General features: G+C 55.4%; 50 protein-coding genes (1 of these 50 only partly in view). 29 read left to right on the forward strand and 21 right to left on the reverse strand.

Translation table 11 applies throughout. The features are described from left to right. Positions 1–195 precede the first annotated feature (195 nt). From DK391_RS08435 to cynS, 3 genes are all read left to right on the forward strand, one after another. A complete protein-coding gene (locus DK391_RS08435) occupies positions 196–786 on the forward strand; it encodes a TetR/AcrR family transcriptional regulator (RefSeq protein ID WP_109477550.1) in 591 nt (196 codons plus the stop codon). Positions 787–887: 101 nt separating this feature from the next. Continuing rightward, positions 888–1,616: a cysteine hydrolase gene (locus DK391_RS08440; RefSeq protein ID WP_109477551.1), complete on the forward strand. Its 729-nt coding sequence runs from the start codon at positions 888–890 to the stop codon at positions 1,614–1,616. Positions 1,617–1,785: 169 nt separating this feature from the next. Continuing rightward, positions 1,786–2,256 carry a cyanase gene (cynS, locus tag DK391_RS08445; protein WP_109477552.1) on the forward strand — a complete coding sequence of 157 codons (471 nt, stop codon included), beginning with the start codon at positions 1,786–1,788 and terminating at the stop codon, positions 2,254–2,256. A 482-nt stretch (positions 2,257–2,738) separates the two neighbouring features. Here cynS and DK391_RS08450 read toward each other — a convergent pair whose 3' ends face one another. The 8 genes from DK391_RS08450 to DK391_RS08480 all read right to left on the reverse strand — a co-directional run bounded on the left by DK391_RS08450 (position 2,739) and on the right by DK391_RS08480 (position 12,416). Further along, entirely contained in the window at positions 2,739–3,767 is a 1,029-nt protein-coding gene (locus DK391_RS08450) for a transposase (protein WP_109477553.1), read from the reverse strand. 89 nt (positions 3,768–3,856) lie between these two features. Further along, positions 3,857–4,756 carry a GIY-YIG nuclease family protein gene (locus DK391_RS08455; protein ID WP_109477554.1) on the reverse strand — a complete coding sequence of 300 codons (900 nt, stop codon included), beginning with the start codon at positions 4,754–4,756 and terminating at the stop codon, positions 3,857–3,859. A 1,160-nt stretch (positions 4,757–5,916) separates the two neighbouring features. Continuing rightward, a complete protein-coding gene (locus DK391_RS45685) occupies positions 5,917–6,075 on the reverse strand; it encodes a transposase (RefSeq protein WP_239482763.1) in 159 nt (52 codons plus the stop codon). 142 nt (positions 6,076–6,217) lie between these two features. Further along, positions 6,218–6,619 (reverse strand): hypothetical protein, encoded by a 402-nt coding sequence (locus DK391_RS44815; protein ID WP_204117314.1) that lies wholly within the window; start codon positions 6,617–6,619, stop codon positions 6,218–6,220. A 191-nt stretch (positions 6,620–6,810) separates the two neighbouring features. Further along, complete coding sequence (locus tag DK391_RS08465) at positions 6,811–7,734, reverse strand: TniQ family protein (protein ID WP_109477555.1); 924 nt, start codon at positions 7,732–7,734, stop codon at positions 6,811–6,813. A 2-nt stretch (positions 7,735–7,736) separates the two neighbouring features. Beyond that, positions 7,737–9,419 carry an AAA family ATPase gene (locus tag DK391_RS08470; RefSeq protein WP_109477556.1) on the reverse strand — a complete coding sequence of 561 codons (1,683 nt, stop codon included), beginning with the start codon at positions 9,417–9,419 and terminating at the stop codon, positions 7,737–7,739. Then, positions 9,403–11,700 carry a Mu transposase C-terminal domain-containing protein gene (locus DK391_RS08475; RefSeq protein ID WP_109477557.1) on the reverse strand — a complete coding sequence of 766 codons (2,298 nt, stop codon included), beginning with the start codon at positions 11,698–11,700 and terminating at the stop codon, positions 9,403–9,405. The genes DK391_RS08470 and DK391_RS08475 overlap by 17 nt, the downstream gene beginning before the upstream one ends. Next, positions 11,700–12,416, reverse strand: a complete 717-nt coding sequence (locus DK391_RS08480; RefSeq protein ID WP_239482764.1) for a TnsA endonuclease N-terminal domain-containing protein — start codon at positions 12,414–12,416, stop codon at positions 11,700–11,702. The genes DK391_RS08475 and DK391_RS08480 overlap by 1 nt, the downstream gene beginning before the upstream one ends. Before the next feature lie 334 nt (positions 12,417–12,750). On the opposite strand from DK391_RS08480, the gene DK391_RS08485 reads away from it, so the two are divergent. Continuing rightward, a complete protein-coding gene (locus tag DK391_RS08485) occupies positions 12,751–12,984 on the forward strand; it encodes a DUF6471 domain-containing protein (RefSeq protein WP_109477558.1) in 234 nt (77 codons plus the stop codon). A 333-nt stretch (positions 12,985–13,317) separates the two neighbouring features. Here the strand turns inward: DK391_RS08485 and DK391_RS08490 are convergent, their stop codons facing one another. Continuing rightward, positions 13,318–13,704: a MarR family transcriptional regulator gene (locus DK391_RS08490; RefSeq protein WP_239482765.1), complete on the reverse strand. Its 387-nt coding sequence runs from the start codon at positions 13,702–13,704 to the stop codon at positions 13,318–13,320. A 347-nt stretch (positions 13,705–14,051) separates the two neighbouring features. Between DK391_RS08490 and DK391_RS08495 the strand changes: the two genes are divergently transcribed. Continuing rightward, complete coding sequence (locus DK391_RS08495; protein WP_239482766.1) at positions 14,052–18,140, forward strand: P-loop NTPase fold protein; 4,089 nt, start codon at positions 14,052–14,054, stop codon at positions 18,138–18,140. Positions 18,141–18,413: 273 nt separating this feature from the next. On the opposite strand, the gene DK391_RS08500 is transcribed toward DK391_RS08495, so the two are convergent. Beyond that, positions 18,414–19,019, reverse strand: a complete 606-nt coding sequence (locus DK391_RS08500) for a TetR/AcrR family transcriptional regulator (RefSeq protein WP_109477560.1) — start codon at positions 19,017–19,019, stop codon at positions 18,414–18,416. 180 nt (positions 19,020–19,199) lie between these two features. Between DK391_RS08500 and DK391_RS08505 the strand changes: the two genes are divergently transcribed. From DK391_RS08505 to DK391_RS08575, 15 genes are all read left to right on the forward strand, one after another. Further along, positions 19,200–20,021, forward strand: a complete 822-nt coding sequence (locus tag DK391_RS08505) for an alpha/beta hydrolase (RefSeq protein ID WP_204117315.1) — start codon at positions 19,200–19,202, stop codon at positions 20,019–20,021. A gap of 5 nt (positions 20,022–20,026) precedes the next feature. Further along, positions 20,027–20,323 (forward strand): extradiol ring-cleavage dioxygenase, encoded by a 297-nt coding sequence (locus DK391_RS08510; RefSeq protein ID WP_109477561.1) that lies wholly within the window; start codon positions 20,027–20,029, stop codon positions 20,321–20,323. A 12-nt stretch (positions 20,324–20,335) separates the two neighbouring features. Next, positions 20,336–21,175 (forward strand): protocatechuate 3,4-dioxygenase, encoded by an 840-nt coding sequence (locus tag DK391_RS08515; protein ID WP_109477562.1) that lies wholly within the window; start codon positions 20,336–20,338, stop codon positions 21,173–21,175. A 13-nt stretch (positions 21,176–21,188) separates the two neighbouring features. Then, a complete protein-coding gene (locus DK391_RS08520) occupies positions 21,189–21,530 on the forward strand; it encodes a non-heme iron oxygenase ferredoxin subunit (RefSeq protein WP_109477563.1) in 342 nt (113 codons plus the stop codon). A gap of 12 nt (positions 21,531–21,542) precedes the next feature. After that, a complete protein-coding gene (locus DK391_RS08525) occupies positions 21,543–22,943 on the forward strand; it encodes an aromatic ring-hydroxylating dioxygenase subunit alpha (protein WP_109477564.1) in 1,401 nt (466 codons plus the stop codon). Beyond that, positions 22,940–23,494: a 3-phenylpropionate/cinnamic acid dioxygenase subunit beta gene (locus DK391_RS08530; RefSeq protein WP_204117316.1), complete on the forward strand. Its 555-nt coding sequence runs from the start codon at positions 22,940–22,942 to the stop codon at positions 23,492–23,494. The genes DK391_RS08525 and DK391_RS08530 overlap by 4 nt, the downstream gene beginning before the upstream one ends. 2 nt (positions 23,495–23,496) lie before the next feature. Beyond that, positions 23,497–24,309 carry a 3-(cis-5,6-dihydroxycyclohexa-1,3-dien-1-yl)propanoate dehydrogenase gene (gene hcaB / locus DK391_RS08535; protein ID WP_109477565.1) on the forward strand — a complete coding sequence of 271 codons (813 nt, stop codon included), beginning with the start codon at positions 23,497–23,499 and terminating at the stop codon, positions 24,307–24,309. Between the two features lie 23 nt (positions 24,310–24,332). Beyond that, positions 24,333–25,337, forward strand: coding sequence for a nitronate monooxygenase (locus tag DK391_RS08540; protein ID WP_109477566.1), 1,005 nt, complete (start codon positions 24,333–24,335; stop codon positions 25,335–25,337). 19 nt (positions 25,338–25,356) lie between these two features. Next, positions 25,357–26,136: a fumarylacetoacetate hydrolase family protein gene (locus DK391_RS08545; protein ID WP_343225380.1), complete on the forward strand. Its 780-nt coding sequence runs from the start codon at positions 25,357–25,359 to the stop codon at positions 26,134–26,136. Between the two features lie 109 nt (positions 26,137–26,245). After that, positions 26,246–28,099 (forward strand): feruloyl-CoA synthase, encoded by a 1,854-nt coding sequence (locus tag DK391_RS08550; protein ID WP_109477567.1) that lies wholly within the window; start codon positions 26,246–26,248, stop codon positions 28,097–28,099. 31 nt (positions 28,100–28,130) lie between these two features. After that, positions 28,131–29,072 (forward strand): acetaldehyde dehydrogenase (acetylating), encoded by a 942-nt coding sequence (locus DK391_RS08555; RefSeq protein WP_109477568.1) that lies wholly within the window; start codon positions 28,131–28,133, stop codon positions 29,070–29,072. An 11-nt stretch (positions 29,073–29,083) separates the two neighbouring features. Next, on the forward strand, positions 29,084–30,124 hold the full coding sequence (dmpG, locus tag DK391_RS08560; RefSeq protein ID WP_109477626.1) for a 4-hydroxy-2-oxovalerate aldolase: 1,041 nt from the start codon (positions 29,084–29,086) through the stop codon (positions 30,122–30,124). Positions 30,125–30,136: 12 nt separating this feature from the next. Then, complete coding sequence (locus DK391_RS08565) at positions 30,137–31,138, forward strand: FAD-binding oxidoreductase (protein WP_109477569.1); 1,002 nt, start codon at positions 30,137–30,139, stop codon at positions 31,136–31,138. Between the two features lie 110 nt (positions 31,139–31,248). Then, complete coding sequence (locus DK391_RS08570) at positions 31,249–32,382, forward strand: porin (RefSeq protein ID WP_109477570.1); 1,134 nt, start codon at positions 31,249–31,251, stop codon at positions 32,380–32,382. A gap of 187 nt (positions 32,383–32,569) precedes the next feature. Beyond that, complete coding sequence (locus tag DK391_RS08575; RefSeq protein ID WP_109477571.1) at positions 32,570–33,703, forward strand: methyl-accepting chemotaxis protein; 1,134 nt, start codon at positions 32,570–32,572, stop codon at positions 33,701–33,703. A gap of 41 nt (positions 33,704–33,744) precedes the next feature. Here the strand turns inward: DK391_RS08575 and DK391_RS08580 are convergent, their stop codons facing one another. The 4 genes from DK391_RS08580 to DK391_RS08595 form a co-directional block, all read right to left on the reverse strand. Further along, positions 33,745–34,917 carry a VWA domain-containing protein gene (locus DK391_RS08580; RefSeq protein ID WP_109477572.1) on the reverse strand — a complete coding sequence of 391 codons (1,173 nt, stop codon included), beginning with the start codon at positions 34,915–34,917 and terminating at the stop codon, positions 33,745–33,747. A gap of 74 nt (positions 34,918–34,991) precedes the next feature. Next, entirely contained in the window at positions 34,992–35,834 is an 843-nt protein-coding gene (locus DK391_RS08585) for a MoxR family ATPase (RefSeq protein ID WP_109477573.1), read from the reverse strand. A gap of 461 nt (positions 35,835–36,295) precedes the next feature. After that, on the reverse strand, positions 36,296–36,700 hold the full coding sequence (locus DK391_RS08590) for a hypothetical protein (protein ID WP_109477574.1): 405 nt from the start codon (positions 36,698–36,700) through the stop codon (positions 36,296–36,298). Positions 36,701–36,849: 149 nt separating this feature from the next. Next, positions 36,850–37,326 carry a MarR family winged helix-turn-helix transcriptional regulator gene (locus DK391_RS08595; protein WP_109477575.1) on the reverse strand — a complete coding sequence of 159 codons (477 nt, stop codon included), beginning with the start codon at positions 37,324–37,326 and terminating at the stop codon, positions 36,850–36,852. A 148-nt stretch (positions 37,327–37,474) separates the two neighbouring features. Between DK391_RS08595 and DK391_RS08600 the strand changes: the two genes are divergently transcribed. Further along, positions 37,475–38,398, forward strand: a complete 924-nt coding sequence (locus DK391_RS08600; RefSeq protein WP_109477576.1) for an alpha/beta hydrolase — start codon at positions 37,475–37,477, stop codon at positions 38,396–38,398. Positions 38,399–38,439: 41 nt separating this feature from the next. Further along, positions 38,440–38,841 carry a tautomerase family protein gene (locus DK391_RS08605; RefSeq protein WP_109477577.1) on the forward strand — a complete coding sequence of 134 codons (402 nt, stop codon included), beginning with the start codon at positions 38,440–38,442 and terminating at the stop codon, positions 38,839–38,841. Between the two features lie 177 nt (positions 38,842–39,018). On the opposite strand, the gene DK391_RS08610 is transcribed toward DK391_RS08605, so the two are convergent. Continuing rightward, a complete protein-coding gene (locus tag DK391_RS08610; RefSeq protein WP_109477578.1) occupies positions 39,019–39,912 on the reverse strand; it encodes a LysR family transcriptional regulator in 894 nt (297 codons plus the stop codon). Positions 39,913–40,391: 479 nt separating this feature from the next. On the opposite strand from DK391_RS08610, the gene DK391_RS08620 reads away from it, so the two are divergent. The 4 genes from DK391_RS08620 (at position 40,392) to DK391_RS08640 (ending at position 48,367) form a co-directional block, all read left to right on the forward strand. Further along, positions 40,392–41,267 carry an HlyD family secretion protein gene (locus DK391_RS08620; RefSeq protein ID WP_109477580.1) on the forward strand — a complete coding sequence of 292 codons (876 nt, stop codon included), beginning with the start codon at positions 40,392–40,394 and terminating at the stop codon, positions 41,265–41,267. Beyond that, positions 41,267–42,655 (forward strand): efflux transporter outer membrane subunit, encoded by a 1,389-nt coding sequence (locus DK391_RS08625; protein ID WP_109477581.1) that lies wholly within the window; start codon positions 41,267–41,269, stop codon positions 42,653–42,655. Before DK391_RS08620 ends, DK391_RS08625 begins: the two co-directional genes overlap by 1 nt. After that, positions 42,652–44,706: an FUSC family protein gene (locus tag DK391_RS08630; RefSeq protein ID WP_109477582.1), complete on the forward strand. Its 2,055-nt coding sequence runs from the start codon at positions 42,652–42,654 to the stop codon at positions 44,704–44,706. The genes DK391_RS08625 and DK391_RS08630 overlap by 4 nt, the downstream gene beginning before the upstream one ends. Before the next feature lie 1,924 nt (positions 44,707–46,630). Beyond that, positions 46,631–48,367, forward strand: a complete 1,737-nt coding sequence (locus DK391_RS08640) for a hypothetical protein (protein WP_162600742.1) — start codon at positions 46,631–46,633, stop codon at positions 48,365–48,367. Positions 48,368–48,405: 38 nt separating this feature from the next. Here DK391_RS08640 and DK391_RS08645 read toward each other — a convergent pair whose 3' ends face one another. After that, positions 48,406–49,308: a LysR family transcriptional regulator gene (locus DK391_RS08645; RefSeq protein ID WP_239482767.1), complete on the reverse strand. Its 903-nt coding sequence runs from the start codon at positions 49,306–49,308 to the stop codon at positions 48,406–48,408. A 273-nt stretch (positions 49,309–49,581) separates the two neighbouring features. Between DK391_RS08645 and DK391_RS08650 the strand changes: the two genes are divergently transcribed. After that, positions 49,582–49,869 carry a DUF4148 domain-containing protein gene (locus DK391_RS08650; RefSeq protein ID WP_275426812.1) on the forward strand — a complete coding sequence of 96 codons (288 nt, stop codon included), beginning with the start codon at positions 49,582–49,584 and terminating at the stop codon, positions 49,867–49,869. Positions 49,870–50,091: 222 nt separating this feature from the next. Here DK391_RS08650 and DK391_RS08655 read toward each other — a convergent pair whose 3' ends face one another. From DK391_RS08655 to DK391_RS08675, 5 genes are all read right to left on the reverse strand, one after another. Continuing rightward, on the reverse strand, positions 50,092–51,435 hold the full coding sequence (locus DK391_RS08655; RefSeq protein ID WP_109477586.1) for an MFS transporter: 1,344 nt from the start codon (positions 51,433–51,435) through the stop codon (positions 50,092–50,094). A 43-nt stretch (positions 51,436–51,478) separates the two neighbouring features. Next, positions 51,479–52,681, reverse strand: coding sequence for a formaldehyde dehydrogenase, glutathione-independent (gene fdhA / locus DK391_RS08660; RefSeq protein WP_109477587.1), 1,203 nt, complete (start codon positions 52,679–52,681; stop codon positions 51,479–51,481). A gap of 80 nt (positions 52,682–52,761) precedes the next feature. Continuing rightward, the gene (locus tag DK391_RS08665) at positions 52,762–53,712 is read right to left on the reverse strand and encodes a PDR/VanB family oxidoreductase (protein ID WP_239482768.1); all 951 of its coding nucleotides are present in this window, start codon (positions 53,710–53,712) and stop codon (positions 52,762–52,764) included. Positions 53,713–53,755: 43 nt separating this feature from the next. After that, on the reverse strand, positions 53,756–54,868 hold the full coding sequence (locus DK391_RS08670; protein ID WP_109477589.1) for a porin: 1,113 nt from the start codon (positions 54,866–54,868) through the stop codon (positions 53,756–53,758). Between the two features lie 137 nt (positions 54,869–55,005). Further along, positions 55,006–56,058: an aromatic ring-hydroxylating dioxygenase subunit alpha gene (locus DK391_RS08675; RefSeq protein ID WP_109477590.1), complete on the reverse strand. Its 1,053-nt coding sequence runs from the start codon at positions 56,056–56,058 to the stop codon at positions 55,006–55,008. A 287-nt stretch (positions 56,059–56,345) separates the two neighbouring features. Between DK391_RS08675 and DK391_RS08680 the strand changes: the two genes are divergently transcribed. Next, complete coding sequence (locus tag DK391_RS08680; protein ID WP_109477628.1) at positions 56,346–57,065, forward strand: TetR/AcrR family transcriptional regulator; 720 nt, start codon at positions 56,346–56,348, stop codon at positions 57,063–57,065. Positions 57,066–57,177: 112 nt separating this feature from the next. Further along, positions 57,178–57,671: the beginning of an alpha/beta hydrolase gene (locus tag DK391_RS08685; protein WP_109477591.1), read on the forward strand. Its footprint extends 775 nt past the window's final position; the window shows 494 of its 1,269 coding nt (coding positions 1–494); the start codon lies at positions 57,178–57,180; the stop codon falls past the right edge of the window.

A 57,671-nucleotide genomic window follows, 5' to 3' on the forward strand; every position in this document is an offset into this window, starting at 1 on the left:
CGTCAGCCTCAACCGATGTAGGCGACATGCCGGACACTTTAGCTGCGTCGCCGAAGAGCCCCGACGCCGCGGGTTCGCGTGAATCGGGGATTGTTCTGCGGCGCATTGGTTGCCGATATACCGCCGTAGCCGTTGACACAAGAAAGATGACCAGTTATCTTGTTATCATTCTTTCAACGATGCTTGTCCTATCCGATGCCGAGACCCCCGAATCCAGAAGTTCGTTCGCGCCTGCTTTCCTTAGGCCGAGACGTGGTCCTTGACCTTGGCTTCAATGGATCTGGTGTGCAGGACATCACTGATGCTGCCGGGGTTCCGAAGGGGTCGTTTTATAACTACTTTGACAGCAAGGAAGCGTTCGCCGGGGAAATCCTGGAGGAATACTGGCAGTCGATCGAAGACAGGCATGGCCCCATTCTGTATGACGCGCGCGTGAAGCCGTTGAAGCGCATCGTTACCTTCTTCCATGCTATTTCCACCGATCATGCGCAGCATAATTTTGCGCTCGGATGCCTAATCGGCAACCTGTCGCTTGAACTTTCCAATAACAGCGCAGAGACCCGTCGGAAATTGTCGGGATTGTTGGCACGGTGGGAGAGCGCACTGGCTGAAACACTCCGTGAGGCGCAGGAGCGTCGAGAGTTGTCGGAAAAATCTGACCCAGGTGTACTTGCAACCATTATCGTTGAAGCGTACGAAGGGGCGGTCATGCGCGCGAAGGTTGAGCAAAATGGCGCAGCGCTTGAACGTTTCGAAAGAGCTGTCTTGCCGAGGCTTCTGACCTAATTTTTTTCATGTTTTAATAAAATGACCGGTCATGTATTAAATCCATCCTCTCATTCTTCGAGGGGCATTTCCATGTAGTCAATTTTGAAATTGAGGACGCTATGAGTACCGACAACGTTTCTCCGGCGAACAGCAGTGCCGGCTATGCTGATCCCGCGAATCCGGCACTTCCCACAACGGGATTCAAACTCGACCGAACGAAGGCAGCGCTGGTCGTCATCGACCCGCAAAATGATTTTCTGAGCCCCAAAGGCGTCGCCTGGCCGCTAGTCGGCGAATGTGTCACCGAGAACAACACCATCGCGAACATCGGGGAGCTGTTCAAGGTCGCGAAGGAACTGTCGCTCACTGTCGCAGTGTCGCCGCACTACTACTATCCGGCTGACCATCATTGGCAGTTCGGTGGACCGTTGGAGAAGGCGATGCATAGCATCAACATGTTTGACCGCAGGGGGCCGACCAGTCTGGAGGGATTCGAAGGTTCTGGGGCTGACTTTCTTGAAGAGTACAAAGGCTACATCCTCGATGGCAAGACCATCATTGCTTCGCCACACAAAGTCTACGGACCTGAAACGAACGACCTGATTCTGCAGTTGCGTAAGCGTGGTGTATCACAGGTCATTCTTGCCGGGATGGCGGCAAATCTGTGCATCGAGTCGCACCTGCGCGAGCTCATCGAGCAAGGCTTTGAAGTACTCGTCGTCCGCGACGCGACTGCAGGTCCGCGCGTCCCTGAAGGCGACGGTTACCTCGCTGCGCTTATCAACTATCGATTCCTAGCCCACGCGCTACGTACAACCCGGGAGACCATCGGCGATTTGAAGGCGTAACTGGAGCTTGCTTCACGAGTTTGCCTAAGTCGAAGGTCTGAGGTGTTCGACGTTTCCCCAGCGTCGAACATTTATATTTTTGATTGATTAACAATGCTCTGGCGCGGCACCGCCGACCGGACTTTCTCAGGTTTCTGACAGAGTGACTTAACACTTCAAAGGAGTTACCATGTTGCAGTCTCAAGTATCCAACGATGTGCGTGTCTCGTTGACCGACCGTATCATTGATGCGAAAGCCCGCAAAGGTTTGTCCTTCGAAGCGCTGGCTGAAGGCACAGGTCTGAGCACTGTGTACGTTACCGCTGCGCTCCTTGGGCAGCATCCACTACCGTTGGATGCTGCCAGGATTGTCGGTAGCCGATTGGAACTCGATGAAGACGCAGTCGCGACGCTGCAGACAATCCCGGTGCGTGGAAGTATCCCCGGAAACGTGCCGACGGACCCAACCATTTACCGCTTCTATGAAATGGTCCAGGTTTACGGGTCGACGCTGAAGGCATTGGTGCACGAGCAATTTGGTGACGGCATCATCAGCGCCATCAACTTCAAACTTGATGTCGAAAAAGTGGGCGATCCGGAAGGTGGTAGCCGCGCAGTGATCACGCTCGACGGAAAATTTCTTCCATACAAGCCTTTTTAACAAAGGGCCGCGCCCATCGTGTATCGGGGTTCAGCTCACGCGATGAAAACGGTAGCGGCGATTGCCATCGTCGCTATGAGCCGCCCCGATCTATCGCAATAACTTTGCTGAACTCTCTGGCAATTTATCCATCGCTTGTCGATGACGCAATGCTTCCCGAAGCGCATATATGCAGTACAACCATGCCAAGTCGCACGTCCAGCGTAACCTTTCAGGCGGGGGCATTGTCAAACTACACGAAGAGGCGCCAGTGACGCTCGTCAAAGTGCAGAAGCGAAGTCATGGCGATACTTGCTTCTAGTACGGTGTTTAGCGCAACGCGGTCGTGATTGAAGACCACGTCGCTCAATGCCTGATACTTGCGCTCGCCGTTCGTTCGCAGGAAGGTCCACATGCGAATCTACCGCCTGCATTTCAATGTAGCAAAGGAAGCGCAAGAATTTATCCGACAGGAGGCACCGATACGCGCTAGAGCATAACAATCATGTATGTGAGCGCGCCTTTGCCAGAATATCAGCGATTTGATCCCATCTACCGTCGATTCTCAGCCGATGATAGAGGCTTCCTGATGCGCTTGCATCGATATCGTGCGAACCTAGTTCTTTCCATGCGTTACCCGTCCCCATCTTGATGATCATGCCATCCACGACCTGACGAAGGGAGTGTTTGCGATGCCGTCCTGGTCGGTCTGAGCGCACCTTACGGGAGACGATTTCCTCAATCGCTTTCCATTCAGAGTCGTCGAGTTCCCACCTGCTATCGACTGGTCGGATTCGGTGATCGCTGGTTTGACGACCGCGGAGCGAGCGCTCGCGAGGACCTGCAAAGTCGTATCGCCGGCTGACGTTATTGGCCCAGTCCATCGGAGGTTCCAACGGTGATATGTCCCATATATTGAGACTGCTAACGTAGAATGTATCGTCAATATGTTTGCCATGTGCCGATATAGTTGCCTCAACGGCAGGAAGTTCAATGCCGATTTTTCCCTTGCAAGCCAATTGGTAGATGCTATGCCATGCGCGGTACGCAGATGGATACGCATAAAACCACTCAAGTCGGGTCAAGAACTGTGTGCTTCTTGTTGTTCTTCGAGAACCAGTTCGCGGAATTCGAATCTCAATTCTGAAGTTTTCGTCATCGAGAATAGGAGCACAAATCCGCTCAAGACTATTTGATGCATAGAGATAATTTGCGATGGATGTCGGCGCCCCGAGTAACGACCGTTGAAGCTCCCACGCGGGAATAAGTACCCGGGTGTGATCAGCATCCACTGTATATACTTCATGATTTTCCGTCACATGGGACGTTATGCCGAACGCTGAGGCATATTCCTGGGCTGTAGCTCGACGCCACCCTTGGAAAGAAGTTGTCAGTGAAATCTTTTCAGAATTTGTTGTCGCAAAGCTGATCTTGTACATTTGATCCGGTGCCAGCATCTCGGTGAGTCCTGTCCGATCAATTCCAACTACCTTCAATTGTTCGTTGATTCGTTCGAATCTGTCGAGCCACATGAACTGTCTCCGTTGATATCAGGAAACATGTAGCGACTGGTTTTATCCCAAGGTAGCGCTTACAACTCGACTAAGATAGATGGAGGCGATCAACGATGGAGTGCGTCTTCCTCAAAAACGCTTTTGGGCGCAACTTTGGGTCGTTTCAGCTCGTGTAGCGTCGTTCCCTCCGCGTTTTTCCAGTCTAACCAACCATTATGTGTCGTTCCGCAGACCACAGCCGATGCGCCGCTTGGTGAAGTGAACAGCACGTCTTCCTTGAAGACGAGTGTACCGCCGATTAGCGATATCTTTCCGTGTTGCAGTAGCTCATCACGCAGTCGTGCGAAAGAGTGGTCGCGAAAGCTTCGGCCAATTTCTGCTTTTCCGACGGAATCCTTGAAAACGACGAATCCTTCGTCCGTGTAGGTACCACGGGCGGATGACCCCGAACGCTTACAGTAGAGAACCTCATTGGGTGATTCTGCGAGGGCAGGCTGTGCGATAGGTTCAAATAGCGGGTAACCAAGAGACGTGACAAGCGTGCGCACGGTCTCAAAGATTTCTTGGCAGTCGGCGACGAGTGGAAGTGGAGTATACGATTTCATCCCTTCGTTGTAGTTCTCGGTCACATAGCGTCCGGCTTTCTTCGCCTCTTGAATGAACAGGTTCTCGAGAAATAACACGTGCGTTGACGTCAGACTTTGTGTGCGAGTTGTCAGGACGAGGACGCGTTGCCAGAAGTCTTTCTCGTTGTTGTGCGCCAGAAGCCTCTTTCGCATATCACCACTTTGCCCGATGTACACCTGATTTCCGGAGCCATCGTCCCGTTCCCCAATGAGAAGATAAAGGGAAAGCTGTTCGCTTTCACGCATTGCGAGGAACTCATCCAAGCGGCTACGAGGAATATCGATGGCTTGAACAATTCGAGTCGTGATTTCGGCAACCCGGATGCCGCGCGGGTCACCGTTGGGCAGGAAGATTTGAATTGTTTGAGGGCGGTACGTCATGGGATTTTTCTTGGCTCTGCGGACACAAGGTCTTTGTGTTGGTCATCACAATCTTCGGCACAGGTTGAGGATTAGGCGACGCAACCATCACTGTCGTTCATCAGCGTGAGATTGATTGCTAGTAGAACATGCAGCACACTTGAGCTGGTCACAGCGTCTAGACCTGTTTTCCGCTTGTGGGACTATAAATGTCATATCAGTCTGCAAAATATATTGACAATTCACGTATAAAGCAATGTTTAAATTTGATAATCAAGAAAATAGATAAGTATTTATTTTTGGATGAATCGATTGCTGGGTGTGCGCTTAATTGGCAGGAATCAAATGGTCCGGGTCAAATCGATTGATGTTTAAAAATTGAGTCGTGATCTGCTTGCGAAGATTGGAATCAAACTGATATGGCGAACGATGCTTTGGTGAAATAGAATAATTGCCGGCTTCGTTGCATCGTCTAGGGAAGCGAGGCGATGCTGGATTCGACCGTGAGCTTTTGTAGCGCGCAATGGAGGGGACACGAAGTTTTGGGGCGCTGTCAGGAATCGATATTGGGTTTCGGCAGTAGATTGTCTTACGGGTCGTCGGCATCGACCTCGCTTCGCACACTCGGCATTACTTGATCCTTGACGCCCTCCCGGCCCTTAGCGCTATCGGCTGCCATGCCTCGCCGAGCGCGGGAAGGACGCGATTCCTTCCGAGACGGCGACGTCCCGCTGCGAGGATTTCTTGTGCCGAGTTAATGTCGCAGCGATGATGCACGCCATACTCAAGACCGACCCATTCCGCTATTCCAAGTATTTGGAGGCAGTTCGGGCCTGCGTGGCTGTTACAGCAATTACAGGTGTGGTTGGATATGCTTCATCGACCTGATCGGACCGCACAGCCGGGGAATCGAATTTGTATTGCAGCTTGGTCCAGAATACGCTCCAGCCTGCATTGAGTTCACACTTCGCCATCCGTGTCTTCGCGAGCTTCGAGGCATTCGCGTTTCAGGCTGACTCATCGTTGACGTCCTCCCCGACCTCAGCCTGCGGCTGCCGCGCAAAGCGCGGGAAGGACGGGGATTCCTACTGCCAGACGGCGACGTCCCGCCGCGAGAATGTTCTGTGCAGAGTTGATGTCACGATGATGATACGCGCCACACTCACTGCATGCCCATTCCCTCATTCGCAAAGCACGGACTTCGCCATCCGTGTTCGCGCAAGCGCCGAAGCGTTCACGTTGCCTATGAAGATGGCGCCATACTCCTCCACCAGAGCCGTGGAAAGCTTGTGCAACTGGTCTTTCCGGGAATTCTTTATTTTCGCGTGAAGCGCACGCATGCGAGCCTTCTTCCGTGCACGCTGCGCCTGCGCCAGTTTCGCCTCCAGCCTGCGCTAGTGGCGCGCCGGCTTCACCGTATGTCCGTCGCTCAACGACGCAAAATCCTTCAGTCCGAGATCAATACCAACGGACTTTGTCGCCTCACTTTGGCGCGGCCCACTGCTGCGGACTCAGCTTCACGCAGATGTTGATATACCAACGGCCGCGAGAGTCCTCACAGATGTTGCCCGCGCCGAGTTCGTAGTCCGCGAGACCGTAGCTGTCCCACAGCGAAAGCGCCATCTTCCCGAAGAACAGTTGTCCGTTGCGGTATCGAATGGCGCTTGTCTTGAAAGGAATCCAGCCTAGCGAACGCCGCGCACCTCGCGACGAGCGCCAGCGCAGCTTCACCTTCCGTGCCTGCATTCGCCGGATCGCGTATTCTTCGGCGACGGCTTGGATGGTTGTCGAGTGCAGGTCGAGCCCAGCCTTGCCGGCGCCTTTCGTAAATGGATGGAAATCGAATCCCGACAGGAACCGGCGTTCGCGTTCCCACACCTTCACCGAAAGCTCATTGCAGTAGTTCCACAGGAAATTGACTGCGCGCGCCTGCTCCTGCAGTGCGCGGGTATACCTGTCTTTGAGTCGGAGGTGGAGAACGCGGGTAGTATGCTGCATGGGCCGATACGGTTGTTTCTCCGTATAGGCACGTCCTGGTTTCGCTGCGGAAAATCACAGTATTCCTGCTTCGCTGTCTACACCCGCCTTTCATCCTCGGCCTGAAGGCCGAGGTCTTCAGGCAAATCGTGGATAAAGACGTTTAGCAATATATGTTTGAACGTCGTGAAACGGAAGGCTGTGCTGAATACGGGAGCGCATGGGTCGCCATAGTTGACGAGGGTCGTGCCGCGGTACCAAGAAAAGTTGGTAGCCGCGAGATAACGCTCGCCGTAAAATGACTTCATGCTTACGTAGACGGGGTGATCGACCAGCCGATAGTTTCGCTCATTTTTTTCAAAGCGTTGGAGTAGTTTCTGATACCGAGATATCAGGGTTTCGACATTCACGACCTGGCCATCCAGCATAGCTATTGATGCTTGCGCTATCTTTTTCATCTTGACATTGTCGATAAGGAGCGGAAATTCTTTTCCTTCGGTATCCGCCGGAAGATAGTTACAGTGCCGCATTTTGTTTGAGCCCGCCGGTATGTCTGTCTCAAGTAAGGGACGGCAGTGCGTCAGACACATAAACACGCCGGGGAGCTGGTGGCGACGATGCCAGTAAGTTTCACCATATTGACGGACGTCGCTTTCGCGACACTCGACACAAAACCGCAGGCGAAATTGTGTTTTTTGTTTCGATCCACCCAGAAAGTGATAGGGCGCATTTGCGACTGCGGATCCGTCGAAGATTCCCGAGCGGAGCTCATTGACAAAACGCGGTGGAAGAAAGGCTGTCACATACGGAAAGTATGTGTGGTTAAAGAGAAATGAATTTTGGTCAATCCGCGTGTATGCTGAGATGGACCGGAGATAAAGCGGCCTATTGAAATTCACGCTTTTTGTATCCGCGTGAAATATGTCCTTGATGAGCTTGGGTAATGCCAAGCCGAGGTGCCGTCCCGCACGAATCAGGAGGCTCAGCGTCGGCTCATCCGGATAGGGGCGGGGGAAGTACATAGTTAGTCGAGCTCGAGCAGGTCATTCAGGTCGGTAACGGCGCCCATCAGTTCGAGCTGTTCGAACACACTGGTTCCTTTCTCGCGCGCAGCGGCGATAGCATTGCGGTAGTCATCGGGTGCAAGATTGAGCGACTCAACGTCCTTCTTGGTGCTTCGCTTCCTTCCGGGAGCTTTCGGTGGCTTCATCTTGTTGATGGCAGTCTGAACACCATCAGAAACGTTTCGAACTTTGCCTTCTTCTTCGACCGAGGTCGCAATTTCCTCAGCGCGCCCGGCGTCGACGCCCATCGCCTGCAAGGTAGACGAGACGGTCGAGACGAAGTCCCTGTGACCAGGGCGCACACTCGCCATCGGGCTGCGGACGCCTTCATATCGGGAGAGACTCTCGCTGAGCATAGCCTTCGCAGATAGCGGAGCGATGTCCTCGTACTGTTCCAGCGCTTCGGTATCGCCCGACCTGTAGGCATCCATCATCGCGTGAACACGCTCGAATTTCGTTTCCCATACCTGTTCTATCAATTGAGCGGTAATCTCCTCGGCATCCGTGAGCATTGCTTCCCCCTGGGTGCTGGCGAAGAGCTTGATTGCGAGGTCGATAACGCCCTGACAGTAGTGGTACATGAGGTCGGAGAGGGCCTGAGTGAGCGGGACCGGCTTCTGCACCCATTGGAACGGCCAGATGGTGCTGATGAACTCCTCCCACTCTCCCGGTTTCGCGAGGTCGAAGGTAGCCTTAAGCGGCTCCCAGTTGGGAGTTCCGCCGCCGACCGAGCGACGTGCGGGGCTCGCGTCAAGCTGTAACACATGTTCCGCGCGATTGGTCCCGACATAGAGGATTGGGATACCCAGGTCATTCGAGGCGGATACAAACAGAGCCATGAGCTTGCGTGCACCTGCGCTGCTTTCCTTTGCACCTTTAGAGCCTCTTGATTTCCCTCCGCCTGCATTCTTGAGATTCTGAATTTCGTCTGCGACGAGGAGGCCAACGCAGTGAGTGTGCATCAGATGGGCTGCATGTCCCAACAGAACTTCGTTTGAACTGGTGCTCTTGCCATATAGCTCGTAGTAGTTTCCGTCGGGAATCAGCTGGTGGATTTTCCGGATGATTGCCAGCGCGAACCCCTTAATTGATGTGCCGTCGTGAGGGGTCTCAATGCGGATATACGTTATTTGTGTGATGTCCAGTTCGGAATGGTAGATGACTTGCGGCTGGAGCCGAAGAATCTGTTTGAGGCTGTAGGTCTTGCCGATACCCGAAAAGCCAAGTAATGAACTTGAGAGTTGAGGCGCGTCGTCGTCGAGTTCACGAGAGCCGAACGGAAGCCCCGCTTTTCGCGCTTCGTAGAGTCTCTGATACACCATTGTGTGCTCGCGAGTGCGGGGTTCCCGGCCGACGTAACCTTGCCGCATCATCGTGTCCAGTACCCATGCCAATTCGATGTGGCGCTGCAATACCACCATGCAGTTTGATAGCGTGCCAACCATCTGTAGCCGCTCGTGAATAGGCCAGTGCCGTTGCTCTTCGTCAAATTCCGGCAGCCTGTTTAGCCGAGTGACAAGCTCGTCAAAGCCTGGCGTGGGGAAAAGCGCCGCGATAAGTCGATTCCCCTTGTACATCGGTATGCGCTGCTCCGTGTAGCGCGCAGGCACTGCATGCACGTTGCCGTTACTTGATGATTCCATTAATCAGCTCCTGTCGTTTCAATCGTAGTTTTTCCTGAAGGGTAAGCGAGGGCTCAGGCGTGTCTGCCGGAGCCGCCGAAGGTGCACCTGTCGGCATCTTCGGTTCAGTGGATGAGGTGTTCGACGTGGCCGTCTGGTGCGTTGTGTCTCGGGCACCGTGACCATGAATCGGTACAACGTTATTGGGCGCCGTGGCTGGCGATGGTGAGCCTTTGCCGCGCGACGAGGGCTTGGTGATTGCAGCCTCCTTCTGACGACGGGTTGCCCGCTCGGCGATTCTGTCGGCCGCGATGTCGGCCTTACGCGAAGCACGGGAGGCGCCATTCGTCGCTTTTCTGGCCGCATCGCGCGCTGGTTTGGTAATAGCTTCGGCGAATTTATGGAAGTCAGCGCGGTGCTGCAGTGCGTCGTCTTCGCCCTGCAGGATGGTCGCCTGGACTTCCGACTGGACGTATTTGACCTCGGCGAACGAATATCCTGCGTAGTAGAGATTCCGGTCGGTTAGTGTGCAGGTATAGTGTCGACGGGAATTTTTCGGGTCATAGACGATGATTTCGTCAACCAGGCGGCGGTCGTAGGACACCTCGACGTCCCACGTACCCTTGTTTTCCGCCATGACGAACCAGCCAAGTTTCTCGAGTTCCGGGCAGGTGTAATAACAGCCTTTAAAGTAGATACCCTTGCCACGTACGATTGCCTTGTCTCGGGGGAGAAGCTGGAGGTGAAGGTATTCTGCGGAATATCTTGACATCGCACCTGCACCTTGCCTTAGATTGTCGGCCCAGATTTCTCGCGGGATAGGCGGGCATTCCCGGAGAGCCATCGTAGGCGGCATGTCATAGCCCCGCATCGGGTTGCGGTTGTGCTTGATGATTGCGGCGAGAATGAGCGCGATGAACTCATCAAGTGTCAGGCTTGCGTCGCGGTCATAGTGTTTGCCGCGCCGGCGCGTTGCGTTACGAGGTGGCTCGTAGCCGGGTGTGAGCGACGCAATGGAGGCGTGGATAAGCTTGAAACCGCACTCGACAGTACCCTTGCTCTGTGGAGACAGGGCGCGCGTATTGGCGACTGTGCTCTGCATACCGTCACAGATGCGGTTGCTGTTACGAGATATCATCTCGCCAAGGTCGCCGAGGAATTTTTGACCAAAGTAACCGTCAGCAAGCCAGTCGGCCGGGTCATACGGAACGTTATATTTCGCGCATAGTGCTTCCTTGTCCTCGGCAATACTGAGGATGGCTTGCATGGCAGCCTCCCAGCTCGCATGTTCAAGGCCTACGTAGAATCCAACGCACAGACGGCTATATCTGTCGTAAATCAGATACATCGTAGGTTTGCCGATGATTTTTGCGCGATTGTCCTTCGCTACCAGCCATACGTCGGCAATGGTCGCATCTATCTCGTAGATGTGGCCGACACAGATTGCTTCGTAGAGAGCCCCTGTAATGTTCTGACCGTGATCGCGGTCGAAGTCTTTATTGCCTTTCTTCCGGCGCATGGTCGTTTCGTACGAAAAATTCTTTTTAAAAACCGTACGAAACTGCCGGATCGAAGGTCGCTCGCCCGATGGTTTGAGCAGCTGATTGCCATTCCCATCGAGATAGGAATATTTCTCGCGGAGCATCTCGAGCCATGCATGCTTGAGCGTCGAGACTTCACCGTTCAGGTAGTGCTTTTCGACGGCCTCCTTGATGTTGGGGACATCGACTTTTGGGTCCATCTGAAAGATTTCGTATCGCTCGCCCTTCGGTACGCGACCGCGCCCGTGCGTATTGCCGGTTTGCTTTGTGCCGATGTCGAGGAAATTCGGAAGCAGCGCCTGCTGTGACTGGCCTCCGCACCAGTACGTGTTCAGATACTTGTAGATTGTCGTCTTCGATATGCCGGTCTCTTCCGCACGTGCCTTCACTAGTGGTCCACGAAGGGTCGAGTCGAAGATTGCGGTGTCGGCGACGAGTGGCTCTATGACTTCCCATGCCTTGCGGCGACGAACATCAGCGTGATGCGAATAAAATGGAAGTTGGCTTTCGCTGCCCACGACGATGGATAGTTCGTCAGCGGCGATAGATGATATGAGAGAGGCGTACTGACACTGCATTGGCCAGCAGTTTGGGTCCGATACATTGACTACCCATGCCTGTCCATCCTCGGTGACATGTAGAAGGCGGTACCGCGTCCCTCCTGCACGTTCGAGCAGGTCATTCTTGACCGGGTTTTGCACCACTTTCGGGTGTCGGAGCGTCGTGAGCTCTGTATCGAGATGCTTCTGCGCTGTGCTCATCAGGCGGCTCCTGTAGCTGGACTCTCGGGAATGGGCACGCACCGGAAGCTTGCAAGTGGTGCAGTGGCGAGGTCTGGGTTGTTCAGGTCGCAAAGCAGGATGCGCTCGTGCATGAGCAGCTTTGCGACCCGCAACCCATCGCCTGCTCTCATCCCGTGGCGTCTTTCGAACTTCGCGCAGTATTCGGAGAGGGGCATGTTGCGAGTTGAGTGCAGTAACTCATGCGCCATGATGAGCGACCTCTCGCGAATCGCTCCCGGGTATTGTTCTTCTTCCCCCGATTTGAGGATTCCGCCGCGTATCCACTCGATGTTTCTGATTTTCTGCATGGGCAGGGTCGAGTCGAAAACGAGGCGGTGAGGGATATCCATGCCGGCGAAAAGAACGCGCATGATTTGTAGCTTCTCGATTGAACGAGGATCCTCCGCTTCTTCGGAGCTCTTGCAATCGATAGCTTCAAAACTGGTCTGGCCGTTGTCCGTAACGTCGACTAGAAAGTCGACGGTCATGACAGTCGGGACATTTGTACCCGGGTAATAAGGGTGTGTAACCTTCAAGGCGTCGGCGATCTCAAGCGTCAAGTCGCGGTCGACCGGGTACTGTTCCCTCACCCCGGTTACACGTGCGGACCATTCAAGGGCGAGTAGTGTCCTCGTCTCGATATCGGACATTGTGTGAATGGTCCGGCCGAATTTCTGGCTATCTGTGCGTTGCACGCGCCCTCTCGAGGTGAAATCGAACACCTGCACCCACGGTATGTAGTTTGGGCCTGCGCCCTTACCGCGGCCCTCAGCCTTCCACCTTGCGATTAGCTCCTCTGTCATCTTCTTCGGCCCGCGACCCATCTCTATCCCCACTGCAGTGACTTCGTCCTACCGGAATGCAGGACGTCTGCGTCTGTGTAGACACGCCGCAATGGCGGATCGCCTAACAACTTAGACCAAAGGTCAAAAATCCGACTTCAGACGTAAATATCCCACATGTGAGACTAATATGTAAACACCGTGATGCCGCGGTCATACTCACGTTTTCGGTTCAGGATTTTCTTCGATGATCGACTGGAACAAGGAGGCCAAGCGCGTCCTCCGGGCCGAGCTCGTTCGTCAGCAGGTTGGTTACAAACAGCTTTCGGTTTTGCTTGAGGGGCTAGGCGTCGAAGAGACAGAGCGCTCAATTGCAAACAAGATTTCGCGCGGCGCTTTTACTTTTATTTTCTTCCTTCAATGTATGAAGGCGCTTCGCAAATCGGCTGTAAATATCGACCTGACCGACGTCGCTGAATAGCAGAAGGCCTGCTGCACCCTACCGCTGAGAATGAATTGAAAAGATCCGCGGTTGTGGATACCACGGGTTGCCTGCGCTCTCACACCTTGATCTTGACAATTGAGAGCCGCGGGGATCTTCACAAATAACGTTTTGGCCAAGGGGAAGACGACTCAGGGTTGCCAAAAGATCCGATTCACTTTCCGGTCGGGCATTTGACTGAGAACGAATATTCGATTGTCAGCGGTACCCGTACTGTGCTTTTTGCGTCGCCCAGCTCTTGATAGCTGTATTGGCAACAAAATCATTAGCCGGTTTGTCGATCTCGGCATGCTCGCAGCAAAAGGGGGAGCACTATTTCATGAATTTTTCGTGGAAAGCGGGCGAGGCAAGATGATCAAGTAACTCAATTAGCTGGGCGCTCGCAGCTCTGCCTAGCGTCAGTTCGAAACGGCGCTGAGTCGGCTTCCAGTACAGCATAGCTTCTTTCAGTTTGTCCCGACCTTCTTTGGTCAAGATGACGATTCGACGTCGACCGTCATTTTCATCCTTCTCGATGCTCAGATAGCCTTCGCGGATCAGCGGCTTGAGCGTATGTCCCAATGCCGAAAGATCCATCACCACGTCTCCCGCAAGTTCACTCTGGGTCGGCGTGCCAAGCAAATCAATCGTGCGCAGCAGGTTGAACTGCGCTATGTTGATTCCCGTGGGTGCAAGTGCCTGATCGTAGAGTTGGCCCATGCTTCGCATTGCACGGCGGAGTGCGCCGGAACCACACACGCTAGGTGTCAACGTTTTCCCGGTTTGTCGTCGCATTGATTTATCTCACTGGAATTTCTTGCATTATGGCATATACCAGTTTTTTGATACTCTGAATGTGCGAAGCTCGATTGGCGGCAGAGAGAGGCCCATCGGCACGGTTCGTTCCGCATGCCGGTCGATTTCGCAGAATATGTCCACGTTTGGCTATAGAATGTTTTCTGGACAGTGGCGGGGGCCTGCACTGTCGAGCGAGACTTCCACGATTATTAGCGCGGATGGCGCGCTGTGCGTATGCACGGGGCATGGATATCCGACGCAACTAAACAATGAAAATGAACGACCAGATGCAGCAGGGCGACGCTATGCCGTCGATCCTTGACAGGGAAATTTCAAGTGCCAACGAAGATGCTTTTGGCCACCGTCACTTCGCGCAGGCATTACGCAGCCTGATTGAGTCGCCCGAACATTCACCGCCATTCAGTATCGGTCTGCTTGGAGGTTGGGGAACTGGCAAAAGCAGTATCAAGGAACTGTATACGGCCGATCTGCGCGACGACGCTGATTCTGGCAGTGGAAAGTCGCGATCTCAGCGAGTTCACTGCGTTACGTTCAACGCGTGGCGTTTTGGCGGGCGCGACCAGGATATCAAGCGCGCCTTGCTACGGCATGTCTTTCTGGAACTCGGAGGAAAAGAAGAAAATCTCGAGGACCGGTTGTTTCGCCAGGTAAGTGAAACCCGCGATAAACCTAAGACTCTGCGAGAATTGACGAAGTCAACCCTGCGGGCGTGGATCGCGCCGCTCCCCGCATTTCTGATTGCGGTGGTCGTACTCTTTTTGCTCTTTCTCGCGGGTAAGCACTTTTTGCACCCTGGCGAGGCGTCGCAGTCAATTCTGTTCCTTTGCATTTTCGGCTTGTTGCTCTACATCCAGAAACATGTGAAGCCGCTCGATATAAAAGGATCCCATCCGATAACACGGGTGGCGTTGCCGAGCACAAGTTCGGAGCAGTTCGAAGACATGCTGCTCGCGCAACTGCGTCGCTACAAGAAGGGCGAGGACGTTTCGCTCGATGGCCGCAACGGAAAGAGTTGCGAGCGTCTGGTGGTCTTCGTTGATGATCTGGACCGCCTGTCTGCAGACGAGATGGTCCTGGGTCTTGACGCCGTCAGGACGTTCATGGAAATCCCGAAATCCCGACTGCCGAATGGCTTGGGTCTGGTGTTCGTCATCTCCTGTGACGAGGCGAAGGTAGCCGACGCTCTTGCCAAAGGGCGCAATCGATCCGGTGAACTGCCGGCAACCGTTTTCAACCATTCTGACGCCCGTCGCTATCTCGACCGGATTTTTCAATTCAGGCTGGAAATTCCACCACCGCCTCGCAACGACATGCGGGAATTCGCGACCCGGCAGTTGAAGCGGTTGACCTACATCACTGACGACCTTACCGCACGGGGAGTCGAGCTCCCGCCTCTGGTCGACCGGATGATCCACGTCGGAGTGAGCGACCCGCGTAATGCCCTGCAAATTGTCAACGCATTTGCACAGGCATGGTGGATTGCGGTACGTCGCGAGCGAGAGGGCGTCGGTAGCGCACGACCAGGTGGTCTGCATGAAGGGGCGGTGACCCGACACCCGATTTCGTTGGGCGCGATATGCGCAATGAAGGTCAGTTTCCCGGACTTTTACCGCGACCTGCTGGAGGACTCGAGTTTTCTTCAGGCCTTCATGGACGTGGTGCTTCGTGGCCGGTCACTGGACAAGACGCCGGAGGCTTCGCGAAGGAAGCTTATTGAGCGCTACCTGGTCGCCCAAACCGAGGGCCGAAGCACGGTCGAGGTCAAAGCGGAGCATCGGCCATTGCGCCAATATCTTTCGAGTCTCGGCGGATTGCGCTGGGCTGACCGTCTCCAAAGCCTTCTGCTCCTGTCCGAGGACCCGACTACCCGTCGTCTGGGCGCAAGTATCCTGCCCATATACAACGCGTTCGTATCGGGCGATACGCGCGGAGTGCTGGAAGGGATGGGGCGCCACATCGATACTTCCGCGCTGAATCAGGATCAGGCGCGCAATCTGTATCAACTGTTTGAAGACATGAGAAGCGAGACTGAGGCCCGTCGTAGCAACGCCGCACGAGTCATCGCTGACCTTATGCCCCGTATTCCCGCTCCTCACGCATCGATGCTCTTAGGTGAGCTTTGTCGGGATCTCGACAGCAGTTTAAGTCTTCGCTCTCAGCTTGGGCCCAAGCGAGTCGTGGCGTTACTGGAAGATGCGAACAAGTCAGACCGGAAATCGATCACCTCACGCCTTGTGTCCGACATCACGAGCACCGAACATCCGATAGCACTCTCTCTCCAATCACTCAGTCCGCCTGGTCTGGACGAAGCGGTTGAGATGGTAGAGATCATCGTGCCATTTGCTCTCGCGACCAGGGCCGATTGTGGTGAGCTCGAACAGGACGCGGAAAGCTCATTGCTGGATTGGCTCATCACGCGCAATGTTAGAACCGAAGATGGTGAGGGGACACAATTGCCGTACGAGAAGCTGGAGGCATGGCTTTCGGGCGACGCGGGAGACGTCGCCAGTGCACTGGGCGTTCGCTATGGCAAGGCGCTGGCTGAGAGGCTAGAGAGCGATGAAACGGTTGAATTCGACCTTGCACCGGCTTTAAAGCGAGTTCAAGCGATTGTTTCGAGGTCGATCGAGACGGGCGGTGATGAACGGCATGAGGGGTGGAGTCTGTTGCTTACGTATATTGGACTGTCGTACGCGCAGGCAGTTGAATTCGCGTGGGAGCTCGGAGTGCCCCTGCTTGGTAAAGCAAACGAAGACGAAGTGTCGAGTTTCGTTGAGCAGTTCGCGCATAGGCTGCAAACATCAGAGGGCGAGACGATTGACCCCGAGAAGGCTTTTAATCCCTTGTCGAATGCCGTTACTCGGTTCATTGATACTCTACACAGAGAGTCGCTGGGCGCGCTCGTAGCCTTGACTGATCGATGGAGCACAACTGAAGCGACGGCCGAGCTCGCGACCGAGTTGACGCGTCGATTGTTGCCGTCTGGATCCTCTATCGAAGCTGCAATCACGTCGAAATGGGCGCCCCGTCTTCTGAATGATTTGCCGATGTCTTGCGTTCGACTGCTCGCTTCGCGGTTCAAGGAGCAAACCAATGGAGTGCAGACTGCGGTGCAGTCGTCGCTGCAGTTTACGATCAACAACGACCGGATCCCAGATGCGGTCGATGCTCGATTCTCTGCATTCATCGATGCGGTGCCACAAGATTGCTGGAGTGTGGCACCGTTGCAGGAATACCTGAATTTGCTGCTACCGCAACTTGCGGCTCGATTCTCCAACCCTAACGGCTATCTGGCATCGATGATGCCTCGTGTCGCACGGCTTCTCCAGAGCGCCTCCCCTTCGGTCTTCGGGCATCATATCCAGCAACTCTTTATCCAGGCGAAAGGGCACTCGGCTCACTATCCTATGTTGCATGAGTCCATGACAGGTTTGTGGCCGACACCGTCGGCGGAGTTCGGACCTTATAACCCGGCAGTGATATTCACTGATGCGAAGGCCTTCGTGCACGGCTTTACGATGCCAGACAATATCAAGGTTGTTCGCTCCATGCGTGACATGTTTGAGCGCGGAGTGGTTCCTTCGTCGGAGCGAGCAAACTTGCTGGAAGCAATCTGTGTTGTGTGGAAAACTGCGCCTAAACAAACAGCAGATCTTATCGCGACGTATTCGAATCTCTCGGTCGAGCAGGCCTATGTTCTTGTCACAACGATCGATGTCAACAACGACCAACAAACTTCTGCATTGACGAGAGCCTGGCGCAGTGTTTCACAAGCCATGAGTCCCGACGCGCGTGTGGCGATGCTACGCACGATACTGTCCAGAGGAGTAGTCAGTTCGACGAGCGAAGCAGACGTGTGTTTGCGGGTCTGGCTCGACGTTCAGGATGATGATGGCAAAGTGCTCTTGCACAATACGCTGCCGGCGCAGGACATCCCGGATGAGCAAAGAAGCCGGGTATGGCGCCAAGCCGTCTCGCGGGGTGACGGACTGGGGCCAGAATTTTTCATTGAAATCGTTCCGCAGGTTATTGTGCTACCAAACCTTGCACTCACAGGACCGGCGGTATTTGAAGATGAGCAGCGTATCAAAGCAATTTTGGGGGAACGCAAGAATCATTCGCGATTCTCGAGAGCTCTGATGGACGTATTTACCGAAGCGAAGAGTACCACCGTCAAAGGCCAGATCTGCAAGCTGTGCTATGCGCTCGTCGGAGATGCGGTTCTCAAGTCTTTCGGGCCAAAAAGTCTGACTCCCGAAGAGTTTGCGATCGTCGAAGGAGTGTTTGGTGATTCCGCAGAGGTTCGACGTCTCAAAGACGCCGTAGTTACAGCGTGACAGTTATCCGGACCTGGATTTGATAGCGAAGATGCGAGTTGTTCTCGCATCTGACCTTCTCTTGCCTGGCGATTCTCGATGGCGTCTGTCACCCAAGCGAGCGACCGCAGCGTCCGGGAAAGCTTGGAGTATGCGCTCGTGTAGCAGCCGGAAGACACCGCCGTCAAGACAGCCGTTCGCAAACGGTCAAACCGCGGCGCGGTTCTGTCATTCGCCGCGCTGTGTCTGGCTCGGGCATGCGTGTCGTAACCTAAGGGCATCAGACTGCGCGCGTCAGGCCTTCTTGTCGCTGCTGAGTTGTGCCAGCAGCATCTTCTCCATGAACGCGCGGCGCTCGTCTTTCTGCTTCGCGGTTCCCTGGTTCGAGAGTAGAGACTCTGAAAGCTCGTAACTGTAAAGCGCAAACCCTCGCCCTTTGGCTTCGGAAGCGCTGAACCCCAAAGCTCGAAAGCACTCGCTGATATAGGAGAGTCGCTTCGCGTCGACCTCGTCCAGTACATTTCTTGCCGCTTCATCGCGACGAGCCCACGCTCGAATGGCCAGTTCAGTCGCTGCTGCTTCTTTTGCCGACTCGCCGCGAAAAGGTAACGCGAGCAGATCACGTATCAGGTCACGCGGCGACAGCCCTCGACTCTCGAACCTGAAGATGATCTGTTCGGTTGCGGCGTCACGCCACGCAGTGAGCATGCGCTGTAGCAGGTCATCGCGGTCCTTGAAGTGCCAATAAAAACTTCCCTTGGTCACACCAAGCTCTTTCGCGAGTACCTCGACACGAACTGCATCAATGCTGCGACTCTCCAGTACGCGATGCGCTGCGCGAATCCAGTCAGCAGGACCAAACTGTCCGCGCCCGCTTTGAACGACTTTTGTCTCTGCCATTTTGGCTCCGGAAAACGCCCATTTTATCGTTTTTAGACCTGTGTATATGAACTCCGCAAGCTGAACGTCAGCCAAGATCGAATTTCTTCAAAAGCAGCGTTTACCCTAGGATGCATTTTTGTTGACGCACGCAGAAGTCGCACATACCATACCCATACGTATGCGTATGGAGATTTTAAGATGACGGTCATGGAAGGCGTTGGTAAGGAGCTGGTTGCTGCTGAGCATCGAACGAACTATTTCGATGAAGGGTGTGGCACGCCACTATTCCTGTTGCACGGATCAGGGCCTGGTGTTTCGGGTTGGACGAACTGGAAGGGTGTACTTGGCGATCTGGCTCAGAAGCACCGCGTCATCGTGCCGGACATCGCTGGATTTGGATTTACGGAGTTCAAAGAGGATAGCCAGTACGACATCAAGCTTTGGGTTCGGCATCTCGTGGGAATCATGGATGCGCTTGAAATCCCGAAAGCGTCATTTGTCGGTAACTCCTTTGGTGGTGCGTTGACTCTGGGTCTTGCTGTCTTTGACCCGGCGCGAGTGGACCGGATTGTCCTCCTCGGAACGCCTGCCGGTGAATTCGAGCAAACGCCGGGACTGCGGTCGGCGTGGGAATACGAGCCGTCGCTCGAAAACATGGAGCGGACGATGCGACTGTTTCCCTACGACCAGTCGATTATCACGGCCGAAATGGTCAAGTCGCGCTATGAGGCGAGTGCCCGACCGGGCGCGCAGGATGCGTTGCGCAAGCTGATTCCGAAGCCGAACGCGGAAGGTCCGACCATCGTGAAGGGCTTCCCGGAGCACGTCGTCTCGAAGATTCAGGCGCCGGCGCTTGTCTTGCACGGACGCGAGGATCGCGTGGTGCCGCCGGAATGCGGCCAGTTGCTCGCTCGAGCCATTCCTCGTGCTGACTTGCATATGTTTGGGCAGTGCGGTCACTGGGTGCAAACCGAGCGCCGCACCGACTTTCTGCGTCTTGTCACGGCTTTCTGCGAGTAAGTGCCATGAGTCGCAACGTGCTTGAGCGTGTGCTCCACCAACTATCCGTCGACCGTGCCTCAAAACAGCGATTTCGGGACGATGCACAAGGCTTCCTGCAACGCTTTGCTCTTACGGAAGCGGAACGCAAGATGGTTCTCGATTTCGATGTCTTCGAGATGCAGCAGGTCGGCGTCAATCCGATGTTGACGATGGGATTCTGGCAGGAGCTATCGCCCAATCGTGACATGCGCGCCTACATGGCAAAACTTCGGCCGATAGGCGACGACGAAGCAGTTCACTCAGCGGCACTCAAACAGTAGGAGAAAGCCAGCATGGCAAAAGTTGTAGGTGGCTTTCTCGTGCCACATGACCCGGTGATGTTTGTCGCGCCGGACGCACCCAAGCAGGAAATCCGCGTTCGCATGTGGAGCGCGTTCGAGAAGTGCTCGAAGCGTCTGGCCGAATTGAAGCCCACGAGCGTGGTTATCGTCGGTGCTGACCATTACATGCTCTTCGGCACAACTTGCCTTCCGAGCTTTCTGATCGGAACAGGAGACGTCGATGGGCCACTGGACGCGTTCCCGGGCTTGCGGCGCGGCGTGATTCCGGATAGTGCCAAGATGGCGCAGCACATTGCACAGCACGGACATGAAAACGGATTCGACTGGGCTGTTGCGCGGGTTTTGACCGTTGACCATTCCATAGCGATCCCAAACCAGCTGCTCGTGCAGCCATTGCGAGATGCTGGCGCTCAGGTTGGGACAATTCCTGTGTACCTCGCATCCGGCGTAGACCCATACATTCGATTGAAGCGTGCGGTCGAAGTTGGTCGCCAGATTCGCGAAGCCATCGAAGCATCGCCGGACGATGAACGCGTCGCAATCATAGGGAGCGGCGGCATCAGTCACTGGGTGGGCACCGCTGAGTTGGGGCGGGTGAATGAGCGTTTCGACAGTGAAATTCTTGACTATGCGACCCGCGGTGACGTCGATTCACTTGCTGGCTTAAGTGACGAGTACATCCTCAAGAACGGCGGCAACGGCGGGATGGAGGTTCGAAACTGGGCTTGCGCGATGGGCGCTCTAAAGGGAGCGCGCGGAGAAGTGATTGATTACGCACCAGTACCCGAATGGGTGACAGGGCTCGGATTCGTCCAGCTCCATCTGCAATAACGGAGTGTTTCACATGAACAAGGTTTTTCTGCTCAAGCGCGAAGAACTCGCGCCTGGAGAGATGCGCAAGGTTGAAGGTAACAGTTGTCCGCTCGCTGTGTTCAACATCGAAGGTCGCTTCTATGCGACCAGTGACACCTGCACGCATGCGACGGCGTCGCTTACGAGTGGTGAGATTGTGGACGGCGACCTGATTGCCTGTCCGCTCCACGACGGCCAGTTTCACATACCGACTGGCCAGGCCGTTACGTTTCCGTGCACGGTCGACCTGCGAACGTACCGGATTATTGAAGAAGGCGACGAGGTATTCGCCGATTTGGACGCTGAGTCAGAAGACTCGGTTTCGTCGGTCTGAGAGGTGCAGAAGATGACCCATGATTGCACGGGTGCTTGCCCACGATTGAATCGCGACGAAGTAAGCGAGCCTCTTCCTTACCTTGACCGGCTGCTTGACCTTGAAAAGGGTCGACTCTCCCGCCGCGTGTATTGGGATCACCAGATTTACGAGCAGGAACTCGAAAAGATCTTTGCCCGCAGCTGGCTGTTTCTGGGGCACGAATCGCAAGTGCCTAAGGCTGGCGATTACCTGACGACGTACATGGCTGAAGATAACGTCATCGTGGTCCGTCAAAAAGACGGCACGATCAAGGCGTTCCTTAACACCTGTCCGCACCGTGGCAACAAGTTGAATTTTACCGACGCCGGTAGCGCTCGTAGCTTCGTTTGCAACTACCACGGGTGGGCTTTTGGCATCGACGGAAAGCTGCGAGGGATGGCGGGCCAGGAGCTCTTCGAAGAAAGCGGAATGAAGAACAGCGAGCACGGCCTGCATCCGGTAGCTCAGGTCGCCACCTACAAAGGGCTCGTGTTCGGCAACATGGACGCGAACGCACCTTCCCTGTCCGAGTGGCTGGGTGACTTCCGTTTCTATCTCGACGTTTTGCTTGACATGGAGGGCGAGGGCACAGAGTTCGTTGGTAGCTGCGTGAAATCGGTGATCAACTGCAACTGGAAGATCCCTGTCGAAAATTTCATCGGCGATATCTATCACGCACTGTGGACGCACGATTCTGCAGCGCGCGCGATGCTCGGGGGCCCTGTCGCTGAAGTCTATAAAGACCCTGATTCGTATCACGTGAACTTCAATGGTCACGGCTGGGAGTTCAACCAGGACGTCGTCGGCAATGCCGCCACGCTCGGCGACAAGGAAATTCGAAAGTACCTGTACAGCATCCAGCCGAAAGTGGCAGAGCGGCTTGGCGAATTCCGTTCGAAGATGATTGGCTCAATTTCGTCTGCCAGCATATTTCCGAATATTTCGTTCCTGCCAGGTCAGAACACGTTCCGCGTGTGGCACCCCCGCGGTCCAGGCAAGATTGAGCTGCATACGTGGACAATCGTCAATCGTAGCGCGCCACAAGACATCAAGGAACGTTGGCTCAAGGGCACGATGTTGACGTTCTCGCCTTCGGGTGTTTTCGAGATGGATGACGGCGAGAATTTTGAATTCTCGACACGCACAAATGCCGGGTTCGTAACGCGGCAACAGGACCTGTACATGGGGCTTGGCCTTGGTAGCCAGCTCAATGATACGGGGTTGCCGGGTAACGTATATCGGAATCAGGTCAATGAAGCGAACCATCGCGCGTTTTACCAGCGCTGGTCTGACCTCATGGGCGCCCGTACATGGGAGGAAGTCCCTGGCCGCGACGAGGCGGTGTTGCCCGAAAGTGCGCTTCACTACGACGAAAGCAAGGTGAACGCATGAATGCAAATGCAAATCCCGAAGTCATGGCGGCGTTTGAAGAGCAGGCGGTGGATCGCGAAACGCTGCATCGAATCGAGCAGTTCCTCTTTCGTGAAGCTCGGCTTCTCGACAGTGAGCGCTGGCAGGATTGGCTCGCACTGACGACGTCTGATATCCACTACTGGATGCCGGCGATTGAGAATCGTCGACGTGCCGACCGGTTGGGTGCGTATTCGTTGGGACGCGGCGCGTACTTCGACGACAACCATTTCGACCTCGAGCGACGAGTCGCTCGTTTTGCCCAGCCGTCCGCCTGGGCGGAGGATCCGCCGACCCGCCATGTGCACGTGATCAGCAACGTAGAGGCTTACCAGGGCCTTGCTCGCGGTGAGTATGTTGTGCATTCCGTGTTTGTGAACTATCGCAGCCGCGGCGAGGCGGACAACGATCTTCTGCTCGGTCGTCGCGAGGACGTGCTTCGAGAAGTGGACGGCGAACTACGGATCGCCAAGCGAAAAATCGTTATCACGCAGTCACTTCTGATGTCCAAAAACCTCAATACATTCTTCTGACCATGAGCTGGCTCGAAAATCATGTTGCACTCGTCACGGGTGCAAACTCGGGAATCGGACTCGCTGTGGTTCGACGTTTCTTCGAAGAAGGCGCGCGCGGTATCGGCGTTCTCATTCGCAGTGCAGCGCACGTTGACGCTCTGCAAAAAGAGTTCGGCGACAAGATCGTCATCACCGTCGGCGATGTGCGTTCTCCCGATGCCAATCAGGAAGCGGTCGCGGCGACTGTTGACAAGTTCGGCAAGCTCGACACGCTGGTAGGCAACGCCGGCGTGTGGGACCATTTCGCGGGGCTACGGAAGTACGAGGGCGACTCGTTGAAGTCAACTTTCGAAGAAGTGTTCGGTGTAAACGTGCTGGGTTATCTGCTCGCTGCTCATGCCGCTGCCCCGGCTTTGCGCGAAAGCCACGGAAGTATGATTTTCACGCTATCCAATGCCAGCTTCTATGCGGGCGGTGGCGGACCCGTCTACGTTGCGTCCAAGCATGCAGGCGTCGGCCTTGTGAAGCAACTCGCATATGAGCTGGCGCCGGACATTCGCGTGAACGCGGTCGCACCGGGTGGAACTGTTACTCCGTTGAAGGGGCCGCAAGCACTTGGACGTGAGAACGACCGTCTGTCCGATATTCCAGGGTTTGCGGATTCAGTGGCACAAGCCATGCCCCTGGGATTCATCGCACAACCGGAAGACCACACAGGTCATTACGTCTTGCTCGCTTCCCGCAAGAATTCATCGGCAACTACGGCCGCCATTCTGCAAAGCGATTGCGGGTGGGAAATTCGCGGCCGTCAGTCACGCAAGACGCAAAAGTGACGTAACTAACAGAGTTCAGCATCATGCGAGAGAATTCCACTGCTTCCCAGCTTCGCGAACTGTTCGCGAAAACCCGCTTACCCGTCATGTCGGCGCCCATGTTCCTGGTTTCGAGTCCAGAACTTGTGACTGCTTCGTCACGTGCTGGCATCGTCGGAACTTATGCGGCACCGAATGCACGCAATGTTACGGCCCTTGACGAGGCCCTGAGCCGTATCGCCTCTGACACGAAGAAGGCCGGCGGCGCGCCTTGGGCGCTAAACATGATCGTCCATCGAAGCTATGACAGGTTCGATGCGGAAATTGAACTCGTTCAGCAATACCAGCCGAAGATTGTCACCACGGCACTCGGAAGTCCCCGTCGAGTACTCGAGCACGTGCACAGGTATGGCGGTTTCGTCATGGCAGATGTTGCAACGCCGACGATGGCCCGTAAAGCGGTCGAGGCGGGAGTTGATGGGCTCATTCTGGTATGTGCGGGCGCTGGCGGTCACACGGGTACCTACCATCCGTTTGCTTTCGTGGACGAAGTCCGTGCATTCTGGGACGGCCCCATTGGGCTTGCTGGTGCAATTTCCAACGGTGCGCAGGTGCATTCGGCTCAGCAGGTCGGTGCTGATTTCTCGGTTCTTGGCACCCGTTTCATTGCAGCGAAAGAGAGTCTGGCGCATCCCGACTATCGCGAGATGCTGGTCAATTGCCGTATGGAAGACCTCGTGGCATCCAAAGCAGTATCCGGCGTCCTTGCCAACTGGCTACGACCTACGCTGGAGCGAGCGGGTCTTTCCGAGACACAGCTTGGAGAAGAGCAGAAGATTGACTTCTCAGGCGATATCAGCACGGCTCCGAAAGCATGGCGGGACGTATGGTCCGCCGGCCACGGTGTGGGCTCCATCGAGGCGGTCGAATCGGTTGCATCGATTGTGGATCGCCTTGCACAGGAGTATGTCGAGAGCCTGCACGCCGAACGCGTGGCATTCGCTCGCAAACTGGATCAGGTTGAATCTTGGGCGTGCTCGACGCCTTGAACGAAGGAGTTCCCGAATCGTGGACAACAGCATCAAGCAGGCAGCGGTCGCGTTGCGTGAGGCACGCGAGCAGCGAAAGACCATTCCCCGGATTTCCGAGACGTTTGGGATCAAGGGTATCGACGCTTCATATGCAGTGGCTGAAATCAACACGCAAGCCGCAATAGAAGCAGGGAAGGGGATTGTCGGCAAAAAGATTGGTCTCACGTCGAAGGCAGTGCAGCAGCAGCTTGGGGTCGATCAGCCGGACTTCGGGATCCTGTTTGACGACATGGAGTTTCTGACTGGGTCTGATGTACCGACGAGCAGATTGATTCAGCCGAAAGCCGAGGCCGAGATTGCGTTCGTTTTTGCGCGAGATCTCGACGACGACGTCATTAGTTGGGGGCGCTTCCTGCGTGGAATTGAATACGTGATTCCTGCGATTGAAATCGTCGATAGCGTGATCCACGACTGGAAGATCACGCTGGTCGACACGATTGCAGACAACGCATCCTGTGGGCTGTACGTCCTCGGTGATACCCCAAGGTGCATCTCTGATGTCGATCTTGTCTCCTGCGCGATGAATATGCGTGTGGACGGCGAGCTTTCCTCCGAAGGGTCAGGGGCCGCGTGCCTTGGAAATCCGCTTTATGCAGCGTGGTGGCTGGCGAAGACGCTGGCGGCGCGCAACCAGCCCGTGCGCGCTGGTGACGTTGTGCTTTCGGGAGCGTTGGGTCCCATGGTGCCCGTTTCTGCAGGGGCGTCGATTGACGTGGAGATCGCTGGTCTCGGAGCTGTTTCTTGCCGGATGACGTAGTCATCAGCAGTTTTCGAGAGTTGTAAAGAGGCTACATGAGCAGAACGGATGGCGTATCAGTGGAATCTGCGACGTTCATCCGGAATTTAGTAAGCGAGGAGACACACTGATGTTGACCGGAGGTCACCAACAATCGCCGCTTGTGCGTGCGGACGCTTTGGCTGTCCCGAAAATTGTCCGCGAGGATCGAAGCGATGGCAGCTTCATACTCCGGTCGGCCGAGTTGCTGCAACCCTATCATCGACGTGTCGGTGAATGGCTGGTGGAATGGGCAAACCGAACGCCCGACGCAGTATTCGTCGCAGAGCGCGATGGCGCCAGCCCAGATAATTCGTGGCGCAGCGTTACCTATGCAGAGGCGCTCGATAAGGTTCGGCGGATTGCGCAATCGTTGCTCGACCTGAACCTGCCCTCAGGTGGTTCAATTGTTGCGTTGTCAGATAACAGCGTCAATCTCGCGCTATTGTCGTTGGCTGCAATGCACGTGGGCGCACCAATCGCAATCCTGTCCTCGGCGTATTCGCGCATCGCGAAAGACTACACGAAGCTGCATTCGATGCTGGAGCAGTTATCACCCGCCCTCATCTATGCCGAGGACGGGCAAATGTACAGTCGCGCTGCCGAGAGTTTCCAGGGTCGTTGTCGAATCGCCTATTCGAGGAACGTGCGCCCCGGCGCCCTCGCGTTTTCAGGTCTTGAGGAGGCTACGCCAACCGACGCTGTCGATCAGGCATTTTTCGCCATAACGCCGCAAACTCCTGCGCGCCTGCTTCTGACGTCCGGTTCGACGGGCAAGCCGAAGGTCGTAGTGAATACACACGACATGCTCTGCGCGAACCAGCAAATGATGGCTCAATGCTGGCGCTTCGTCGATCACTCGCGGCCCGTTGTTCTCGACTGGCTGCCGTGGAGTCATACGTTCGGCGCGAACCACAACTTCAATCTGATTTTGCGTAACGGCGGCTCCCTCTATATCGATGACGGGCGCCCCATGCCTGGGATGATTGAACGAACTGTTCAGAATCTGAAAGAGATCCGTCCAACGCTCTTTTTCAATGTGCCTCGTGGCTACGACGCACTTCTCCCGTGGCTAGAAAGTGATCGTGAGGCGGCTGCTGCTCTCTTCGAGCGCGTGGATATGGTCTTTTTCGCCGCTGCTGCGCTTCCTCAGAAAACAGCCGACCGGTTGACCGCTGTTGCGGCGACGGTACGCGACGATCCCGTATTTTTCACGACCGAGTGGGGTTCGACAGAAACGTCGCCCGTCGTTACCAGTGCGCACTTCGCTACTTCCGACGCACGGAACATCGGCGTACCCGTACCCGGCATTGAACTCAAGTTCGTTCCGGCTCAGGACAAGCTGGAAATGAGGGTACGCGGGCCTTCGGTATTTTCGACCTACCGGGACGACCCGGAGCGCACAAGGGCAGCGTTCGACGAGGAGCGCTTCTATTGCATCGGAGACGCTGGACGACTCGTCGACCCTGACGACCCCAGTCGCGGCGTTCTCTTTGATGGCCGCGTGGCGGAAGACTTCAAGCTGACTACTGGCACATGGGTATCCGTTGGCACTTTGCGCGTGCGCGCAATTTCAGCGTTGTCGCCTTACATCCAGGACGCAGTCATTACTGGGCACGACCGTGATGAGGTTGGGCTGCTGCTATTCCCGACTGCGGCGCTACGAGCGCTGGCGCAGGACCACACGGCGGAGATGAGTGGTGACGAACTGGCGGCATGTCAGGAGATCCGGCTGGAGCTCGAAGATGCCCTGACGAGACTTGGGAGCGGCTGGGGATCGTCTCAGCGACCAACGCGCGCAATGTTGCTCACGGCGCCTCCTTCACTCGAAAGCGGGGAGATTACCGATAAGGGCTACGTCAATCAGCGGGCAGTGTTGACGCTGCGCGCTTCAGAGGTTGAACGCCTTTACTCGAATCATCACGCGGTCATTCACTTGCGATAAGCCGCATCAAACAATTGAAGCAGGAGTTCACATGAAATTGAAAGCAGCCATCATCGGGTCCGGCAATATTGGGACCGATCTGATGATAAAAATTATGCGCAACAGCGAGTTCATCGAAATGGCCGCGATGGTTGGCATTGATCCGAACTCGGATGGACTTGCGCGTGCCGCCAGGCTGGGGATCGCCACTACTCACGAGGGTGTGGCTGGACTTGCAAATCTCCCCATTTTCGAAGACATCGACATCGTGTTCGACGCAACGTCTGCCGGTGCACACGTCAAGAATGATGCGTTCTTGCGCGAGAAGAAGCCTTCGATTCGAATGGTCGACCTGACGCCAGCAGCAATTGGGCCGTATTGCGTTCCCGTCGTCAATCTTGAAGCACATATTGACGCGCCTAACGTCAACATGGTGACGTGCGGTGGACAGGCGACTATTCCAATCGTCGCCGCGGTATCGCGTGTCGCAAAGGTTCATTACGCAGAGATCGTCGCCTCGATCAGCAGCAAGTCTGCCGGACCAGGAACACGTGCGAATATCGATGAGTTCACGGAGACGACCTCCAAGGCGATTGTCACGGTTGGCGGCGCATCCAAAGGGAAGGCGATTATCGTGCTGAATCCCGCAGAACCGCCTGTGATGATGCGCGATACGGTCTATACGCTGTCTGAACTCGCGGACCGAGATCAGATTGAACGTTCGATCAACGAGATCGTAGCTGGCGTCAGTGCTTATGTTCCTGGATACCGTCTCAAGCAACAGGTTCAGTTTGACGAAATTCCCGTGGACGCCCCACTGAATATTCCTGGCCACGGGAAGTTTCACGGTCTGAAGACTTCCGTTTTCCTCGAGGTAGAGGGCGCAGCACATTACCTGCCAGCATACGCTGGAAATCTTGACATCATGACGTCCGCAGCACTCGCGACTGCAGACCGTATTGCACGCACGCTCTTGAGCGTCGAAAGCGCTTGAGGAGCATGAAGATGAGCAAAAAAATCTATATCTCGGATGTGACGCTGCGCGATGGTAGCCACGCTATTCGTCACCAGTACTCGATTCAGAATGTCCAGGAGATCGCTCGAGCTCTCGATAAAGCGAAGGTCGACAGCATTGAAGTCGCCCACGGCGACGGATTGCAAGGATCGAGCTTTAACTACGGGTTCGGTGCTCACAGCGACCTCGAATGGATTGAAGCAGTTGCCGATGTCGTTAATCACGCGAAGATTGCGACGCTGCTTTTGCCGGGAATTGGCACACTCCATGACTTGAAAGCTGCCTATGATGCCGGCGCTCGTGTTGTGCGAATTGCGACTCACTGCACCGAAGCCGATATCGCGAAACAGCATATTGAATACGCGCGCGAACTGGGCATGGACACAGTTGGCTTCCTGATGATGAGCCATATGACGACGCCGGAGAACCTGGCACGCGAAGCAAGGAAGATGGAAAGCTACGGTGCGACCTGTATCTATGTTGTCGATTCGGGTGGTGCGTTGACGATGAATGACGTACGTGACCGGTTCCGGGCCGTGAAGTCGGTGCTCAATGCCGAGACTCAAACTGGCATGCACGCACACCACAACCTCTCGTTGGGCGTGGCCAATTCAATTGTGGCGGTTGAGGAGGGTTGCGACCGCGTCGATGCATCGCTCGCCGGTATGGGTGCGGGAGCGGGCAATGCGCCGCTTGAAGTATTTGTCGCAGCGGCTGAGCGCATGGGTTGGAATCATGGAACGGACCTCTACACGCTGATGGATGCGGCGGATGAGATCGTCCGTCCGTTGCAGGACCGCCCGGTTCGGGTGGATCGCGAGACTCTGGCTCTTGGTTATGCGGGGGTCTATTCCAGCTTTCTGCGGCACTCGGAGGTCGCAGCAAAGAAGTACGGTCTGAAGACGGTAGACATTCTCGTCGAGCTGGGCAAGCGCCGGATGGTCGGCGGACAGGAAGACATGATTGTCGATGTTGCACTTGATCTGAAAGCGAGGCAACAGGCTGAACCCACATCGGGCCAGGTCTCGTAAGGCGGTCCAGGCATGACATCGTTCGTTGTCAAGTTCGAACCGTCGAACGTCGAATTCCAGTGCGATTCGACTACGACGGTTCTTGAGGGGGCGTTGGCGGCCGGATTCCACCCGAAGCACTCGTGCCGTCGGGGGGAATGTGGTGCGTGTCAGACACGCATCGTTTCGGGGGAGATCGGCTATGCGTCGGGATTGCGGCCGGAAGGATTGGCGTCGGATCACTGTCTTACGTGTCTGGCGTTACCTGCCTCTGACGTCGTTCTCGATTCTCCCGAAGTCTCGGGGATTCCCGGGCGCCCGACTCTCAAGGTCGGCGCACGGGTGACGTCCGTTGAGAGAGTAAGCGAGGACGTGACCATTTTACGAATCCAGCCGCCGGCCACGAGTGGGTTCTCTTTTGATGCCGGTCAATACGTCGATGTTGTTCTTCGCGACGGGGCTCGGCGTAGCTACTCGATGGCAAATGCACCGAGTGTGGGTGGGGAACTTGAGTGGCATGTCAGAGCAATGCCGGGTGGCCGCTTCTCGCAACACGTGTATGAGAATCTCAAAACACGCGATTTATTGCGCATCGAAGGTCCGTTCGGTTCTTTCTCGCTGCGTGATACCAACGCTCCCCTCATTTTTCTGGCCTCAGGAACGGGCTACGCCCCGATTGCGTCAATGATGCGGACCCACGCCGATTCCATTTCGCGCCGTGGCGCAGCTTTCTATTGGGGCGGCCGTCGAAAGGAGGACCTGTACGCGGTAGAGGAAGTAATGGCGTGGGCTGAATCGGCCGGCACCTTGAAATTCATCCCCGTACTGTCTGATCCCGATCCTGAATGGAGTGGACGAGTTGGATTCGTCCATGAAGCTGTACGAGCAGACAACCCGGACCTCTCGAGTTTTGAAGTTTACGCCTGTGGAAATCCGCTGATGATTGATGCAGCACGTCATGTATTTCAATCCGAATGTGCACTGCAAGAACAAAACTTCATAAGTGACTCGTTCGTCACAAGTATAAGTCGATAAGCATAAGTAAATCAACGTAACGAGGTGAAAACATATAAATTAGTAATACTAAATACAAAACAAGACAGTTCAAGCGTGAGTGAATAGTAGAAATATTATCGGAGACAGTGATGAAGAAGAATGTGGCGATCGGCGGAGCGCTCCTGGCGATTAGTTCGACGTCGTTCGCGCAAGGCAGCGTGACCTTGTACGGCTTGCTTGATACGGGTGTGGAATATGTGTCTCACGCGAATGCAGAGGGGAAAAGCGTTGTAAGAATGCCTTCAATTACTGGAGAGCTACCGTCGCGTTGGGGCATCAAGGGATCGGAAGATCTTGGAAATGGCTACAAAGCGGTGTTCGCGCTTGAGAGCGGGTTTAATGTCAACTCCGGCACGTCTGGGCAAGGCGGGCGGTTGTTTGGACGTCAACGCTGGGTTGGCATCGATAGTCCGTACGGCACGGTTGCGTTCGGGCGTCAATATACGATGACGTACCTTGCAGTAATTGACGCGGACGTGATCGGGCCGAACATGTACGGCATGGCCTCGCGGGACTCGTACCTGCCAAACGCCCGCAGCGACAATTCCGTCACTTATCGCGGCAAATTCGGTGGGCTGACAGTTGGCGCGCAGTATTCGTTCGGACGGGACTCTGCAGGAACTGGCAATTCGCCAGGGCAGGGAATTTGTGCAGGGCAGGTTCCAGGTGAAATGACTGAGTGCCGGTCGTGGTCCACGATGCTTAAGTACGACGGCTCATGGTTTGGTGCCGCCGCTTCTTATGAAGAGCAACGCGGCGGGGCGGGCGCTGCCGCGAGCTTTTTCGATGGACTTAAGCCTGTGGCGCTCACAGCTGCTGGAGACAGGGATGATCGTGCCCAGGCGAACGGTTACGTCACCCTCCACGGCATGAAGCTCGTTGCGGGATGGATTGGACGATGGGTCGATACCGACGCGTCAGGGGGGCCGAATCTCCGATCAAACCTTTACTACGCCAGCGCAAGCTATCAGTTTGACCCCGCATTTACGCTTGACGGCGGCGTCTATCACATTATCGTATCTGGCCAGGATGCACGCGCCACGCTTGGTGTGGTACGTGGAACGTACTATTTGTCAAAGCGCACGGCGACGTACCTGATGGGATCGTATCTCACGAATAGCAGTCACTCAGCCTTTTCAGTCAGCTCCGGCGGGGGCGGCACAACGCCGGCTCCCGGACAGGGGCAACTCGGCATGATGGTCGGCCTTCGACAATTGTTCTGATACGGCAGAAACAGGCTGACGCAAAAGCTCAAACCTTGAAGTCTAGATCGTTCCCGTTCAACAAGGACGGGAGCGATTTTTAGCGGGAGCGTACGCCGCTTTCGTCACTGCCGAGATATGCGAACCTTGGTTTACCTCGGTGCAGGTACGCTGAATCAAGACATCTGAATAAACATAAGGAAAAGGTGTGCGCAATCTGTCTTTTTCAGTTCGGCTGAAACTCCATCTGGCTTTCATCTCGCTTGGATTTCTGCTGCTTTCTATCGCAACGAACTCCGCGTTGGAATTGATTCGTCTTCGGGCAGAGACCGGTCGAATACCTCTTCCTGTTCTGGTCAATCTCACTCTGGCAACACTTGGAGTCGCGGTCGTGGCGGCTGGCGGGTGGCATCTGATCCGACTGGTGTGCGGGGGACTTAACCGCATTGGCGTATTGTTTGAATATCTCGCCGAGACGCTGGATCTGTCGAAGCGCGCCGCGCCTCCAAGGATGGACGAATTCGGAAAAGCTTCGCGATCGTTTGACAAGTTCATGTATCGAATCAGTCAAACCATGTCATCGGTCGAGGTCGCGAGCGGCTCTGTCAAAGTTGCGACTCAGGAGATCGCGTCAGGGAATCAGGATCTCTCTGTACGTACTGAGAGACAGGCCGAGTCGTTGAGGCGCACGGCTGCAACCATGACGGAACTGAACGATGCTGTGACGTTGAATGCGAAGAATGCTCATCGCGCAGACGCGTACGCGGCGCAGGCAACGAAGAGCGCGGTGACCGGCGAAGAGGTTGTGCGCGAAATGGTCGCCATCATCGCGAGAATCAACAAACGTTCTACCGACATCAACGAGATCACGGGTGTTATCGAAGGAATTGCATTCCAAACGAACATTCTGGCTCTCAATGCTGCCGTAGAGGCTGCGCGTGCGGGAGAGCAGGGAAAAGGGTTCGCGGTCGTCGCCAGCGAAGTGCGCAGCCTCGCGCAACGATCCGCATCTGCGGCCAAGGAGATTCGTGCGCTTATCGCGACGTCGGTTGAAGAGATTCGAGCCGGCTCTGATCAGGCGGGCGAGGTTCAGGTGACGATGAGTAGCATTCGCTCGTCGATGTCGGACGCCGCCAGAGTGGTCACCGAAATTGCCAATGCCTCAGAAGTACAGAGCAGGAGCATTGAGGCGGTGCATGGCTCGATGATCGAGATAGACCGGGTTACGCAGCAGAATGCGGCACTTGTTGAAGAGGCGACCGCGGCTGCGTTACTTCTGGAAGAGCAGGCGGTCAATTTGAGTGCCGCAGTTTCCGTTTTTCGGCTGAACGAACAAGTCTAGGCTGTTCGTGGTTTAGCTATACAGGTGCGCGTGGCGGCGCACTACTTGCTCAGCACGCGCATAGCACTTTCCAGACCGGACAGAGTAAGCGGATACATGCGATGACCAAGCATCTCGCGGATTGTACTTACCGACTGACGATGTGCCCACAAACCTTCTGGTTCGGGATTGAGCCACGCGTGATGAGGGAACTGGTCGGCGAGTCGGCGCAACCAGACAGCGCCAGCCTCTGGATTGTTATATTCGACTGAGCCTCCTGGTTGCAGAATTTCGTACTGGCTCATGGTTGCGTCACCCACAAATATCAGCTTGTAGTCGGGTGTAAACTTGCGTAGCACATCCCAGGTCGGAATACGCTCTTCGTGGCGGCGGCGATTGTTCTTCCACAGAAAGTCGTACACACAATTGTGAAAGTAATAAAACTCAAGGTGTTTGAACTCGGCTTTTGCAGCCGAGAATAGTTCTTCGGTTCGCTTGATGTGGTCGTCCATCGAGCCGCCAACATCAAGCAACATCAGCACTTTCACCTTATTGTGCCGTTCTGGCACCATCTTCAGGTCAAGCCAGCCGGCATTTGCAGCTGTGCTTCGTATTGTGTCGGGCAGGTTTAATTCTTCTGCGGCACCTTCGCGCGCGAATCGACGCAAGCGGCGCAGAGCGATCTTGATATTTCGCGTGCCGATTTCAACCTTGTCGTCGTAGTCGCGGTAAGCACGGGCATCCCACACCTTCACTGCCGTACGGTTGCCTGAGGTACCACCCATGCGTACACCTTCCGGATTGTAGCCGCCGTTGCCAAATGGCGACGTGCCTCCCGTACCAATCCACCGATTTCCGCCCTCGTGTCGGCCCTTTTGCTCGTCGAATAGTTTCTTCAGGCGTTCCATCAACTTGTCGAAGCCGCCCATAGCTTCAATCCGTGTCTTCTCTTCCGGAGACAGTTCGCGGTTAAATTTTTCCTTCAACCAGTCGAGCGGAAGATTAAATGCTGCCTCCGATTTGCTCGCGACACCGTTGAAGAAGGCACTGAAAGCCCGGTCGAACTTGTCAAAGTGTTGCTCGTCTTTGACCAGCGTCATGCGTGCCAGATAGTAGAACTCGTCAAGCGACGGAGAGATAACGTTGCGCTTGAGTGCCTCCAGCAGGGTCAGGTATTCCTTGACCGACACCGGCAGTTTTGCGTCGCGTAGCGAATAGAAAAGGTTGATCAGCATGCGATGTTTTCCACGGTGTCGGTGATATGACGGGGCGCGCGTACGCGTTATAGCTGGAATGAGTAGGAACGGCGTCAGCGGTTCTTGCTGTTCATGAAGACAAGCCGCTCGAATAACGCGACATCCTGTTCGTTCTTCAAGAGGGCGCCGTGTAACGGCGGCACAATCTGTTTCTGGTCCTTCGAACGCAGCGCTTCGGGCGGAATGTCTTCCGCGAGCAGCAGCTTGAGCCAGTCGAGCAGCTCAGAAGTGGATGGTTTCTTCTTCAGTCCGGCGACATTGCGCAGTTCAAAGAAGCTTTGCATGGCGGCGGCGAGCAGGTCTTTCTTTACATCGGGGAAGTGCACTTCGACGATCTGCTGCATCGTCGACGGGTCCGGAAACTTGATGTAATGGAAGAAACACCGGCGCAGAAACGCATCAGGCAGTTCCTTCTCGTTGTTCGAGGTGATGATCACGAGCGGGCGATGCTTCGCCTTCACGAGTTCACGCGTCTCGTACACGTAGAACTCCATTCGGTCGAGTTCGCGCAGCAGGTCGTTCGGAAACTCGATATCGGCCTTGTCGATTTCGTCGATCAGCAGCACCGATTGCTGCTCCGACTCGAACGCCTGCCACAGCACGCCCTTGACAATGTAATTGCGGATGTCTTTCACGCGCTCGTCGCCAAGTTGGGAATCGCGCAGCCGGGAGACGGCGTCGTATTCGTAGAGGCCTTGTTGTGCCTTGGTCGTAGACTTGATGTGCCACTGCAGTAGCGGCATGTCTAGCGCTGCGGCCACTTCCTCCGCGAGCATGGTCTTGCCCGTGCCTGGCTCGCCTTTGATGAGCAGAGGGCGTTTTAGAGCCATAGCGGCATTGACCGCAAGCTTCAGATCGTCGGTGGCGACGTATTGCGATGAGCCTTCAAAACGCATGGCGGAAGTTTCTCTTTCTGGTCAAGGTCGGGAAAAGCGACTAATGCAAGGAGGCCTGGCATCGCATCCGACGCACTTTTTCATGCATGCGAAAGCAACGCAACGCCGAACTCACTACATCACATGAATTTTTGTTACCAATTCGTAACAAAGTGGTTTTGCAAAAAATATCGCTTTAAGTTCGTGTTTGAACATGCCGCGAAAGTCAGGAAGCGCCCTGACCATTGTCTCGCAACAATCGCGAGGATATCGACAACGAAATGTCGTCGTGACTGGTGCGAAGAACAAATGACCCTCAGACAACATGCACGCATCAGGGGTGCGCCATGATTCGAAGGCACGAAAACCCGTATCCCTCGCATCACGAAATCCTGTGCGCAGGAAACAGAAGCGCGTCAAACTTTCATCCCACCTTTTTGCTCGAAGCAACTCCTGTATCGTCGTCGCTGTAAGCGACTTAGTCACGGCTTGAGAAGATACTCATCCCCGAAACGGTCCTTCACCTTTTCATGCATCAGTTTCGAGAAAAGCACCGCTGCGTCGATGGGACGATGGTTGATGACCAGTGAATCCGCTTCGCCTTTTTCGTTCATGTGTACCATTACCATCGCTTCGATGGGTTTGCCCTGAACTGAGCTGCGATACGACTCGAAAAAGAAATTGTCGCCCAAGTCACCCTTGTAGATGAAGTCCTGAAATTCGTAAATTTCTCGGGCAGCATTGATCATGTGGCGGATATTTTCTTTACCTTCCAGCGGACGAAGAAAGACCGTCGCTTCCATCGTTGCGTTGTCTGCCAGCTTGTCGAGCCAAGGAGGTCCGCCCAGGGTTGCTGGCATAACGGGGGCTGTATCGTTAAATTTCATTGCAGTTCCTCAAATTTGAGGAAATTAAAGTGCCACGAAATGTTGAGTGCATCAACTGTTGCCAGCCGCAATAGAGAGTTGCATTGGCAACATCAAACTCGGACCAGACGCGTCGCGTGCGTGAAGTCCGCTAACTTGCCACAATCTGCTTACAGCGATACTGCATCCGCTTCTGACCACGGACTAAAGCCACTTTCAAGGACGTCGTACAAAGCGTTCCGCAGCGAGGCTGCATGCTTTTCTCCATAGCGAGTCTCGAATTCGAGCTGAACGGCCTTCCACAGCGGAAGGGCTTTGTGATAACGAGACGTTCCTTCTACGGTAATCGCTACGATTTTCACCCGTCGGTCCTGTCCGGAAGCCATCTCGATTAGGCTCTCGCGTTCCAGCGGCTTCAGATTCGACGTAAGCGTCGTTCGATCCATCGCCATATTGAGAGCGAGTTCGCCGATGGTTGCAGGTCCTGCTGACGCAAGTTTGTACAGAATCGAAAACTGCGTTGCACGGAGTTTTGCTGGCGCGAGAGCCTGGTCGTAGGCAGCTGTCAGATACCGAGATGCTTTACGGGCAGCAAGGCAGTTGCAGCGCGCGTCAATGTTTTCCAGCGATGCAATAACCCTCGCCATGATTTTCTTCCGACAAAATGAGTGAATCTCGAGACTATACGCTTGACAGAAGCCGAGGTTCCATCTGGGGAAAACAAACCTACCTTGTCAAACTGTGTCCTCGGTCATAATATGTTGATATCAACGTAATTGGAAGACGGAGTGCCGGATGGTCAGCAGGACGGAAGTGGAGTTTGCAGGAGAAGGCGGCATTACCCTACGGGGCTGGCTGTTCACGCCGGATTCAACGAACCGATGTGCGGCGATTTCGATGTGTCACGGGTTCGCGGCCGTCAAGGAACACGGACTAGAGCGGTTTGCAACTGTCTTCGCCGAGGCCGGTTTTGTTGTTCTTGTTCACGATCATCGTAACTTCGGCGCGAGCGATGGCGCCCCTTGGCAGGATATTGATCCTTGGGCACAGGTTGCGGATTGGCGGCGCGCAATCACCTTCCTCGAAACGAGGGTGCAGGTTGACCCTTCTCGAATTGGAATTTGGGGTACGAGTTACAGCGGGGGGCACGCTCTTGTTCTCGCCGCAACGGACCGACGCGTCAAGTGCGTGGTGTCACAGGTTCCCACGATCAGCGGCTTTGAGCAGGTGCGCCGTCGAGTACCGCCCGATGCGTTACCAAAGCTCCAGTTGACGTTGATGGAGGACATGCGTAGGCAACATCTCGGGGAAAAGCCTGGCACGCAGGCGATTGTCAGCGCGGATATGAATGTTCCGGCCGCTTACAGGGCGCCGGAAGCGATCGCGTTTTACTCCCAGCCGCTCGTGGGCGCTTCATGGGAGAACAACGTAACGTTGCGCTCCTCATTTGCAGCAGGTATGTATGAGCCCGGGGTGTGGGTTAGCCGCATTTCGCCGACACCACTCCTGATGGTGGTCGCGGACGACGACAGGATTACGTTGACTGATCTTGAACTTGAAGCTTATGAGCGCGCGCTCGAACCGAAGCGGCTTGTGTTGATAAAGGGAAATCACTTCGACCCATACGAAGCTCAGTTCGATATGGCTAGTGGAGCAGCAGTGGAATGGTTTGGGTCACATCTGTGGGGCAACAAAAGCTCCGACAGTCGTGAACTGTAGTTTCGCAACACGTTAATGTATCGAAGTATAGGAGAACGCGAATGCCAGTTTTTCATGCACATATTCCGAAAGGTCGATTCAGTCGTGAACAGAAGGTCGCGATTGGGAATGCTCTCAACATGTCGCTGGTCGAGGGACTCGACATTCCGAAAGGCGACCGGTTTATCACGATCAGCGAACATGGCGACGATGAACTGTTCATCGATCCAACGTTCATGGACATGAAACGCACCGCGAATGCGATGATCATAACCGTCATGGTCGGAGCGCATCGCCCGCTGTCGGACAAGCAAAAGCTTCTCGCCACCATTTCGCGCCTGCTGCAACGCGACGTTGGCATCTCGCCTGACGATGTCTTTGTCACGCTTGTTCCTGTCCCTATCGAAAACTTCTCGTTCGGTCACGGAATCGCCCAATTGGCAGGTGCAGCGCCAAAATGGTGATCCATCGCGTCGCCGTCTTTGGCGGGTGAAATGTATGAATTGCGGCACTGTGCGAACCTCGACCCGGTTCAATCTGTGCCGCGAATAGCGTTGGTCGAGGATTCGTCGATCAGCGATCGCGCTATTGCATGAGAATATTGAAAGCTCGTGAGTGCCAAGGCTGGGCAGACGTAAAGCTTACGTTGCTTTTTTACCTGTTTGAATCACTCGCTTGAGCGCCGCTTGCAACGTTGAAAGTTGAGCAGACTGATCTCCCCCTCGGTGGCACAACATCATTTTCAGTTTCAAGGGTTGCGCCAGTTTTACATATCGCACGCCCGGTTGCGCCAGCGCAGTTGCAGACTCAGGGACAAGGCTGATCCCTCGGCCAGCTGCTACGAGTACGAGAGCGGTGTGCAGTTCACGGACTTCGATCAGTTCTCCGGGTTGAATACCGTGTTCACGGTACAGATCGAGCACCACGTCTGCAAAGCTTGGGCGCGGCTCGCTCGGATAGCTGACCAACGGCCGATTGACCAGACTCTTCAGGTCAAAAATTCGTTTGCCCGGGTTCCACGAGGTGGGTACCGCCGCGAGGATGCCCTCCGCGAACAGCTCGGTGAGCGAGATATCCGTATCCACTGCGATTGGACCACAGAGCCCAGCGTCAATTCTTCCATCCTTTAACGCCACAATCTGTTCGACGCTCGACAACTCTCGCACCGAGAACTCGACATCGGGGGCCTGCGTGCAGAACGCCTCGATTACCCTCGGTATGTTTGCGTGAAACGCCGCTGGAACAAGACCAAGTACGAATCTTGGTCGCTCTGCCGCCACAAACTTCCGCATGGTTGTATCCATTGCGTCCGCGGTTCTCAGGACATGAACGGCCTGATCATAGAAAAGCCTGCCTGCAGGAGTGAGCGCGAGGGGGCGAACCTGCCGGTTGAACAGCGTTGTCCCGACTTCCTGCTCGATTTCCCGAATCCGCTGGCTTAACGGCGGCTGAGCCATATGTAAGGAGCGAGCAGCTTCTGTGAAGCTGCTCATCTTCGCAACCTCGACAAAATATCGAAGACGCTTCAAATCCATTCTCTATCTCCGCTGCTCAGAGCGATCGAGGCCATTTATACCATTTTGGTATGCCGGGTAGGGAAATGATATTGGATCGCGAGGATCGGGCGAGTTACGCTGTGGGCAGCTTTGGTAGCTGAACGAGACATCTTTTCTGGGTTGCTGCCAATCAGGTGAATAACTTCAGTCAAGCTGTTTTCGCATATCAAGCTGGTCTGCCGGGTCGGTGGGAGCCATTTTCATTTCGTCATTTTCTCAAAGGGCGATACCGCCCGACATCAAATGGGCAACGATATTGATATCAGCGGCGTGTACGTCCCGCTTCTGTTCGTGCTTGTAGTGCCTGCTGGTTTTGCTGCGTACCTACTTTTGCGTGTGGTCTCGCGCTTCGGAGCGCGGGGATCTGTGGCGTTCGCGCCGTTGATAGAAGTGTGTGCATTCTTCAACTTTTGGGCAGTGTTTTGTTACTTCGCAGAACACTGGGGGTAGGTGGTGCTGTGAAGCGTTACATCATTCACGCTGTACGATACGTAACTTCCGTCGCGATACTTGTTACATCTGTTTTTGTCGGGGTAGGTGTTTGGCGTCGTTATGAAGACAAGCCATGGACACGCGATGGGCATGTGCTGGCGGACGTCGTCAAGATCAGCCCTGACGTGCAAGGCATGGTTACCTCTGTCGACGTGGTCGACAATCAGTTCGTCCGAAAAGGGGACCTGCTATTTGTCGTCGACACCCCACGGTACGAAGATGCTGTCGCGAATTCAGATGCTGCGATCGATAACGCACAGGCAGTTCTCGGGCAGGCACGGCGTGTCGTTGTGCGTGATGAGGCGCTAGGCAATCTGGTAGCGACAGAAGTGTTCGAAGAAGATCAAGCCAAGGTGCGCACCGCGGAGGCCGCGCTTCATCAGGCGATGGCATTGAAACGCACGGCAATGCTCAATCTCGCACGTACCGAGATTCGGGCATCTGTAGACGGCTATGTGGTGAACCTCTCCCTTCGTCCTGGTGACCGGCTTTCCGCTGGTGCGCAGGCGATGGCGCTAATCGACGCCAGTTCATACCGTGTCGAAGCCTATCTGGAGGAAACCAAGCTCAAGTATGTCCACGTCGGTGACACCGCAACCATCAAGCTCATGGGCGAAGATACCCCGCTCACCGGACACGTAGAGAGCATCACGGGTGGGATAGCCGATGACCAGCGCCGTGCCGCTTCGAACCAGCTACCCGCCATCAATCCAAGCTTCGACTGGGTTCGGCTTGCTCAACGTATCCCCGTCAGGGTACAAATCGAGCATGTTCCGAGCAATGTTCAGCTCATCATGGGTAGAACTGCGACCGTTGTCTTTTCGCCGCGGGAGCACGGGTGATGTTCAGGCTTGTTTGTGCGCTCATCGCAACATCGCTCACCGTTTGCGCGTGTATGTCCGGACCGGACTACACCATTCCTGAAAATGCAGTCGCTAAAAGTAAGAATGCAGATGGCCCGTTTATCGGTGCGTCATCCGATGGCATCGCTACGCTGCCGCTACCTGATCACTGGTGGCGACTGTATGAAGACGAGAGGCTGGATGGATATGTCGTGGAAGCCCTCCGAGCGAATGCCGACCTCCGCGCAGCTGATGCCAATCTCGCTCGCGCGACCGCCATTGTCTCTGAAGTAAAGGCTCAACGACTGCCTTCCACGCAAATTACTGGGTGCAGCATTTACAATCGACTTGGCGGCTGTAGCCCGACCCAGAAGGTGGACGGCGGAAGTTACTCTCTTGGAGCGGCTGTCGCCTATCCGCTAGACCTCGCTGGCGGCGTTACACGGGCGATCGAGCAAGCTAAAGCCAACCACGAAGCGGTCGCCGCCATAAGGGACAGCGTTCGTTTGACCGTCGTGGCTGCGGTCGCACGAAATTACGTCGAGGTTTGTTCATCTAACCGCTCCCTCGCTGCGGTAAAGCGCGTAGTGATGGTGCAGGAGCAAACACTTGACGCCGTCCAGAAGCTCTCCTCGTATGGAAGAGCGACACCGTTTGATGTTTCGAGAGCTCAGGCGGCAGCAGACCAGAGCGCGGCCGCCGTGCCATCGATTTTGGCGCAACGGCAGGCGTCGCTTTATGCGCTTGCGGCGCTGATGGGGAAGCCATCGACCAAATATCCTCGGGAGATGGAGGATTGCCCACTGCCTCCAATGATTCGCAGACCTCTGCCTGTCGGCGATGGAGCTGGGCTAATCCGTCGCCGACCCGATATCCGGGCGGCTGAGAGGGAACTTGCGGGAGCGACTGCAGGTATCGGTGTGCAGACGGCACAACTGTATCCGGAGATTACGCTGGTCGGGACTATCGCGATGATTGGTCCACCTCGTGTGTGGGGAGGTAGCATCGGACCATTGCTTTCATGGTCCTGGCCGAATCACGTAGCGGTGCGTGCGCGGATCAACGAAGCTGGAGCCGAAGCAGATGCTGCGTCTGCTGATTTTGACGGTTCAGTCCTCAAGGCGCTACAACAGGTTGAGACAGCCCTGGACACGTACGCCAAGCAGATTCAAGCCACAGCACAGCTCACTGCTGCGCGCGACGATGCCCAGAAGGCTGCGAGTCAGGCTGGGAAGCTTTTCCGCTTTGGACGCACGGACCTGCTGAGCCTCCTGCAGGCAGAAGCAGCATTAAGCGCGTCTGAGACTTCTCTCGCAAATGGACAGAGCGCGCTTGCTGATGACCAGACGAACGTATTCATCTCGCTTGGTGGAGGGTGGGAACCGTGACAATCGGAACGGGCTTTCCAAGAAGGATAGCGCACAGGATTTTCGCTGACTCGCAATTCAAGGCGGACAGGCGCGCGGCGTTGTTCGCGGTCAAAATCTTCATCACGACGATGATTGCGTTCTATATAGCCGTAAGAAATGGGCTCGAAAGCCCGTCCTGGACGTTGACTACATCCTTCCTGGTGGCGCAGCCTTTCGCCGCATCTGTCCGTTCCAAGGCAGTGTTTCGGCTTGGAGGAACGTGTCTGAGCGCGGTTGCGATGGTCGTTCTGATCCCGTTCTTCGCGGATAGTCCGTTCGCCATGACCGCCGCTATTGCTGCATGGCTGAGCTACTGCGTTTATATGTCAACGCTTGACCGCACCGCTCGCTCTTACGCGTTTCTTCTTGCTGGCTACACCGCGAGCGCCATTGGATTTCTCGTTGTCCAGCAACCGCAAACGGTGTTTTCGGTTGCGCTTTCCCGGGTTGAGGAGGTCTCACTCGGGATCGTGGTCGCGACGGTCATACACGGTCTGTTTTTGCCGATAAGCCTTACGGACTCGATAAACGAGACCGCGTCCCGCCTGCGGGCGCGTACGAGCAAGCTCTTAAATGATTCCATCGACCTGAATTTGTCTCGTGCGTCGGTGAATGACGACATCCTCAAATTTTCTTCTGAACTGCTCGAACTACATCAGATGGCGGTCCATCTTCCGTACGATGCGTCGCGTAAAGCGCAGGATCGTCAGGCCATTCGCGCGCTAGAAAGCCAGTTGCTCCTGCTCATGCCGATTCTGTCGAAGTTGTCGGAACGAATGGATGGCATGAGGAAACGACAGTCTCTGGGAGACAATGAGAGAAATGCGCTCATCTCGACAGGTCAAATCCTGGACGGGTTCCAGCGAGGCAATCTTGTCCCTGTCGCGGAAGCATTGGACCGACTAGCGAAGTGCAATATTGGAGGCCCGGCAGGCCATCGCGATGATCTGGCGGTGAGCTTTCATGGGGCACTCGCTGAACTGGTCATTGTTTATCACAGGCTCTGTCGTTTATACGCTCATCTGGACGACCGGTGGAAGCCACTTGACGACGACCTTCGCGTTCTGATGAAAAAGTTGCCCGAGCGAAGTCTTCACGTTGATCGGGCGCACGCGACCCGTGCCGCAGCCGGTATATTCGTCACGACGGTTGTTGCTGGAGCAGTCTGGATCTTCACAGCGTGGGTCGACGGCGGAAGTGCCGTCTCTCTGGCCGGGGTCGTTTTCGCGCTTTTTTCTGCTTCGGAAAGACCTGGTCCCGCTACCTCAAAGTTGATAATAGGCGCGGCTGCAGGTATGGCGCTAGCGGTATTCTATGTGCTTCGCCTGTTGCCGACTGTGTCTGATTACGTGAGTCTCTTCGCGACTCTTGCGCCGGCGTTTCTTCTGATTGGCATACTCGTTGGACACCGTTCCTCCAGTCTCGCCGGGTTGGGTATGGTGGTCGGCTTTCTCCCAATGCTTGGACTTGGTAACACGTATGTGGAGCCCACAGGTCATTTTCTTCAGGCGGCAATTGCGGAGCTAGTAGGAATGATCTTTGCCTTTTTGATGCTCAAGCTGGTTACTTCAATTGGAGCTCGGAACAGCACCCGCTACCTCGTGCGTTCGTTCAGAAGGGACGTAGCCTCGCGAGCACGGGGGGTAGGTGAATCTGAGCCGGAATGGCTGAGTCGCATGATAGACCGTGCTGCGCTTCTTGCTATTAACAACCATAACGGAGACCAACGCTGGCATCTGGTAGACCCGCTTCCTGATATTCGTATTGGGCTTACGGCTGGACGCCTGCATGCTCTCATCGACCAACATCCGGATTGGGGAGCGCCGCTGCTCCTGCGGATTCTTGTGCAAGTCGAGGAATACTTTTCTAGCGCGACGGGAGGGGCAGCACTTGCGCCGTCGCCGGCTACCAGCTTTGACATCTACGGCGAGATCGAACTGATGAGTAACACGTTCAACCCATCATCAACAGAGGTCAAAGCGCTTCTAGCTGAACTGCGACTTGACCTTGCCGCATTGGCATGTGCATAGGAAGACACTACCTGACTGACGTGCCAGCTACTCCTTGAGTGTCGTTTGTTTTGCAAGAAACGTTGCACAGAAAATCGCACATCTAACAGCCGGCCGCTGCATTAGATGTGATTTTGCAGATCCAGTTGTGCGTGTTAGGTACCAGTAGCGACGACAGCGATAGCTTCGTCGCCGTCGCACAAAGTGCTGCATATTGCGCCATGCTGTTCCCACTCGGGTTCGGTTTCCCGTCGGGACTGATGGTGTCGATTACTCCTTCGACGAATCGAGGTCGTAGTTCCCCGCCCGGGTCTGTGGAATCACAGCCGCGATTGCGGCCTACAAAGCCCGGACCACCTGAATCTCCCTGGCAAAATGCACGGCTATCTGCCACGGGATCGAATTGAAGATGTGACGCCGTAGTGGACGTAATAGCATCGAGTGGCTGTGGCCACGTGAGGTTGAATTGTCCGTAGGTTCCCCCATCCGCGTCTGAGAACCCGTAACCGGCAAGCGTAATTAATCGTGAGAAGCTGCCCAGATTTGGAGAAACCAAACCGGCGGGCGGGACATCCGACCCAGGAAAACCTGTTTGCAGATGGAGCATGGCGATATCGTTCCGGAAATCGGGAGGTCCCGAAAATCCGCCCATTACGATGACCCTGTCGGGCTTGACGATACGTTGCGTAGCCGGCAACGAGAGGGCATTAATCGCATTCACTGTAACCGTTTGAGGCGATGTGTAAGTGAAATCGCCATCCGCCTGTTGCTTGAGTGTGTCTGAAGGCATCGCTACCGCGAAGCAGTGAGCGGCCGTGAGAACCCAGCTAGACCCGACGACCGTACCCGTACAGGTCTGCGTCGTTGTGCCGAGACGTACCACTTCTGGAAACTGCGAAGGTGCATAACGTATTGAGATTCGCGCTGTACTGTTGTTTGTCGTAGCTTTCAGATTGTTGAATGGGACGTTGCAGTCTCGAAGAGGGCTTTTTTGTATTGATTGTGGAAGATTCATGTCCGCGGAGATGCCCAATATGTTCAACGGCCGATTCGCAGCCTCAGAATAAAGAGTTTGAGTGGAGAGGCGACCTGCGAGAGTTGCTCGATGGAGCGTGGAACTTGACTCAAGCTTCGATAGCAGTTCCGATACGTTCGCGTTCAGCTGAATTGGAAGGCTGCAAGTCGGATCGGATGTACCTGGACCGCATGGCGTTCCGGAACCAGTGATCTGATTAGGGCCGGGCGGAGGGGCGGCCATCGAAATCGCTGTAGCGGTGCCCACGGCACCCATGAGTAGGTGATGCACTCGTTTCTTGGAATAGGAACGACGCATGATGTCAGCTCCTGCTGTGAAGAAAAACAGAGTCATGCGAAGTGGGCGAGTTTCGAGCATGCAGCGATTATGCGTGCGGGGATGCGACGACAGAAATCGAGTTCAAGGACACATCGCTTACAGGAAGCTGCCATGGCTCAACAGGCGATTCGAATTGACATCGTTAGTGTGAGTTATTCATCTTCAGTGCGTGAGTTGTCTTGGCTGATCGAGCAAAGATCAACATAGTAAAAATAGATTGATGGAGCTGACCGGTCAAGCGAAGTGAATCTAATTTTTAGTAGATTTGCTTTTTAATTAAGAGCTCTATATAAATCTCGTTAAGAACCTGTTTAGATGTCGAAGTATGAAATCTACAAAGAACGTCCCGTTATCTATGAAAACGTGCGCTTCCGTACATACGATATTAAGCAACGTGTCACGATAATCGCAATAGATGGTCTGATCTCGCTGAAAACGAAAATTCGAATGCCACGCGAGCAGTACCGAGATGTCTGAAATTGACGGTATCCAGCACGAGATGTCACCCTCCGCTTACTCGAGAGCTTAAAAGGCCTCTCGCAGAAGCGCCCGTTCGCATGTCATCAACCCCTGCCTGCTGAGCAAAAAGCCATGAGAATATTTTCGAATAGGTTTCAGAAGGTAGTGATTCTTTCAGCTCTGTTTTGTGCGGGCTGTGGATCGGAGATCACGGTTACTCATGTCGATGCGGATACATCAAGCGAACCAATGACCGGCGTCCCTTGGACATTACCGATGACTCAGTACAGCGTGGTAATAACCAGAGAGGTGACAAGTTGCGATGGAGGCTTAAGCGGAAAGGTTACGGTTTCACTCACTTCAGGGAAGGCACCTGATCCTGATCAGCATTATCTGCTCGACTCCTCAGGTATCTGGGCGACGAGCGATATTGCAACCAACCTGGCGTCGGATGGTAGCAATTCAAGCTTAAATGCATCGTCGCAAGGAGCCGGTGGCATAATCATCACCTCTGTCGCGCAGTTCGCCGCAGGTGCTGTAGAGGCAGTTGGTGCAGCAGTGCCAGTTGGAGGGCCGCCAATTGTTGACGGTGGGGCCCACCCCCCCCCGCCGCCTCCGTCACCCGCTTCAACGCAATGCGGGCCAGCGGTGAAGGCAGCCATCGAAAAATTGCATCCACCAAAACCTAAATCCAGTCTCCAGCAGCCGGTGACTGACGACCAGAAGGCCTTAACTGCGCCGACCGCGACGGTGACGTTACTGACCGCGCAGGCGTCTAGGGAAAAGAAGTATCTCGCCGAACTTGACGCGGCACTTCGCGAACAGGAAAAGGCGCAGAAGACGATGGATTCGGACCAGGCGTCTTTTACTGCGAATCGGAAGAAAGTCAGCTATTCCGAAACAGTGTCATGGCCTCCTAGCGGCGGCATTTTTGAATCGAAAATGCCTTCGAAGCTTTCGGGTTGCGTTTTTCAACAGTGGACAAGCAGCAAGGATGGATCCGAATGCACATCAGAACAATTGCCGGAGGACACCAAATCTGACTCCTTCAATGTATGGTTCGCGCTCTATTGCAAAAATACTGATGGTTCGTGGTCCAAGCCCGGGCCAGGCGCGCAGCCGAAATCGTGCGGTGCCGTATTCGCCACGCCTGTTGTAGCGAATGGACACGTGGGTGTGCCCGTTCGCATACCGAAGATGGGCCGGCTGCTCGTTTGCACGAAAACGGCGTGTCCACCAGAGTTGCCTGTGGGCTGGATGCCGCCGAAGGGGCAAACTGCTTCTGCGGACGCGCCCGTTCTGCAACTAGGTCAGATGTACAACGTTCGTGCTGCGGGTGGGGCCTTCAAAAACGAAGCTGCTGCCATTGTGCTTGACGCATCCGGCTCCCCTCAATCAATTGAGGTTAGTGAGAAGACTGCTGCAGCTGCAGCTGCGGTTGGTGCGGCTGCCTCAGCTGCTCAAGCTGCCGCAGCCGTGCCAGGAGCTGTGGCATCAGCGCATCTGACCGAAGCACAGGCCCTCTCGGCTCAGATAACCGCACAGACGGCGCAGACGAACTTCAACGCGACTTCGAGCACTGCGTACGAAACTGACCAGATACAAGCTGCCACCGGGCTTCAGAGCGCCAAAAACCTGCTCGCCACTGCCAAAGCGAACGCGGTTGCTGCGGGGCCGAGCGCCGCTCTAGCTGCTCAGGTGGGTTTGCTGAATCAGCAAAATCAGCTCGCGGCGCTTGAGGCGGGTGCGAAAAATGTTTCAACGGAAGACGCTCTCTCAGCGGAGACCACTCTTTACAATGACCAGACTGCGGAGGTCAATGCCGAAGTCTCCGCTACAGCTGCCCGCGCGTTGCTCTCAGGAAAATAGCAAACCGCTCGAGAGAGTGGTTCGAGAGAAGCTAGAAGTCACTGCGGCAAACTGGACTGGAGTCGTGTGTGCACGAATGTCTTTAAAAAATCGATCCAGGTGCGTATTTTTGCGTCGAGATACTGGCGTGATGCGTACAAGGCAAAGACAGACAGCGGCTGCAGGTCCCACTCTGGCAAAACGCGCACGATCGCGCCGGTCTGTAGGTAGGGGAGTGCCGACAGCATCGGCACCGGCGCGATTCCCAGTCCCTCCATGACCGCAATCGTCAGCGCGTCTGCCGCATTTACCCGTAACCGGTCCGGCGGCAGGCTGATATCGACGTTTTCCTCCAATCCGATAAAGCTCCAACGATCTGATGGAAAAAGCGCGTTGGCGAAGCGCAGACACGAGTGATGCCGCAAGTCATCAAGGGTTCGGGGAATACCGGCACTCTCCAGATATGCCGGGGACGCGCAAAGAACGCTTCCCATCGAGCAGATGGGCGATGAGACGAGCAGGGAGTCAGGAGGCTTCGATCCCGTTATCTGCAAGACGACGTCATATCCTTCCTCAAGAATATCGGGTTGATGCTGCGACAGCGTCAGTTCGACGCGAACGCGGGGATGTTCGTTCAGGTATCGGGTGAGGGCGGGAACCACATAGTGCTGACCGAAGGTAATTGGAGCGTGCACACGCAATGAGCCACTGACAGACACTTGAGCATTTCCTGCCTCCGCTTCGGAAAGGTCAACAAGTTCGAGCATCTCCTTGCAGCGCGCGAGATAGCGGTCTCCGGATTCAGTCAATACAACGCGACGCGTTGTGCGATTTAGCAATCGAGTCTGCAGATGTGTTTCGAGTTCGACGATGGTGCGCGACACCTGTGCCGGCGCAACGCCAAGCTGACGGGCTGCGGTTGTAAAACTCGCGCCTTCTGCCACCTTCACGAACATTCGCATTGCGCGTATCAAGTCCATTCGTTGCTACCTTTCGCAATTGCTTTCTTGTGAGTCAGGTCACTCGTGATGCGGGCTGGAGTCGGGTATGGCTAGTCGGGACGTCGTCGAATTCAAGGCAAGTGACGGCAAGGTAACGAAGGCTACACGAAAGATTGATGAGAAATTGATCACAGATTTTTAACAAACGAGTAGTCAATCAGGCGTCGCTCGCGTGAGATTATTGCTACACAGCGACAACAGTCGCGATCCTTTCGACTAATCCTGGAGTCCGATGTGACGCAGACCTCGACAATCCTTACAGCAGTGATGCTCTTTCTTCCGTTTGCTGCGATGGCGCAGAGCACCGGCACAGTCACGCGTGCGCAGGTTCGTGCGGACCTTATTGCAATCGAACAGGCTGGCTACAAACCCGGCGTACAGGACCCCGACTACCCAGCAAAGTACCAGGCGGCCGAAGCACGTGTCGCGGCTCGGAATGCACCGAACCAGATGGAGGGATACGGTGTACCGGCAGCGGGTTCGTCGCAGGCAGGTCATACGGGAACTACGGGTCAAAACTGACAGAAACTGCTACGGTTAGATGAGACGGCGAATCGCGTTGTCTCTGGTGGGACGGAATACGCATAATTCGAGGGTTTGAGCGGCGAGTCTGATTTTTGCGAATCCTGCCCGAAACTGTCAGTGATGCTCGAACCGTGCTGGACGCGGCCAGGGAGGTGATTCGCTGACCGTCCGGATAACGCGCAATGTTCGGTTTTCGAGCGCGGTTGATGAGCCATCAGCCTACGAGGATGTCCCTACGGTCTGCTCAGATAGGGCAGCCGTCCTCTTTGCTCGGGAAATGGAGCCGAGCAGGCCGATCGATAGGGCAGTGACCAGCGTGGGTCCTGCAGAGGCCAGAATGATCTGGTCGGCGGTCCACGAAAGCGTCAGCAGATGTCCGCCCAGGATCGGGCCAAGGACGGCACCGATTCGTCCGATACCGGATGCGAGTCCGGCGCCCGTTGAGCGACCCTTGGTTGGGTAGAAGATGACTGCGATGCCATAGAGTCCAGACTGCCCGCCAATTACACTAAAGCCGGCGAAGACAATGCATAGGGTCGCTATCTCGGGCTGGTGCGTGAACAGGGCTAGACCCGCGATCGACAGCCCGCCGAGAATGAAGTTACCGATCATGACCCAACCGTATCCGAAGCGGTCAATCTGATACCCCAGAATATAATTCCCGACAAGACCACCACCCCAGAAAGCCATGCCGGCGAGCAGGGAGGCACTGGCTGAAAATCCGATTGAACTCATCAGCAGCGGGATCCATGCGGCAAGGAAATAGGCGCTGAGCATGTTGCAAAAGCTTGCGAGCCAGAGCAAAACCGTGGGCCGGGTGCGTCCGTGTCCGAATACCACTTTCAGCGAACTTTCCTTGCCCGCGACCTTCTCGGTCGGATTGAGGTCGTCCTCGAGTTGATACTTGCGAATCAAATCAAATGTGCTCGCGTCGTCTGGGCGCCGAAGGAGTCGGAACTGCAATGATTCCGGGAGATAGCGCAACATCATCAAGGTGAGGAAAGTGGTCAGGAGCGCGCCAGAGTAGAAGACGCCTACCCAGCCGAATGGTTTGATGACGAATGCCGCAATCAAGCCTCCTACGACACCGCCAATCACATACCCTGAAGAAACGGCCATCACGAGCGTGGTTCGTAGGCGAGGCGGGCTGTATTCGCCTCCAAGGGCGAGGGCATTGGGGACAACGATACCCATCCCCAGGCCTGCGACGAATCGGATCATTACGAGCTGACTCACTGTATGAACGAGAGGCGTCGCCCCCATCAGGATGGCGACCCACAGCAGGGACACGATCAGTGCGGGGCGGCGGCCAATCCTGTCAGCGATACCTGCGAGGAGGACCGACCCCACGAGCATGCCGAAAAGGCCAGCGCTCAACACCGGGCCGAGCATTGCTTTGCTGATTCCGCAGTCCTTGATAAGAGTGGGGGCTGCGTACGACATGGCTTGTACATCAAAGCCGTCTACGACCATGCATAGCGCGCACAACACTACCACTACATACTGCGATCCACTAATCGATATTACGTCGATGGATTTGCCAGGCGAATCGGACAGTTCCATTGTTGTCTCCTCCAGATGTGCGGTTTTGAGCTCTAAACCAGACTCATGCGCTTGTTGTAAAAAGGTTGTGCGGATCGATCACGAACTTCTTGGGGGCGCCGGCATCGAATTCCGCGTAGCCGCGCGGCGCATCGTCGAGACTGATAACTTCTACACCCACGACCTCGGCGATGTTTATCCGATCCCAGAGGATTGCCTGCATTAGTGCGCGGTTGTACTTCATGACGGGCGTCTGTCCCGTGAAGAAGCTGTGTGACTTCGCCCAACCCAGGCCGAAGCGGATGCTGAGCGAGCCGGTTTGCGCCGCCTTGTCAGAAGAGCCCGGGTCTTCGGTCACGTAAAGACCAGGGATGCCTATTTTCCCGGCAGCTCGTGTGATTTCCATCAACGAGTTGAGAACGGTGGCGGGGGCTTCTGTACGAGCGCCGTCGTGACCGTGGCCGCGCGCTTCGAAGCCAACTGCATCTACAGCACAGTCGACCTCATTCGTGCGCAGCAGCTGGGCAACCTGATCGCCCAATGAGGCGTCGAGGAAGAGATTGACGGTTTCAAACCCTACCTTGCGCGCGTGTTCCAGGCGTGCGGGGTTAATGTCGCCGACGATCACCACGGCCGCGCCGAGTAGCCGGGCCGAGGCAGCTGCAGCAAGGCCGACCGGCCCAGCCCCGGCGATGTAGACCGTGCTGCCCGGTTGTACGCCTGCGGAGACAGCACCGTGATAGCCCGTAGGAAGAATGTCCGTCAGACACGTGAGGTCGCGAATTTTTTCGAGCGCCTGATCGCGATCGGGAAATTTCAGGAGGTTGAAGTCCGCATAAGGGACCATCACGTATTCGGCCTGACCGCCGATCCACCCGCCCATGTCAACATAGCCGTAGGCGCCACCAGCACGCGCCGGGTTCACGTTCAGGCAGACGCCCGTTTGCTGCTCCTTGCAAAGCGGGCAGCGGCCGCAGGCAACATTGAACGGAACGGACACCAGGTCACCGATATTGATGGTTTCGACGTCCCTGCCAATTTCAATGACCTCTCCCGTGATCTCATGACCCAGTACCATCCCGGCGGGGGCAGTTGTGCGCCCCCGTACCATATGCGGGTCGGAACCGCAGATATTAGTGGAGACGATTTTTAGAATGACAGCATGGTCAGCCCGTTTTCCAGCGGGCGTAACCAGTTTGGGAAACTCGATAGACCGGACCTCGACTTTTCCCGGCTGAACATACACGACTCCACGATTCGTTGGCATGCCTTCTCCTTGTGGTGATGGGTTTGCGGTGCCTTGTGAGTGCGCCGCGCGTACGATGAGATCTGGAGCGTCTGAGATTCTCAGAGGTCGAGGACGAGTAGCCCTGATTTGGATCGCGAGCAGCACGGCGTGAACTGGTCGTTCGCTGCGTGTTCGGCATCCGTCAGAAAGACATCACGGTGGTCTGGTTCGCCATCAAGTACCCGGGTCAGGCAGGTGCCGCACACACCCTGTTCGCACGACACGGGAACGTCGATCCCGCACTTTGCCAATGCTTCGACAACCGATTCGTCGGGAGCGATGGGGATGACCTGGCCAGAACTCGCAAGCTTTACCTTAAAACCACGGTCGGAAGACGTGTCTACCGTGCTGCCGGCAAAATACTCACGATGTATTGCCGTTTCCGCCCAACCTTGCGACCTGGCGGTCTGAATGACCATGTCCATGAATCCTTTCGGTCCACAGACATAGAGATGAGTGTCCGGGGAGGGCGCGCTGAGCACGGACGTCGCGTCGAATAGTTGCGACCGGTCGCCATCACTAAGATGAAGCACAACCTGAGACGCGAATGGAGACTGCTCAATCGTTGACCAAAATGCGAGGCGATCGGCCGAGCGCGCGCAATAATGCATCTCAAACGGCGCGCCGACATGTGAGAGCCGGTGCGCCATACAGAGAATCGGCGTCACACCAATGCCACCGGCAATAAGGATGGTCCGCTTTGCATCGTGTGCCAGGGGAAAGTGATTCTTCGGCTCGGATATCGTCAGGACGTCACCTTCCTTTACGTCCCGGTGCATAGCCTCGGAGCCGCCTCTGGAGGCCGACTCGCGCAGCACACCGATAACATATCGATGCGTTTCGTGAGATGGATTACACAGCGAGTATTGTCGAACAGTGTCTTCATTGACATGCACATCAATGTGAGCGCCGGCCGAGAACGCTGGCAAAGTCGCTCCGTCTAAACCTGCCAGCTCAAAGCGGCAAATGTCGGTCGCTTCTTTCACTTTTCGCACTACAGTAACTTTCAAGACAATCTCCTGCTTTCTATTTCGATATTTCAGTTACGCACTTCTAGAAGTTGTGCGTCATACCGAGACCAACGTACACAGAAGAATGGACATTGGTTGCCAGCGGGGTGCCGGTATCAAGGGCTGCCCCAGTCGCGTTAAACCGCTCGTACACACTTACAATCTGCAACGTCGTTCGCTTGCTCAGGAAATAGCTAGGCACGATGTAGAACTTGTTGGCGACCTGGTCGGGGAGACCATCCTGGCTGCGCTTGCCGCGGTAGTACGCGATGTAGAGATCAAATGATGGAGACATAAGCCAGTCACCGCCGCCGGATATGACTTGCGTTTGCATGTTCCGGTAAGGTCTGGCGGTCGTGTTCAAACCGCTGTCGATCCGGTTCTGGGTGAACGTGGCGCGAAGCGTCACAGGTCCCAGTTTGTAGGAGGCACCTCCCGCGTATGCGAAGAAAAGTGTGCCGATGTTGTCCTTGTATTGCATGTAGGACGCCCTCAGAGTCGCTACTCCTCCGTCATAGCCCACCATTGCGCCGGCGGAACTATTATTCGAAAACTGACCAGCAGCACCGCCGAAGCCGTACATCGCCATGCCGGTGAAACCGTACTTCTTGACCTGATACTTCACCGCGTTATCGACCCGGTCCAGACTGGCACCAGAAACGCCAGGGTTAGGACCGAAGTTGTTCTGGATTGTTGTGCCAGGACCACCAAGATAGCCGAGGCGAACATTCATGTTCGTTGCTGACGAGTTTGCGTATAGCGGGTCGGTCACATAGAACAACTCAGCGAGCGTGTTGACCTGTCTACCAAACGTCAGCGTGCCCCAGTCGTTTGAACTCAATCCAACATAGGCGTTCCGGTCGAAGAGTTTCTGGCTGCTCGCTGACGACCCGGTATTTACAATGATGGTCGACGCGAGGTTGAACACCGCGCTCAAACCACCGCCAAGGTCTTCCTGTCCTCTCAGACCCCACAGCGAAGGAAGCCACATATTTGCTGCCATGCTTACGGAGGAGCCCCCTGTCTTTCCGGTTTGGTAGACGATCCCCTCGTCCAGTCTGCCGAAGAGCGAAACGCTCGAGGTCGTCACCTGTGCGTACGCCGTAGACGTTCCGAAAGCCAACGTTGCAATCGCTGCTGCGTGAAGCCGCTTCATTGTTACTGTCTCCAGGTATTTTGATTAGTTATACTAAAGGTTGTTGTAATGTTTGTTGTGGATGTTTCCTGTCAGGGATTATTTACATCGGAAAACGCATGCGGGAACCAGGCCGCATGCGTTCAGAAAATCTGCGATCAGACGGTCGCGGAGACTGGCGTCTCTTTTGCCGCGATTTCGTTGTTCAGAAGGCCCGCCAGGGTGCGGCGAACGCGAATCGCGCCTGCGTCGGTCCCGAGCAGGACCGGACGGAGGTCCATGATGTCGACAGAGCCGACGGAGCGTTGTTGTGCTTCAAGCATCGGCTTGTCCTGCTCGACGAAGCCGATGCGCTGCCAGTCGCGTACTTTCTGGTCCGCTTCGGGATCATTGACAGCGTAATCGCGGCTGTTGCAGAAGAAGTAGTGACATGTAAATTCCGATTCCGCGGTCACGATATGTGCACTTTGAATCTCGAAAAGCATTTTTTCACGGTCGTTGACTTCGTACCCGCGAACAGTGAGTTTCGCATTGGACGGCGGATCCCAGCGTACCTCGTAAACCAGGTCGATGAGCTTGTTCGGATCCGAGACTGCGTTGGCGTAAAACATGGGGACTTTCCCATTTGGGAACGTCAGGTACGTGTAAATCGTGTTGCCGACCTGCTTGACCTCGTTCTTGATGCGAGGGAACGCTTCGGAGCCCTGATACTCCCCATGCACAAACTGGATGTGTGTGAGGTCCGTGAGATTATCAATGGCTAACTGGTAATTGCACTTGGTCAGCATGTAGCCCTGAACCGTGGCACGTTTCGGGTCGGTGAGGAACTCGTAGTCCGGAAGAGCGCCTTCGTCCGCTGAAGCAGGATCGCCTAGCCATATCCAGAACCCACCGAAGCGCTCTACCACCGGATACGCCTTAACCTTGGCCGCCTTTGGAATAGGCGCGCCGTCGACCGGGTTCTTGACGCAGTGGCCCGCCTTGTCGAAGCAGAGGCCGTGGTATCCGCACTGGATCAGGTCACCGACCTGCTCACCGAGGTGCAGTGGTACAAAGCGGTGGGCGCAACGGTCTGCGATTGCTGCGGGCGTACCGTCCTGCAAGCGGTAAATGAGGATCGGCTCGTTAGCAATGGTGCGATGGAGGAACCCCTTGTCGTTGAGTTCGTTGGTCCAACCGACCATGTGCCACGCGTTCTGAAGAAATGCCATGTCTCACCCATGTAAGTGCTCGCCTGACGGTTCTGCTGGCGTAGATCCTTTGCCAGACGGACGAACCAACCCACGGCGATTTGCGGAAGTGTGGAAACATTCTGGCTCTTTTAGACACTCTAGTCAAACTTATTGACGTTAGTGTCAATACCACTATCGTTTTCCCTGGTGTTAGGCAGGAAGTCGCCGCGATCAAGTCTGCGACAGTCGCTATTTGAAGGCTTACATCGGGCAGGTAAACTTGCGGGATACAGCGCCGTCAGGTGGCGCGAACAATGGACGAAGACATGAGCGACAACACAACGACGCGGGAACGCATCACACGGAACGCAGCACAGCGGCAGGCGATTCTTGAGGAGGCCTGTCTGCTATTCATTTCGAAAGGATTTGGCGGTACCAACATGCAGGACATCGCCGATGCCGCAGGCCTGACCAGAACTGCCGTGTACCACTACTTCAGTAGCAAGGAAGCGATGCTTGAAGCGCTGACGGAAGACGTCACGCAGAAGGCGAGCGAGCTGGCAGCATCGATCTCGATGCGAGATGAGCTCCCAGCTGAGGAAGCGCTACAACAACTCATCATCCAGCATGCTGGACTCATTCTTTCGTTACCTCTGCAGTTTCGCGTCGTTGAGCGCAGCGAGAGCAGCTTGCCGGAAGCTCACCGAAAAGCGGCAGAGGATGCGCGACGTGGGGTACTGGCACATTTCGTCCACGTAATCCAGCGCGGTATTCGTGAAGGCGTCTTCCGACCAATCGACGCCCACGTCGCGGCGTTCTCAATCATCGGGATGTGCAACTGGTGCGCTTGGTGGTTTGACGCAGGTGGCGAAGTGCCGGCGCGTGAGGTGGCAACCAATATCGCGGAGCTTGGGCTTCGTGGACTGTTGAACGCCAAAACGCCGCAAGCTCGCCCTATGAGCATCGCAGAGACTATGAACCAGTTGCGGGATGCGATGGCCGTGCTCGAGCGACAGGTGAGTCACTTGTCATCCGGCGCCACGTAGGAGTGCTCTCCGGGAAGGGTTAACGAGAACGTCGAAAATTTGACACAAGTGTCTATGCCTCGTATGATCGACTCAGATCAAACGATGGTGCCGCATCGTCGCGGCAAGATAGATGACCAAGACCCACACCCTGACGGCCGGCGCCACCGCTGGCTTTCTGAACACTGACTGGAATCCTAGAGATATCCCGGAAGGGGCGAAGACGACGAATGTCGTGCTTCGCACTGCGGATGGCGCCGCTACCGGAGGCTCGCTTTACGAACCTTCGACGCCGACCGACACGGTAGTGTGCGTTATGCACCCGCGCGAGTTCATGGCGTGCCACTATCTGATTCCCGACGTGGTTGGCGCGGGATACGCCGCCTGGTCACAATCGCCGCGGTCGGTAGGGAATGACCTTCGGCTCGAGCACGAATTTGCTCTCCACGATGTCGCCGCCGGGCTGAACTATCTGAAATCGCGAGGATTTCGCCGCATCGTGCTGTTGGGTAACTCTGGAGGCGCCGGGCTATACGCCTACTATGTACAGCAGTCCGGCTACCTGCCAGAGCAACGTGTGAGCCGAACGCCAGCTGGGAAGCCGACGCGCCTTGCGGATCTGCAGAT

It is taken from the genome of Paraburkholderia sp. C35, assembly GCF_003121405.1.
Taxonomy (GTDB): Bacteria; Pseudomonadota; Gammaproteobacteria; order Burkholderiales; family Burkholderiaceae; genus Paraburkholderia.

What these genes read in the sequence shown, in the direction of transcription:
- DK391_RS08435 (WP_109477550.1), top strand. Translation starts at nt 196, where the DNA reads ATGCCGAGACCCCCGAATCCAGAAGTTCGTTCGCGCCTGCTTTCCTTA.
- DK391_RS08440 (WP_109477551.1), top strand. Translation starts at nt 888, where the DNA reads ATGAGTACCGACAACGTTTCTCCGGCGAACAGCAGTGCCGGCTATGCT.
- cynS (WP_109477552.1), top strand. Translation starts at nt 1,786, where the DNA reads ATGTTGCAGTCTCAAGTATCCAACGATGTGCGTGTCTCGTTGACCGAC.
- DK391_RS08450 (WP_109477553.1), bottom strand. Translation starts at nt 3,767, where the DNA reads ATGTGGCTCGACAGATTCGAACGAATCAACGAACAATTGAAGGTAGTT.
- DK391_RS08455 (WP_109477554.1), bottom strand. Translation starts at nt 4,756, where the DNA reads ATGACGTACCGCCCTCAAACAATTCAAATCTTCCTGCCCAACGGTGAC.
- DK391_RS45685 (WP_239482763.1), bottom strand. Translation starts at nt 6,075, where the DNA reads ATGCGTGCGCTTCACGCGAAAATAAAGAATTCCCGGAAAGACCAGTTG.
- DK391_RS08465 (WP_109477555.1), bottom strand. Translation starts at nt 7,734, where the DNA reads ATGTACTTCCCCCGCCCCTATCCGGATGAGCCGACGCTGAGCCTCCTG.
- DK391_RS08470 (WP_109477556.1), bottom strand. Translation starts at nt 9,419, where the DNA reads ATGGAATCATCAAGTAACGGCAACGTGCATGCAGTGCCTGCGCGCTAC.
- DK391_RS08475 (WP_109477557.1), bottom strand. Translation starts at nt 11,700, where the DNA reads ATGAGCACAGCGCAGAAGCATCTCGATACAGAGCTCACGACGCTCCGA.
- DK391_RS08485 (WP_109477558.1), top strand. Translation starts at nt 12,751, where the DNA reads ATGATCGACTGGAACAAGGAGGCCAAGCGCGTCCTCCGGGCCGAGCTC.
- DK391_RS08490 (WP_239482765.1), bottom strand. Translation starts at nt 13,704, where the DNA reads ATGGGCCAACTCTACGATCAGGCACTTGCACCCACGGGAATCAACATA.
- DK391_RS08495 (WP_239482766.1), top strand. Translation starts at nt 14,052, where the DNA reads ATGAAAATGAACGACCAGATGCAGCAGGGCGACGCTATGCCGTCGATC.
- DK391_RS08500 (WP_109477560.1), bottom strand. Translation starts at nt 19,019, where the DNA reads ATGGCAGAGACAAAAGTCGTTCAAAGCGGGCGCGGACAGTTTGGTCCT.
- DK391_RS08505 (WP_204117315.1), top strand. Translation starts at nt 19,200, where the DNA reads ATGACGGTCATGGAAGGCGTTGGTAAGGAGCTGGTTGCTGCTGAGCAT.
- DK391_RS08510 (WP_109477561.1), top strand. Translation starts at nt 20,027, where the DNA reads ATGAGTCGCAACGTGCTTGAGCGTGTGCTCCACCAACTATCCGTCGAC.
- DK391_RS08515 (WP_109477562.1), top strand. Translation starts at nt 20,336, where the DNA reads ATGGCAAAAGTTGTAGGTGGCTTTCTCGTGCCACATGACCCGGTGATG.
- DK391_RS08520 (WP_109477563.1), top strand. Translation starts at nt 21,189, where the DNA reads ATGAACAAGGTTTTTCTGCTCAAGCGCGAAGAACTCGCGCCTGGAGAG.
- DK391_RS08525 (WP_109477564.1), top strand. Translation starts at nt 21,543, where the DNA reads ATGACCCATGATTGCACGGGTGCTTGCCCACGATTGAATCGCGACGAA.
- DK391_RS08530 (WP_204117316.1), top strand. Translation starts at nt 22,940, where the DNA reads ATGAATGCAAATGCAAATCCCGAAGTCATGGCGGCGTTTGAAGAGCAG.
- hcaB (WP_109477565.1), top strand. Translation starts at nt 23,497, where the DNA reads ATGAGCTGGCTCGAAAATCATGTTGCACTCGTCACGGGTGCAAACTCG.
- DK391_RS08540 (WP_109477566.1), top strand. Translation starts at nt 24,333, where the DNA reads ATGCGAGAGAATTCCACTGCTTCCCAGCTTCGCGAACTGTTCGCGAAA.
- DK391_RS08550 (WP_109477567.1), top strand. Translation starts at nt 26,246, where the DNA reads ATGTTGACCGGAGGTCACCAACAATCGCCGCTTGTGCGTGCGGACGCT.
- DK391_RS08555 (WP_109477568.1), top strand. Translation starts at nt 28,131, where the DNA reads ATGAAATTGAAAGCAGCCATCATCGGGTCCGGCAATATTGGGACCGAT.
- dmpG (WP_109477626.1), top strand. Translation starts at nt 29,084, where the DNA reads ATGAGCAAAAAAATCTATATCTCGGATGTGACGCTGCGCGATGGTAGC.
- DK391_RS08565 (WP_109477569.1), top strand. Translation starts at nt 30,137, where the DNA reads ATGACATCGTTCGTTGTCAAGTTCGAACCGTCGAACGTCGAATTCCAG.
- DK391_RS08570 (WP_109477570.1), top strand. Translation starts at nt 31,249, where the DNA reads ATGAAGAAGAATGTGGCGATCGGCGGAGCGCTCCTGGCGATTAGTTCG.
- DK391_RS08580 (WP_109477572.1), bottom strand. Translation starts at nt 34,917, where the DNA reads ATGCTGATCAACCTTTTCTATTCGCTACGCGACGCAAAACTGCCGGTG.
- DK391_RS08585 (WP_109477573.1), bottom strand. Translation starts at nt 35,834, where the DNA reads ATGCGTTTTGAAGGCTCATCGCAATACGTCGCCACCGACGATCTGAAG.
- DK391_RS08590 (WP_109477574.1), bottom strand. Translation starts at nt 36,700, where the DNA reads ATGAAATTTAACGATACAGCCCCCGTTATGCCAGCAACCCTGGGCGGA.
- DK391_RS08595 (WP_109477575.1), bottom strand. Translation starts at nt 37,326, where the DNA reads ATGGCGAGGGTTATTGCATCGCTGGAAAACATTGACGCGCGCTGCAAC.
- DK391_RS08600 (WP_109477576.1), top strand. Translation starts at nt 37,475, where the DNA reads ATGGTCAGCAGGACGGAAGTGGAGTTTGCAGGAGAAGGCGGCATTACC.
- DK391_RS08605 (WP_109477577.1), top strand. Translation starts at nt 38,440, where the DNA reads ATGCCAGTTTTTCATGCACATATTCCGAAAGGTCGATTCAGTCGTGAA.
- DK391_RS08610 (WP_109477578.1), bottom strand. Translation starts at nt 39,912, where the DNA reads ATGGATTTGAAGCGTCTTCGATATTTTGTCGAGGTTGCGAAGATGAGC.
- DK391_RS08625 (WP_109477581.1), top strand. Translation starts at nt 41,267, where the DNA reads ATGTTCAGGCTTGTTTGTGCGCTCATCGCAACATCGCTCACCGTTTGC.
- DK391_RS08640 (WP_162600742.1), top strand. Translation starts at nt 46,631, where the DNA reads ATGAGAATATTTTCGAATAGGTTTCAGAAGGTAGTGATTCTTTCAGCT.
- DK391_RS08645 (WP_239482767.1), bottom strand. Translation starts at nt 49,308, where the DNA reads ATGCGAATGTTCGTGAAGGTGGCAGAAGGCGCGAGTTTTACAACCGCA.
- DK391_RS08655 (WP_109477586.1), bottom strand. Translation starts at nt 51,435, where the DNA reads ATGGAACTGTCCGATTCGCCTGGCAAATCCATCGACGTAATATCGATT.
- fdhA (WP_109477587.1), bottom strand. Translation starts at nt 52,681, where the DNA reads ATGCCAACGAATCGTGGAGTCGTGTATGTTCAGCCGGGAAAAGTCGAG.
- DK391_RS08670 (WP_109477589.1), bottom strand. Translation starts at nt 54,868, where the DNA reads ATGAAGCGGCTTCACGCAGCAGCGATTGCAACGTTGGCTTTCGGAACG.
- DK391_RS08675 (WP_109477590.1), bottom strand. Translation starts at nt 56,058, where the DNA reads ATGGCATTTCTTCAGAACGCGTGGCACATGGTCGGTTGGACCAACGAA.
- DK391_RS08680 (WP_109477628.1), top strand. Translation starts at nt 56,346, where the DNA reads ATGAGCGACAACACAACGACGCGGGAACGCATCACACGGAACGCAGCA.